This is a genomic window from Candidatus Woesearchaeota archaeon, assembly GCA_018675335.1.
Lineage (GTDB): Archaea > Nanobdellota > Nanobdellia > Woesearchaeales > UBA11576 > JABJCP01.
In genome coordinates this window covers 115343-173013 of record JABGYH010000001.1, presented here as the reverse complement: position 1 = coordinate 173013, position 57671 = coordinate 115343, and the positions used below count along the sequence as shown (strand labels likewise).

Sequence of the window (57671 nt, the reverse complement as noted above, 5' to 3'; positions counted from 1 at the left end):
TGTGTTGAAAAAGCAAATGTTCCGAATGAATATTTAGTTAGAGTTGGATTTTTGGTTTGTTCCTCGGTTAGTTGTTGTAATGCTCGATTAAACAATAAACTTTGAAATGCATGAATATACATAAGTCTTATTTTCATAGGAATTCGTTTGAATGCGCCAACAAAATCTTTTGATTGTTTTTTTAAATGATCTCTACAACAATATTCATCACACAGATCACAGACTTCTTTGAAATTTCCTTTTAAAACTTCTATTCCTATGAGTGGGTTTTTTTCAGAAAATCTTTGTTCATCAAAATAATTCTCAATCTGATCTGGTTTGAATGATTGAATTTTATTCGTATCATCATCAGTTAAGTTTCTAACAGTAATTACAAATCGATTAGTTTCTAAGTCGCCTAAAGATAAGGGTTCATCTGCTTCACCAATAAGATCAAGAGATATTAAGTCAGATGAGAATTGATCTAATAAAAATTGAAAATTAGGTCTTGCTTTTTTAACTGAAATAAATTGAGTTGTTACTGCATGACGATCTTTAGATCCTGCAAATCCAATAAATTTTAATGGGACTTTTAGGTGTTTTGCTAATTGTTCAATTGCATGGACTGTATTGCAATCTTTTTTTTTCATTTCATATATTAAGAATTTACCTTTAGGAACTAATTTAAGATTTGCAATTTCTTCAACAATAAAATCTTCTGGAATTTGTTTTAATTTGTACATATTAATTAAGAAATAAGTATGGGTTTTAAAGTTTTTGGTTAGAATATGTTTTTAAACTTGTCTTTGATTTAACTAATTAGTTATTTTAAATAGTTGTAGTGTGATTCTTTATATTTTGCCTTGATAATAGTTTTCATGAAGGTATTTAATGAGTTTAGATGTGATCTCACTTGCTTCTTCATAATAATAAAGAATTGGATCTTTATCGTTGTTTGCTAGAACTAAAAGGATTGGATCTTCGCCTTTTTTATCTCGCTTAACTTTAATTTTTGTTTTTAGTGGTATTTTATCAAGTACTTGTTTTTCTTTTTTATACATTGTTTTTAATTTACTTCTAATTTCATATAAAACTTTTAATAAATCTGGAACATTATCTTCTGAAAAACTTTTAGTTATTTCTGAAAACTCATTATATGAATCTCGCTCAATTGCTAAAAATTCTCTTAATTCTTTACTTCCACCTTTTCTGTCAGAATAAACTCTGCCAATTACTGAATTAATTGCTTTACATTTATCTTCAATACTTCTAAGACTTGTGGAAAAATTAGTTGTAGTAATTTCAAGTTGTTCCCTAACAGTTTTTAGATGTTTATTTAATTTATTAACCTCTTTAGAATTTATTTGTTTTTCTTGCAAATATTTTTCTTGTAAATTAATATATCTTTTCCAATTTTTCTGACGAACATTATTGATCATTTCTGTTAATTCTAAAATTCTAGCATGATTATCATTTTGTTTTTTCTTATATTTTTCAGATAATGACTCATATTCTGTTTCACTAATTTTATTCTTCTCATTCATTTCATGTTTTAAACGTGTTACATCAGTTGCATGAGTTTTTAATTGGTGTTCATAATACTGTGCAATTTGATGAATGTCGCCATCTTTTTTTGCAGTTAATGAATTTAATTCATTATTTAATTGCCAAATCCTTTTTTCATTATTTTTGTAAAGGTGAACATATTTATCTAATAATTTTTCATATTCTACTTTGTCAATTTTTTCTGGATGGTCGGTGGTTGAGGGAATATGTTTTGTGTTTTTGGGTTTTGGCAAATATTTTAATGCAATAAAATAAATTATTAAAGTTATAAGATATGACATAAATAAATTTAATATGCTGATTTGAGGACCTGAAATTTTCGCTAAGTATCCTCCTGCGCTTCCTTCCCATAAAAATAAGAATAATCCTAAAAAAATGATTGGCGAGTACCAAACAAGTTTAGTATCAAGACGGTTTCCTGAAACAAGAACTATTGTTGCTATTTGAAGTAAGATTGGGCAAGTTCCAACAAGAACATGAATTGGTAATGATTCTGAAACTGAAGTTAGGTATACAAATAAAACAACATAAATTAGAATACTAACAAAAATAGATTCTTTTAACCTCTTTTTCATTTATATGCCCTCTTTTTAAAGTATTAATTAATTATTATTTATAAATGTGTTGGGAAAGACAGTAAATAATTTAAACTACCTGGATTGTATAATTGAATGAACGAGATGAGCCTGTAGCCTAGCCTGGTGAATATCTTAAATTTACGTTGAGAATTGTAGGCTGTGAAGTTTTTTAAATTTCGGGTAAATAGGGCATCTGCCTCCTAAGAATTATTAAAAATTAATTTGATTTCAATTTTTGGTGAAAGCAGAAGACCGAGGGTTCGAAACAATCTTTTCCATTTATTTGAACACGGAAAGTTTGGCGAAAGTCCCTCCAGGCTCGTTCATTATTTTTAGTTAGTAACTTAATCTTTTGAAATTGAGGTATGATAAACCAATTTAGAAAATTTATTTTTTTAATGATTCGGGTTTTTTCTTAGTGATTCTAACTTTAAGAATATGATTATCGCTAACTTCTTCAATTTTTAAAATTGCTTTTTCAAGATTTATTTTAGCATTCTTTTTTGGGAACTGTTTTAGTTTTTCTAATATCAAGCCACTAATTGTAACTGAAGGAGTATCTTCTGCAAGGCAAGGTCCTAAAAACTCATTAATATGATAAATTTCAGTTTCTCCGTGAGCAACAATCGTATTATGATCAATACGCATTATTAAATCCGGATTAATATCTGTTTCATCAATGATTTCTCCCACAATTTCTTCTAATAAATCTTCTAATGTAACAATTCCTGAAATTCCCCCATATTCATCAACAACAAAAGCAATATGGACTTTTTTCTCTTGAAATTCTTTAAATAATTCACTAATTATTTTTGTTTCTGGAACAAAATAAGGTTTTTTAACAATTTTTTTAATTTTTCGAACACTAGCACCTTTACGATGTAGTTCTCGAAGAACATCTTTGATGTGTATTACTCCTAATATGTTATCAACTGAATCTTCATAAACTGGAACTCTAGAAAAAGGACTTTTAGCAATTAATTTAAGTGCTTTTCCAGGAGACATATTTCCATCTAATGCATAAGTTTTTGTTCTAGGAGTCATAACTTCTTTTGCAGTAATATCACTAAATTCTAAAACTCCCTCGATAAGTTCTTTTTCTTTAATTTTAAGAACTTTTTCTTCTGCGCCAATTTCAACTAAAGTTTTGAATTCTTCTTCTGTTAAAACTGGTTGTTTATTGCTGATTTTAAAAATACTATACATAATTTCAGTTATTGCTTCAAACAATAAAATTAATGGAAAAATTGAATACATAAAAATTTGAAGTGGTCTTGCAACTAATAAAGTAATTTTTTCACAATAAGTATTTGCGATTGATTTAGGAGTAATTTCTCCAAAAATTAAAACAAGAAAAGTCATAACTCCTGTTGCAATACCTGCGCCACTTGAACCAAAAAGATCAATTGCAATAATTGTTGCTAAAGATGCCGCACCAATATTTACTACATTATTTCCAATAAGAATTGTAATAATTAAACGTTTAGGATTTTGTTTAAGTTTATATGCAACATCTGCTCCTTTCTTTTTTTTCTTTAACAAACTTCTGAGTTTAAGATTAGAAAGTGAAAAAAATGCTGTTTCAATACCTGAAAACAGTCCTGAGAAAAATAATAATATTGCTAGTGAAACAATTTGAATTTGTAAACTCATTTTATGTATTAACACCCGTTTTATTATTTTAATTAAATGTGGTTTTTATAGTTTTCTATTTTAAATGAGTTTGTTGTATTAAAAAGTAAGTTAAAAGTGTTTATTTGGATTCTTTTTGAAGAAGTTCCATGATTTTTTTACCTTCTGCCTTGCCTTTTAGTTGAGCCATAACTTTGGGAATTAGCTGTTTGAACTCAACATTTTTATTTTCTTGAATTATTTTTTTTATTTCATTTGAAATATCTTTATCAGACATTGGTTTGTAATCTTTAAAATTTACTTCTTCTTTTTTAGCAAATTTAATTAAAATATCTTCAATTGAATCTTTTGAAATCTCATTTTTATTGAGTAAAAAGAAAAGTTCTTCGAAAATAAGTTCATCAAGATGATCAGTTTCAATATTTAATTTTCTTTTAATATTTCTAGGAGTTGAAATAAGAGTTTCAGCAATAAATGCAGTTTTAATATTTTTAAATTTGTCTACAAATTTATCAAATGCAAAACTTAACTCACTTTTAGCAAGAACTTCTGCTAAATCTTTACTTAAACCAAACATTGTCTGAAATCTTTCTGCTTTATCTTCAATTAATTCAGGTAATTGAATATTTTTAAGTTCAGAATCTGTTTTAATTGGGAGCGTATCTGTTTCGGGATACATTCTAGCAGCGCCAGGAATTGGTCTCATAAATGAAGTAGTCCCATCAGGATTTGCTTTTCTAACTTCTTTTAACACTCCGTTTTTACAAAGTTTTGCTCGTCTAAGAACTTCGTTTAATGCTTTCTCTGATTTAATTTTTGAATCCGCAACTAAAACAAATGCATCATCTTTTGCACAGTTTAATTCAGTTTTAACAGATTCAACTTCTTCAGGAGAAATACCATATTTTGGAAGTTCATCTGAATGAAAAATTCCTCCAACTCCTGCTTTTACTTTGGCATAATCTGAAAATTCAGTTCCTAATCGTCTAGTGGGGCAAATTTCTTTACCAATTAATCCATTAAATTTAGGTAGTTTAATTCCAAAAACAACTCCTTTTTTTAAAGCAGATTGAACAACTTTAGATTCACAATTTTTGAATATTTTTGAAAGATCGAAAATAGTATCTTTAATAGTTTCGTCTTTAAGACTTTTAAGTTGATCTTTAATTTCTAAAAGTGCAATTTGTCTAAGTGTTTCATTTTTGATCATGGTCGGAATCATTTTAAGATCTTGAGCACCTTTAACTTCTATTCTTTCACCACCTTTAATCGAAACATTAACATCTTGTCTTATGGTTCCTATTCCGCGAGCAACTTTTCCAGTTGATCTTAAAATCATGCCAATTTTTGCTGCGGCTTCTAAACATTGTTCAGGGGTTTTGATGTCGGGTCCTGTGCAAACTTCAATTAAAGGAATCCCTAATCTATCAAGTCTATATTTAGCAAATCGTTTGCCATTTTTATCAACGCCTTTTTCTACATCTTTTGCTGCTTCTTCTTCTAAACAAATAACTGAAACTGAAACATCTCCTTCGGAAGTTTTTAAATTTCCCTGTTCTGCAACAAGAGCTGTGCGTTGAAATCCTGAAGTATTAGACCCATTAACAACAGTTTTTCTCATGATTTGAACTTCATCTACAATTTTTGCATCAAGCATTAAACTCACTTGTAAAACAATATCGAGTGCATTTTTATTCATTAAATGAGGTGGTTCTTCGTCAAGTTCGACCAGGCAAGTAGTATCAGAATATGCTTCATAAATAAAATAAATGTCTTTTTCAAGTTCGTGTCTTGCTGCAATATCAATTTCACCAGTTTCACCTGCAACTGCTCGTAATTTTCTAGTGATTATGATATCAGGAGTATCATCTCTAAGAATTGAAGGACAATTACAAAATAGTTTATTAGTTTTTAATCTTTGATGAATCTCAATGCCACATTTTAATCCTAACTTTTTGTAATCTAGATCGGGCAGGTTATCTTCTTTAACTTTATTGTCGTTTTTTTCTGATTTTGGTTTCATTTTTATCAAATCTCAATATTTTTAATTAAGGTAACTTCTCTCATCTATAATTGGATTAATTTCTCCAGAAACATTAGTTAACATTTGTTTTTTAATTTCTGCTATTTCTTTTGTGTGTCCTAAAACCCAACTTAATTTAACATAAGCAGTTTCAGGAATCATATCTTCTACAAAAATACAATTTAATTGCATAGATAATTTTCTAAGATTAGTATAAACAAATGGGTGTGTTCGACCGTATAATGTTTGTGATGCAATAACTACTGGAATTCCTTCTTGGCGTGCACGTTCAAGTTTAGGTATTAATGATAATTCTTTGTTTACTGTAGGAATGTGGCCTAGTGCAGTTGCGCTTAGAACAAGTCCTTTGTAACCTTTATCTATGTAAAAATCAATAATGTCTCTATCCATTCCAGGATAAACTTGAATGAGTGCTACTTTAGGTTCAAATTTTGTATCTGGCACGACTTCAAAATCTGATCTGGATCTAAATGTATTATTAGTTATTTCGATTTTTTTATTTGGCCAAACTTTTGCAAAAGGAATATCATTTATTGGTCTAAATGCATCTCTTCGTGAAGTATGCATTTTTCTTACTTTAGTTCCTCGATTAAGGATGCAATAATCATCACTACTAGTTCCATGTAAACAAGAAACAACTTCTGCACCCGAAAAATTACTTGCAGCAATTGTTGAACATATAAGATTCATGTATGCATCACTTGAGCCTCTATCAATACTTCTTTGGGATGCTGTGAATACTATTGGTTTGTTAAGTTTTGGCAACATAAATGAAAGTGCTGCAGTAGAAAAATGCAATGTGTCTGTTCCTTGAGTTAGAATTACTCCGTCTGCTTCGCTGTTTAATTCTTTTGCAGCAAAAGTTGCCATTTTTTGCCAATCTTTATAATTTAAATCTTCACTCATGACACTCATAACTTTTTGAGCTTTAAAGTTTGCAATATCTAATAATTCTGGACACATATCAATAAGATCTTCGGCAGTATAATCTGCACTAACTCCTCCAGTTCTATAATCAATTTTGGATGAAATGGTTCCACCTGTTGATAATAAAGATACATTATTGAGTTTAGGATTTGGTTTTATATTTTTTTGTTTGATTTGTTTTGGTTTATACTTTGTAATTAATTCAATGGTTTTTATGTTAGAATTTGCAATTCCAATATTGTATCCATTTTCTAATTTGATTACGGTGATATTATCTTCAAGAATGTCTGGGCGAGGCATGAGAATACCTTCAACAGTTCTATCTTTACAAATAACTTTTACGATATCTCCTTGTTCATAATTTGCCATTTTTTTAACCTTGAGTTTTTTTTTTGATGTTTTATTTTGTTTATGATTTTTTTAAAATATTAATTTAGTTAAACTTGTTTAGTTAAATTGATTATGTTCTTTTTAATTATAAATTAGTTGAATTTTCAATAAATTCAGTTTTAATTTTAAATTTATTTTTTAATAAAGGCATTAATGATTTGACTCCAATAGTTTCAGTTGCATAATGTCCTGCGCAAATATAATTAATTTTTTCTTCTTTTGCGGGATGATAAATGACGTGGCTTATTTCTCCTGTAATATACAAATCAACTTTTTCTTTTATTGCGTTAAATAATTCAAAAGTAGCCCCTCCTGAAATTATTGCTAACGTTTTAATTTTATTATCGTTACCTTTTATAACTTGACATTTTGTGTTAATTTTTGTGTTAAGTAAATTAATTATTTTTTTTAATTCTGCGGGTTTTTTAAATTCTCCAATGTAGCCCACATTAAATTCAGATGTAATTTTTGCGTTAAGTAATTTCATAAGATTTGCATTATTACCATATTTGATATGTTTATCAAGTGGAAGGTGTGATGCATATAATGCAATATTATTATCTAAGAGAAATTTTATTTTTTTATAAATTGTTCCAGTTATAGTTTCTTTTTTATTCCAAAAAATTCCATGATGAACAATAATTAAATCACAACCTGCTTTTTTAGCTTTTTTAAAAGTGATAAGATCCGAATCAACAGCAAAACCAATTTTTTTAATTGGAGTGTTAAGATTATTTTGAACTTGTAATCCATTATGTGAATTTTCTTCTACAAATTCATCTGTTTTAAGAGTTTTATCTAAGAATTCTGTGATTTTAATTAAGTCTGCCATAGTAAATAAAAGAGAAAGCTGGTTTATAAATTTTTGGGCGAGAGATATGATTTTTTATTGGTTTTTTGATTTTTTTTATTAATGCATTTTTGGGTTGGGTTCTCTTAAACCTTGCAATACATATTTGTGATTTCGATCATTGCCACTAACAATCCATAGTGCTTCACATAATTGATCAAAATTTTGAGCTAGTTCATCAAATACATATCCTCTTGTATGCGCAATGTTTTGATATGCATTAGATCCCATTGTTACAAAATAATCTATTTTTACTACTCCTTTGTCAAATTTTTGAGGGAAAAAACCGACATGAAACAAAGCAAAATCTCCTATGCTTTTCATCATCCAAAATTTAATTGGAGGAGCCATATTTATCCCTTCTAAATATGCAATTGCTAAAGGTGCGTCGCGATAAACTCCATTTAGTAGTCCTGCGCCAACTTCAATATTTTTTGCATTTACTGCTGACGCTAAAAGATTAACTAAATAAAATTCGGCATGTTCGCTAGGTTGGAATTGTGTAGAACAAAATGCGTCTTGAACTAAGTCTCTAAAATATCCTCTGAGCGCATCATCAATTGTGCCATTTGGACCTATGTCTAATTGTTTTATAGTCATATTTTCTCAACAAAATATTTGAGGTAAATAACTTATAAAAATATTTGGGTAGTCGAAACTAATAATTTAAAAATAGGCATAAATAATTTGATAATTAATAAAAATTTAATTAAATATAAAAAATTAAAGAATTTAATGTTTATTTAGTTAATCTTATTTTTAACCAAAATAAGTCGGAGATTCTTCTTTCATTTGTTTTGCGCGAGCTTCTCTAAAATGACCTTCAAGTTTTTTATATGCATCTTTAATTTCTGCAGTTACTGAAGGAGGGAATTTATTCATAGCTTCATCAAAATCTTTTTTAGTGACTTCTTTTGCATTGATGTCTTTTCGCAAAGCAATAATTGCTGATTCTCTACATATTGCTTCAATATCTGCGCCCACATAACCATCTGTTGCGTCTGCAAGTTTTTCAATCTTAACTTGCTTTCCAAGAGGCATTTTTTCAGTATGTACTTTAAAAATTGCAGTTCTTGCGGTTTTATCTGGAACATCGGCTAAAATTATTCGGTCAAATCTTCCTGGACGAAGAAGTGCAGTGTCCATTATGTCTGGTCGATTTGTTGCTGCAATAACTACTACATTATGCATTGATTTTAAACCATCAATTTCAGTTAACATTTGATTTACAACTCTTTCAGTCACTCTAGAATCGGAACTAGCGTTTCTTCTAGGCGCAATAGAATCAATTTCATCAAAGAAAATAATTGAAGGACTTGTTTGACGAGCTTTTTCAAAAATCTTTCGAATACCTCGTTCAGACTCTCCAACCCATTTACTAAGAAGTTCTGGACCATTAATTAAAATAAAATTAGCTTGAGACTCAGTAGCTACTGCTTTTGCAAGAAGGGTTTTACCCGTTCCAGGAGGTCCAAAAAGTAAAATTCCTCGAGGAGGTCTAACTCCGAGTCTTGTAAAAACTTCGGGAGTTTTTAGAGGCCATTCCACTGCCTCTTTTAATTCTTGTTTAACGCTATCTAGGCCCCCAATATCGTCCCATTTAATATTTGGACTTTCAATTAAAACTTCTCTCATCGCACTTGGATGAACAACTTTTAATGCTTCAAAGAAATCTTCTTGATGAATTCTTAATTTTTCTAACATTTCAGAGGGGATTGCGGATTCTTTTTCTAATTGAAGATCTGGCAATATTTTTCTTAAAACAATCATTGCAGATTCTTTTGCGAGTGAAGATAAATCAGCACCAACAAAACCGTGAGTTATTTCTGATACTTTTTCTAATTGAACATTTTCTGCAAGAGGCATGTTTCTTGTATGAATTTTTAAAATTTCTAGTCGTCCGTCTTTGTCGGGGACGCCTATATCAACTTCGCGATCAAATCTTCCTGGTCTACGAAGTGCAGGATCAATAGCATTTGGAATATTTGTTGCTGCAATTACCACAACTTTACCTCTACTTTGTAGTCCATCCATTGATGCAAGAAGTTGAGCTACAACACGACGTTCAACTTCGCCTTTAGTTTCTTCTCTTTTTGGTGCTATTGCATCTATTTCATCAATAAAAATAATTGAAGGAGCATTTTTTTGAGCTTCTTCAAATTTCTTTCTTAAGTTTTCTTCTGATTGTCCATAAAATTTAGACATGATTTCCGGACCATTAATTAAAAAGAAATTAGATTGAGTTTCTGCTGCTACTGCTTTTGCAAGTAGAGTTTTACCTGTTCCTGGAGGACCATGAAGAAGAACTCCTTTTGGTGCTTCAATACCTAATCTTTCAAAAATTTCAGGATGTTTTAGAGGAAGTTCAACCATTTCACGAATTTTTTTAACTTCTTCTTTAAGACCACCAATATCTTCGTAATTAACTTCTGGAGCTTTTTCAATTTCTTTAAGTTCAACTGCTTCTGGATTAAACATGACCTCTGTTGTTGAAGAAATAAGAACAGCACCTACTGGATCAGTATCTGCTACAATAAATTTGACATCTGCTAGACCAAAACCCATCATATTTTCATCTAACATATTGAACACTTCTTCGAAAGGACTATTAGTCATTGTTCTTTTACGACGAGTAGTTCCGCCTAAAGAAACAATATCTCCTTTAAGTGTTGCTCTGCCAACTAAGCCTTGTTTGAAAAGTTCTGGAGGTGCACGAATCATAATTCCTTTTCGTGCTGGAGCAATAATTACTTTTTTTGCAGGTTTAACGTCAGCTTTTCTTACTTGAATAACTTCGCCAAGTCCGGTTTTAGAATTTCTTCTGATAAGACCATCCATTCGAATAATTCTTAAGCCGATGTCTCCGGGATATGCGCGATCAACAATTGCTGCGGTTTTTCGTCCACCTTCAATCTCGACGATATCTCCTGGTCGAACACCAATCTCGTGCATAACTGTAGAATCAATTCTAACTATCCCTTTATTAACATCATCTTGGATAGCTTCACCTACTTTTAGATTAATTTCTGGCATTCTAGGTTTCTCCATAACAAACCCTCCGACTAACTTTTTTTAATAACAAATATGATTGTTAAAAATAATAAAAAAATTTTAAAAAATTCTTTTTGAAAGCTTTTTTAGATAATCTTACTTTTTAACTTCCACTTTAGGCATTCTAATTGGTGGAGGTAAGTTAACTGTGCTACTTAAGATTAAAGATTGAACATTAGCTTTATCTAAAACGTTGTTTAGAATAACTGCCATTAAATCTTCTTTAACTTTTTTATCTTTTCCCCATGATTCTACGGTTTCTGCAACTAGTGCTTCATCTCCGATGAATAAAACTGAGCCTTCAAGACTAATTTTTGCAAAATCTGGTTCATAGCTACTTTCATAATTAAATGTAAATTTAAGACCTGGAGTTTTGTTTGCTCCAACTACTAAATCGCTACGTTCTACATTTGTTAATTTAACATTGTTCTTAATGTTTACTTCTCCCTTTAAAGGAGCTGTTTTGTCAACATTGATCTTACTGAACTCAAATCCGACAACTGCCATTAATATCACCTTTTAATATCTTTAATAATGATTATGTGCCCTTTAAATACTTTTACATATAGTTTTAAGGCAATGAAACTGATTGGCCAATTATTTATAAATATTATGAATTGAAAATAGATAGTTTTAAAAATAGTTTGTCTCTTAAGGGGGATAAGGTTGTGAAATACATGGTTTCAGATTGTTTAAACTTAAAATCAAGAAATTTTCAAAATTTAGTAAAATTAAATAGTTAAAGTTAATTCTAATTGTATTTTTATTCAAGCATCAAACAGTTTTTGTGTGTGTTTTTAGTTTATTGTTGTTTGTTGTTGTTATGATTATTATGGGTTATGTTTCAAATTTAAATTAAAGTTAAATTAAAGTTAAATCAAAATTAAATCAAAGTTATTAAGAATTTATTAAGGTGATAAGAAATGGAATTTGTAAAAGACTTCAAATGGACTCCGGGAATGACTGTAAAAGAATTAGTTGAATTATACAGGCAAGTCGGATTTCAAAGTATTGAACTTAAAAAAAGTGCAGATGTAATAGTTAAAATGAAAAAAAATTCTGCAAAAATATTTTTGACATTTACATCAAACATGGTAACTTCTGGATTGAGAGGATTATTCGCTCAATTAATTAAATTAAAAATGGCAGATGTGATAGTTACAACTGTTGGAGGGATTGAAGAAGATATTATGAAATCATTTGGAGAAAAATTTGTTATTGGAAGTTTTAATAGTGATGATGTGGAGTTACATGAACAAGGAATAAACCGAGTTGGAAATTTACATATTAAAACTGAAAGTTATACTAATTTTGAAGATAGAATTTTACCAATGTTGGACAAATTGTACCAAAAGAAAAAAAGATGGGCGGTATCTGAATTATTTAGGGAAATTGGTTTAATGCTTGACGATGAAAACTCTATTTTATATCAAGCTGCAAAAAATAATGTTTCTATTTTTTGTCCTGCAATAACTGATGGGGCATTTGGATTTCATTTATATTTATTTCAACAAAAACATAAAGATTTTATTGTGGATGTTGTTAAAGATTTTGGGAATATTTTATTATCTACAAGTTTTGATGAGAAAAAAGGAGTTATTGCTTTAGGTGGATCAATTAGCAAACATCACGCAATACTTTGTACATTATTAAATGGAGGAGCAGAATATGCGGTTTATATGACTACTGCACATAAAACTTCAGGAAGTATGAGTGGAGCCACAACTGATGAAGCAAAATCTTGGGGTAAAGTAAAAGATGATAGTGATGTCTCGACTGTGATTGGGGATGTATCGATAACTTTTCCATTGGCAATTATTAGTGCACTTGAACAATTAAAAGAAGAAGGTTTGATAAAAAATGAGTGAATTATTAACTAAACAAATACCTCGATTTGAAATTTCACAATCAAAAGTTTTAGAACAATACGCAAAAATAAAAAATATTTGTGAATTAATTTCTTACAGTTCAAAAACAAATTCGTTAGTTGGTGAAATTTTAGAAAAAGAAACTGATTGTATGTTTAGTGTACATTTAAAAAATGAATTACGAAATGTTTCAGATAAGTCAAGAGTTCTTTTTTTAGCGCAAGGTTGGTCAAGTTTGGATGTATCTGAATTAGTAGCTTTCGGAGTTACTCGATTTGTTGTCGATAACGTGCCTGACTTAGATGTTTTAGAAAAATATTTAGAACAAAATGATGTTTGTGTTGATGTGTTTCTTCGTTTGAAACTTAAAGAAAGATCATTAAAAACTGAGCGATATTTTGTGTTTGGATTTGAGTCAGAAACTATTAATTCTAGATTAAAATTGCTTGCTAAATTTAAACAAACGGGAAAAATTAAAAATTTAGGAATTCATTTTCATAGAAAAACACAAAACATGTCTGAATGGAGTTTGCAATACGAATTAGAACAAACCATAGAACCTGAAGTTTTAAATTTAATTGATTTTGTTAATATTGGAGGGGGAATTCCATCTGAATATGCAAATACTAATGTTGATGTAATTAAATCAGTTTTTAGTAAAATTTCTGATTTGCAAGATTGGTTTTCTAAATTTAATATTAAAATGATTGTTGAGCCGGGACGATTTATTTGTGCGCCTGCCGGTAAGTTATTTACAAAAATACTGAGGATATATGAAAAAAATATAATTGTTAATATCTCAGTTTACAATACTGATTTGGATGCTTTAATTGTTCCTGTAAAATTATTAGTTGAAGGAGAACTTCAAAAAGGTGAGGGAGCTGCATATGTTATTAAAGGATTAACTCCATGTTCGATGGATCTTTTTAGATATAGAGTTTATTTGAATAATCCTTGCGAAGGAGATGAACTCATTTTTATTAATTCGGGGGCATATAATTTTACTACTAATTTTTGTGAATTGAGAGAAGTTTCTACAATTATTGTGGATTAAATTTATTAAGCAGAAGAGTTTAAAATAATTAGAAGAGTTTAAATTTAGTAAAATAATTTAAATTAAGTAGAAGGATTTAAAATGATAAAATGGTCGATGTAAACGATATAAACTATCCTATTGTTGATGTGCATGCACATTTAGATCATCCTTTAATTAAAGATATTGAGGGAGTGATTAAACGAGCAAAAGCTTTTGGTGTCAAAAAAATAATTACTAATGGGCTTAATTATCAAACAAATAGGCTTTCTTTAGATCTCGCTAAAAAATATGATATCGTAGAAGCAGCACTTGGAATATATCCTCCTGATGCTTTAGAAAAAGAAGTAGAAGAAGATGGATCTGATATAGAATTACAACCATTTAATATTGATGATGAATTAAAGTTTATTAAAAAACAAAAACCTATTGCTCTTGGAGAGATTGGTCTTGAATATAAATACGGAACTGATTTTGAAGCTCAAAAATTATTGTTTAGAAAGTTTATTGATCTTGGTGCAAAATTAAAAGTTCCTTTGATTATTCATTCTAGAAAAGCAGAACAAAATGTTATTGATATTTTAGAATCAGCTAATGCTAAAAAGGTAGTGTTACATTGTTTTTGTGGTAAACATAAATTAGTTAAACGTGCAGCAGAAAACGGATGGCATTTTTCTATACCTACAAATGTACTTCGAAGTCAACATTTTCAAAAAGTAGTAGAAATAGTTGGGATTAATCAATTATTAACCGAAACTGATGCACCTTACTTAAGTCCAGTACCTGGAACCATAAATGAACCGTCATTTATTGTTGGAAGTATTAAAAAAATAGCTGAAATAAAGAAAATGACTGAACAAGAAACTGCAAATAATATATTTAAGAATTATTTGCAATTGTTTTGATTTAATTTTTGATTTTTGTTTTAGTTTATTAATGTTTACCAATAACTTTTTAAAAGTTTATGTGTTATTAAATTTTTAAGATGGCGAAGGAAGATTTAGATTTAGTAGCTAGAATTGGAGCTCCAGTTATTCCAATCGAAGCAGTTAGTAATGTTTCAGTTGATGGTTGCATAATTAGTTTAGACATTGATTTGTATCCTGGAACTGAAGTTGATCATGTAAGATCGATAAGTGTTGTTGCAGATCAAATGGCCGCGGATTTAGCAGGAAAGTTAGGCAAATTAGGAAATTCTGGTTCTAAATATGTTCGCAGAGGATTTCCGACAGGAAATATGCAAATTTTGTACCGAGAACTTGAAGGAGTATCTGAAGAATCCTATCCAGTAATATTTTCTGTGACTCATTTAAGGGAACCTAGAACTCAATTAAAATTAATGGGGTTTGGTGGCGAAGTTGAGGGAGTATTAGTAAATGATGTTTTAGCAGCATACGTTTCACACTTTGTTTAAATTTTGAGTGTAGATTAATTTTGAGTTGGTTTAAATTTTATTTATTTTATTTATTTTAATATTTTTTTATGTTATTTCTTGAATAAATTAATTAGATTTAAATATTTTAAGAAGATATTGTGGTATGATGGTTAATAAAAAGGATATTAGTTGTAAAAAACAATTGTTACGGGGTATAAAACTCACAAAATATCACTCTAAAAATATTGGTAAGTTACCTAAAGGTTGCAGACAATGTGTGCGCGGAGAAAAAACTGTTCTGTTTATTACTGGACTTTGTTCTAAACGATGTTTTTTTTGTCCAATTTCTGATAAGAAAAAAAATAAAGATGTAATTTATGCTAATGAAAAGCCAATTAAATTATTTAGTGAACTTGCAGAAGAAATAATGCTTTGTGATTCTAAAGGTGTTGGTATTACTGGAGGGGATCCTTTAGTTAAACTTTCGCGTACTGTTGAGTGGATTTCACTTTTAAAAAAAGAATTTGGATCAAAATTTCACGTTCATTTGTATACTCCATTAGTTTTAGTAAGTGAAGATAGTTTAAAAAAATTATGTTTAGCAGGACTTGATGAGATTCGATTTCATCCTGATTTAGATAATGATATTTTTTGGGAGCAAATTATAATTGCGAAAAAGTTTGATTGGAAAGTTGGAGTTGAAATTCCTGCCATACCTGGAAAATTAGCTGCAACTAAAAAATTGGTTAAATTCATATCTGATAAAATTGATTTTTTAAATATTAATGAATTAGAATTAAGTGATACTAATGCAAGTAAATTGACTGCGCAAGGGTTTAGTGCAAAAGATAATATTAGTTATGGTGTTAAAGGTAGCGAATCTGATGCGGTTAAATTACTCAATTACTGTTTAAAATTAAATTTAGAGTCTCAATTAGATGTTCATTATTGTACAACTACGCTGAAGGATAAAGTGCAATTAGCAAAAAGAATTAAAAAAAGAGCAAATAATATTAAAAAAGAATATGATTATGTTGATTCGGATGGAACATTAATTCGAGGTGCGATTTATTTAGCTGAATTAAAACCTGCAGTTCATTATTTGCATAAATTAGAATCATTATCCACATTGAAAAAACAAGAATTATTAAAAAAATTAGTTGAAATGCGAAAATTTTTGATGAAAAAATATAAAATACCATTTTCGCTTATAGAAGTTGATACTGAAAAAATTAGAATATTAACTACTCTGACAGTTGTTGAAGAATTAAGTTTTCCGTTAAAAGAAAAAGAATTAATGCCTGCAATAGTTCAAGAATATCCTACTTGGGATGCAATGCAACTCGATGTTCAATTTTTGTGATTTATGTTTTAATATTTTGAAATAGTTTAATATATTTTAATATATTTATGATTAATAATCCTTTATGAAATTTTTAATGCAAAATAAAAGAGGTATAACTCAAACAGATTGGGTAATAAGTTTGGGGATTTTCTTAGTTTATCTTTTCTGGTTTTTTGTTTTTATTACTCCTTTTATGTCTACAGAAAGAAATACGGATACAGTACTTCAAATTGTTCAAGATAATTTAGAAAAAGAAATATTTCAGATTCATTATAGTCTTCCAATTTATTTTCATGAAAATGTGAGTAATTCTTATGAACCAATAATTTTAGATAATTATCCTGGAATAAATTCTACAAATGCCGTTTTTAATAGTGGATACTATGAAGTTGACGAAAACAGATTATTGTTTTTAGCAAATACGTCAAGGCATAGTTATGATTTAGTTTGGCCAATATATTCAGGCAAACTAAAACAACCTTCGAGTGTTAAACCTATGGTGTCGGGAGATACAGTAAATTCTGGTGGCATGAGTGTGCGTTTTGAAAATCATCAGTTTTATAGTATTTTTTATAAAGATGCATTGCGAGTGCAGGGGTTGGGGATATGGGTTGATGGGTATGAAGATGAGGTAGTTACTGGCGTACGAGGAAATACAAGTTTAGTGTTTAAAGAAACTAGATTCGGTGAACTTATGGATGCTGATTTTTACATCTTTGGAAAAAATAGTCGTATTTATAGTTTCATTAACGTTACAGATTATAAAATTCATGATTTAACATTTGCATTTAATCTTCATAATTATACTCGGGTTTATCAAGAAGGTTTGCCAGGACAATTAATTGATTATGAAATTGAAATTTGTCGAGAATTTGAAGGAGATAATATTCATTTTTCAGATGCAACAACTGGTTTAAGTTTTTTCTTGGGTGTAAATTCAACCTTTTTAGTTTGCGCAAATCAAACTCAACTCAATATAACCATTGATTTTGAATTAGTAAATGAAACTTGGTTTAATATATTTTTACATCAATTAAATGGGGAAATTGTTAATTATCCTATTGTGCCTTATTATGGAATGAAATCTCAACAATATTTAATTTCAAAACAAAAAGTAGAACAATTAGCAGGCTTTACCTATCCTGAATTAAAATCATTATTTGGATATCCTGCAAAACGAGATTTTAATATTTCATTTGAAGGAGATTATTACACAAAATCTATTGGTATTCCTATAACTGAAATGTATACTGATATTTATTCAAAAAAATTAAATAAAAAATCATTTAATGATGATTTAACAATGGAAGATTTTGTTGTTAATATGAGAATTTGGTGAAATGATGAGATTTTGTTTTAATAATAAAAAAGCGTATGTAAGAACATTAGAAGCATTCTTAGCATTTTTTTTAACATTTGCATTTTTAGTTTTTATTATTTATGGTGGGCCTCAACTTAAAATTGGGCTTGAAGAATTAAATGTTTTGCATGATTTAGAACCTGACCCTGAATTTAGAACGTGTGTTGAGGCGATGAATTCAAGTTGCGTGAGTGATTTAGTTGATTTACAAATAGCAAAATATGAATTTGAAGTAACTATTAATGAATTGCAACCATTTGCTAATAATTATGATACTCGTGTTGAACAATTATTTTTTGTTGGAAACCAATCAAGAGATTTTAAGATTGTTAAATTATATTATTGGAATCCAGGATAAATATTTAAATAATTAAATTATGATTAAAATTTAAGTAAGGTTAAATAAAATGAAAATTGAAATTAATACCGAAAATGAAACAAAAGCGCATTTAGAACATTTAGCAAATATGTTGCTTGCAATTGCAGGGAAAAAAGATGAGTCTATTAGTAATAATAGTAGTGAAGGCGCAATTGTTTCTAATACTAGCAATGAAGGATTTTTTAATATATTTGGAGATGATTCTGTATCTCAAATGCAATCAGAGGGTGTTCAAAATAGTTTGACTGAACAAAATAGTTTGACTGAACAAAATAGTTTGACTGAACAAAATAGTTTGACTGAACAAAATAGTTTGGCTGAACAAAATAGTTCTGAAAAAGCACAGCCTCAATCAATGTTTAATATGTTTAATGATAATTCGGAATCTATTGCTGAAATTAATTCTTTAGAATCAATACCTGTGATTGAGAAAAAAGAAGAACTGAGTGAACCCAAACTTGAATTTTACTAATTGAGTATAAGAAAATGGAAAATTATCCAAATAAATTGCTAATAGATTGTTTTTTAAAAGTTGGAAATAAATATTTATTAGTGAGACGAAAAAAAACTGAAAAATGGTTTCCAGGTAGTTATGGAAGTTTATGGCGAGAAGTCGAGGATAAAAAAAATCCCAAAGTTGTTTTAACTGAATTATTTTCTGAACTTGGAATTGAAGTTTGCGAAAGTAATGTTGAATTAAAAGCAATCGCTACAAATATATTTCATGATTTAAAAGAAATATTTAATGTCTTTTTGTTTGTTGTTGAACTTGAAACTGAAATAACTATTAAATCTGTTCCTGAAGGAGATAAAATTAAATGGTTTGATTATGAGCAAATGATGAGTTCTGATTCTAAATTATTGGAAGAATACAAAAAAGTGTTACCTTTGATTATAGAAAAAGAAAAAAATGATATTTTGTTTTATTCAACAGAATATGATTTTGATAAAATATTGAGTTTATCTATTTTTGGGTAAAATTGTATTTTGGTTAGCGGGTTGTTTAATTAGGTTGTTTAAATTCTTAGGTTGATTATTGAATTGTTTTTTTTATGTGCAAATAGAGTAATTTCTTATATAATTATAAGAGTAAGCTTTTTAAATGAATGTGCTATTTCTTAGGTATTATGGTAAAAGAAGCTAAAACTGGCCAATCTGGGAGATATGAATTTTTTGATGAAATAACTAGTGATGTAATATTTGAAGCATATGGTAAAGATTTAAAAGAAGTTTTTTCAAATGCTGCGGAAGCCATGTCTACTATGGTGTGCAAACTTGATCAAATAAGTCCAATAAAAGATATAGTAATCGAAGTAGATGGAGATAGTTTAGAAGATTTAATGGTTAACTGGTTATCAGCACTACTTGCATATGTTGATATTGAAGAGATGTTTTTTTCAAAATTTTTAATAGTTGATATTAATGATACTCATCTTAAAGCAATAGTTAGTGGTGAATCAATTACTCCTGAAAAAGGCGAAACGGTAGTTAAAGCAGTAACGTATTATCAATTTAAATTCGAAAAAACTGCTGAAGGTTATATGACTAGAATTAGTTTAGATATTTAATTAGTATTAGTTTTAATATTTAATTAGAATTGTTGTTTTAGATGTGTTGTTGTTTTGAATATTTAATTAATAATTTATTTGTGAATTTAGATTTTAAAATGGAAATTATAATTGCATCATTAATGGGTTTTTTTGGAGGAGTTGTAAGAGCATTAGTCGGAATACTTAAGTCTGATGTTTTAAAAGGTAAAGAAAAAATTAATTGGACAAGATTAATATTTCTTTTACTTGCTTCGGGAATAATTGGTGCATTTGCAGGGCTTTTAATAACAACACAATATGCATTTTTACTTTTAGCAGGTTATGCAGGAGCCGATTTAATTGAAGGAATGTATAAAACTTATCATAACCATAAACTGAAAAAATAATTATAATAAAATAAATTTATTTTAGTGAAATATGGCGCAATCAAGATATTCGAGACAAGAAGTAATACCTCAAATAGGTAAACTTGGACAACAAAAACTTAAACAATCAACAGTTGCAATAGTTGGAGTTGGAGCATTAGGTACAGGTGTTTCTGAATTACTTGCGCGAGCAGGAATTGGAAAACTTATATTAATTGATCATGATGTGGTTGATTTATCAAATTTACAAAGACAACAACTTTTTTTTGAAAAAAATATTGGAAAACCAAAAGCTAGTAGTGCAAAAAAACAACTCGAAAAAATAAATTCTGAAATTGAAATTATTGCATATGATAAACATTTAAATTATGAAACTATTGATTTAATCAAAGCAGATTTTGTAGTTGATTGTACTGATAATTTAGATACTAGATTTTTAATAAATGAATATTGTACCAGAGAACAAATATTTTGGGTTCATGGCGCAGTATTAAAAGAAAAAGGCGTTTTGTATGTTGTATCGCCTATGGGCCCGTGTTTTAATTGTATATTTCCTAATGTGTCTCAGGGGGGCAGTTGTGAAGAATTTGGGATACTTGGAGCTACAACCACAATAATTAGTTCTTTACAAGCAAATGAAATAATAAAATTAATTGTAGGAATTGAACCAGAATCTGCGTTGTTGAGACTTGATGTTTTAAAAAATCAAATTGATAAAATTAAAGTTAAAAAAAATTCAAACTGTGCTGTTTGTAAAGGAAGTTATGTTAGGTTAGAAGGATTGGAAACAGAAATTGAAGGAATAGATTCAAATGATTCTGCGAAAAATTCTTGTAATAACAATTCTTGTATTAATAATGAGCTTGCTAAAAAAGATGAATTTACGATACAAAAATGTAAAACAAAAGCTGGCTGGAGTGCAAAACCCACAAAACAACTTAAACTTAACCTTAATAATATTAAAAAGAAATTTAAACTAATTATGGATACTCCAATTTTAATTGTTATTGAAAAAAAAGGAGAAATCATAGTTCATAATTATGGTGAATTATTATTTAAAGATCTTAAAGATGAACAAGAAATAAAAAAAATTGCTAAAGAAATATATTTAGTTGGCAAATAAATTAATTAAAATTTTGGTTGAAAGTAAAATGGTGAGTGAACAGAAAGTGTTAGAAAAAAATTCAGTTCAAGATACTCGTGCATTAGTTTTGTTAAGTTCGGGAATTGATAGTCCTGTTGCTACGTGGCAAATGAAACAAAAAGGATTTGACTTAATTGGGATTCATTTTTCTAATGAACCATTTACTGATAAAAGTCCTGAAGAAAAAACAATTAAACTTGCCAAACATTTGGGGCTTCGTAAATTGTATGTTATCAAACATGGATTTGTAGTTCAACCTGAACTTATGCGACGTTGTGAGAATAAAATGCGTTGTGTTTTATGTCGTAGAATGATGTTTAGAATTTCAGAACAAATCGCGAAAAAAGAGGACTGTGAATTTTTAGTAACTGGTGAGAATTTAGCTCAAGTGGCATCGCAAACATTACAAAATATGACTGTTGCTGAAAGCGCAACCAATTTAGTTATTTTAAGACCGTTATTGTGTTATGATAAAATAGAAATAATTAATATTGCAAAAGAAATAGGAACTTATGAAACTAGTATTGAAGCTAGTATGTGTTGTAATGCAGTTCCTAAGAATCCTATTACTAAAAGTAAAATTGAACAATTAGAACGAGAAGAACAAAAACTCGATCTTTCTAACATGCTAGAATTGGCAATAAAAGATGCAAAAATAATAGAATTAAAATAATTTTAGTTATAATTTCTCGGAGGATTTAGGTCTTTTGTAATAGGCTGATGATATCTTTCTGCGCCTGTTTGGACTCTTGTAGTGGGACCTGGATGTAGTTGTACCAATCCTTGAGCTTGAACTTGTGCGGGGTAAAACTGTTCTGCTTTGCCAGTTAAATGACTTAAAAGCATTGCTCTTGTAATATATCCCTTTGTAATTATTGGGATTGCTCTCCCATTCATTTCGGTTGCAGCTTCATCAGGGGTTCCTGTACAAACATAAATTGGAGTTTTTATTCCTGCTGCTTCGCAATATTGAATTACATCAAGACCTGTTCCTTGTGGCATTTTCCAGTCAAGGAGAATGTGATCTGGAACTTCTTCTTGGAGTGATTGAATTGCTTCTTGAGGTGATGCTGCAGTTCTTATGTTATATCTTCCTTCTAAATATACTGAGTGTAATTCTCTAATTGCGTCATCATCATCTACTACTAGAACGGTTTCTACTCTTGCTTCTAGTGGTATGTCTATTGCTGTTCCTGCTTGTCTACTCATAAAATCACCTTCGCCTATCTTAATTAATTGTAAAATTATTTCCTATTTTTTTATTAAATATTTTATTAGTCTCAACACTAATTTTTGTTTGGAAGCTCATAGAATTTTCAGGGGGTATTTAAGGCTTTAGTATTGGGGGTGAGTATTTAAATGAATTTTTGCTTTGAATCATATTTTTTTAGTATTTTTGTGTGATTTTTGGCTGATTTTGTGTGGTTAGTTTTGTGATTGATTTGAGTTGTTTGTCTTTTTTTTGTGATTTTGGTTGTTTTTTGGGAGTTTTTGGTATTGTTTGCTTAATTGTGCAACTACTTGTTTGTTTTTTGTCATGAAATAATTAAGTGTTTTACAAGTGTATAACCTATTAATAGTATGAATTAGTTTGAGGGGAATTTAATGGAATGTGAATTGAGAATGAGATTAAATAATATTCGTAAGAAATATAATTTAATTTCTTGTGTGGGTATTGAAGAAAGAGGCAAATTAAAACTTGAATTAGTGAGTGATATAAAACGTAATTGCTCAGAAATTGATCTAGTTATGGATGACTTGCATAAACTGTTTAATTTATCTAATGACTATGAAATAAATTTCAAATATGTTCAAGCTTGTTAATTAGTCAAATAATTGAATTGTTAATTCTCTTGGGTTTGATTATGGTAAGAATCTAACTAATTTAGTTATGTCAATTAAATGAGATGTCATACCTTTAAACTTGCCTGATATTTCTGAGTTTACAATATTTCTATTGGTTATAAAATATTTATCACATTCGATGAATATTTTTTTACGATTAGCTGAAAAATTATCTGAACCGTTCAAATCTTTTTTGTAAAATAGAGTTAGGCAATTAGTATATCCTTTATACATTGTATCAATTAATGATTGTAATTGTTTTTTGTTAATGCTTTTAGGATTTTCTCCTATGTTTCTTGCAATTCTTTTAGTTTCATCGCCCATTTTTTCTAAGTGAAATACTAGCTGCCAATGGGATACTGCTTCTAAATCTGTTAAGTCTAAACTTTTCATAACATCTGGGTGGTGGAATGCAGATTTTAAAATTTTGAAAACTAAAAATGATAGTCTATTAACTTCTTCATCTCTCTCAATTATTACGTCGTGGGTAATTTCTCTTTTGATTAAACTTTGTAAATCGAGTAACATTGCTCTTACGATATTATCGATTCTTCTAATTAAATCTTTAATTGAAATGTTGTGTACGTCTAGAAAACTACGTGCAACCACTTTTGTTAAACTTTCTTCAACAACTTCTAGTGCGGGGAGTGACGACACAATTTTTTTGATTTCTTTTATTTGTTTATGAATATTAGTTCCTTTGATTATGAATCTTTGAAATTCAGTTAAATAAACTGAAACTATTTCTCTATAAATTGAATGTCCTGATTTGCCATCAATGTTTATTACTACTTCAGTTCTTATTTGTTCTTTATTATTTGGGTCAAGTTTGATTGATAATTCATTATCGGGAGTTTCTGTGATGTATATCATATCTCCTTTTTTTAGGTGATTTTTGTCAATCCAATCTTTTGGTAGTGCTACGGTGTATGATGAGAGACCTGATTTGACTAATTTACGGATATTCATAATTGTTATTAAGCAATACTTATTTATAAGCCTTTGTATATACAGAACGTGTTTTATATTCTAAATATACATTAGTAATATATTGCTGATACGTCTTATTAATATTGTAACAAATAAGTTGCGGACAAGATTAAAATGAAAAAAAAATGGAAATACCAAAAAAAATTGTTTGATTCTAGACGACATGGGTTTAATATTAAAGAAACAATAGGACTCATTTTAAATTCAGATGAATCAGGTTATTTTGAGTTTCCTAAAGATTTGAAATATTTAGATTAAATTAATTGGTGTTTTATTTGCGCAACAATAAAATAAATAGTTATTGTTAAACTTGATATGGAGATAAAAAAAGTTAGGGTGGCATAAAGAATTAATTTTAGAAATAAATTTAAGAATTACTTTAATAAATTATTTTTAATAATTATTTTAAGAAATTAGTTTAAATCAAAATAAATAATCTTCAAAAATATTTGCTTAATTAAATTAATTAATTAGTTTAGTCATATATATTCACATCATATCATACTTATGGGCTTTAAAAATTTTTAATTGTAGTTTTTTTAGTTTAATTTATTTGCGCAATCTTTCAACCAACTAAGGGGGAAATAACATATAATACTGGATTGTGTTTAAATAAATAATCTGGAGTAAATATTTAGTAGAATAACATATCCTGTGTTGAGATATTTATTCGTGTTGGGAGTTTTTTTACAATCGAGACTATTGCTTTAATTAGCGTTAGCTTTGTAAATTAGCTTTGTAATTTAGGTTTGCGAATTATTGTTTTAATTAGCGTTAGCTTTGTAATTTAGGTTTACAATTATATTTTAATATTTTTTAAATCAAATTTTTTAAACCCTCAATTTTGAAAATTACAGAGAATCAATTCATCAAACTTAGCGATAGCTCTATAGTTAATTGAGGAAAATTAAAAATAAAATTTGCCGACGGGCTCAAAACGTAGAGGAATAAAAAATGGGAAGTTACGACACATCTGAAAGTTATACTCCGAGACGGAGTTTTTCTGGAGGTTCTGGCGGAGAATCAAGCAGGGGAAGTTCGCGACCAAGTGTTCCATTAAGAACATCTGCGGCACCACCAACAACAAGCAGCGAACCTGCGTTAAATCAATATGATCCAGATTTACCAACCATTGTTGCTTTAGGTGGAGGACTTACACCTTCTAGAATTGTAAAAAAACTACCTGATGAAGTAAAAACTGGAAAACTAATTGATGCAGTAAATTACTTAATTAAAGATGAGGTTTTGGCAACAAAAGAAGAAATTGCAGTTGCAGAAGCAGTAAAAGAAAGAATGCAAGCGCCAGACTACAGGGCAATCATTAATGAATTTTACAACTATCATAACGAGCGATTGCAAACTGATGAATTAAGCACTTACTTGCAAGAAAAAGATAGACAAACTGAAGCAGGATCAACAAAAATAAATTTCTGCGACATAGCAATTGTATCGCACGATGAAGGGGGTAGGAGCCTCGAAGAAAGGGTCTGAATCATTTTAAAATGAGCGGTGCATAAAATGACTATTCCGACCCCATATTTATTTCAACTCGAGACACCTCTTTTGTTATTTGGAAATAGGTTGTATCAAGCAGGAAATTTGACTGAACGTGATTCTAATTTTATTAGAATTGGACAAACAAATTATGGTTTGGAAGAAATTTCTTCACCTGCCAGTCTCGAGGAATTATTTTTTTCTCACCATGCTTCATTTTTTCATTCTTTGAAAGAATCATATGTTGAACAAACACTTAGAACTGAATTTTTATCTCGAGAAGCAGTAGAACAACAATTAGAACAAAATAAAATATTGTCTTTGATAGTTAATAATGTTTTGCCAGTAATTACTTCTGTTCAACTTAATGCACAAATAGACCAGGCAATTGATTCAGGTGAACGCTCAGATCCATCGCAACAAACTGAGGAAAATTTGTCTGCCCGAAACTTGCGAGATTTAGTCGGGGTTGGAACAGGCACCGCAAGACTGAACCGAGCACAACAAAGAGATGTCGAACAACAAGCAGAAAGAATACGTCAAGAATTAATGCAACAAATTAATTCAGATTATGCAAGATATTCTGGAGCTGAAACTAGTAGTCAAAACATAGATTTAGATGCACTAATCTCGCAAGCAATGGGTGGCAGATTACCTTCTTCTGATCGATTGTTGACACAAATAGGGAGGAGAACTAATGGTCTTAATAGTATTTTAACAACTGAACTTGTTCCTGGAATGAATTTTCTTATGGTTGAAGATGGCCTATATGAGTTATTAACTGTAAAAGAATATTTAGGTGAATTTAGAGATAAAATGGCTCCTGATTTTTTTTCAAGAGTGCAAAGATTGAGAGAGGATCAAACTCCTGAAGAAGTCAATGAATTTATTGGAAATAATATTGGTCATATCGAACATAAAGTAAGAAGTAAAATTAAAAATAAATTAAGAAGTTTGATGTTAAATTTTGGTGGAACCTTTTTTATCCCATTATATGTTGAAGACAATTCTCAAGTTAAAGAAAATTATCAAAAATTACTTGAAAAACATGTTAAGCTTGATGCTATTAGAGATTCAGGTTTTCAATCAAGACAACTAGCACAAGTTGCGGAAGAAAAAAGAAATCTTGAACAAATAGCAAATTTAAGAAATTATGAAAAAAATGGCGCAGGTTTTGAATTAGTTAATGGAGTCTATTATGTTTACATTACAACTCCATCTTATGTTTTAAGAAGTCCGCATAATGGAAATTATTACAAATTTCCTCCTGGAAAAGTAGGAGTTACAATTACTCTGGATGGTAGATATCGACGATCAGATCAATTTAAAGTTTCTAATCCAATTATCATGAACAGTTATGAACATCCATTTTTATCTGGATCTGGTTCGCAACAAACATTGTGTATGGGTGCGTACAATACTGATCGAGCAAGACGGCTTTCACCTGAACAATGTGTTTTAACTTTACTTACCAAAGCACAAGAAACTTTGATGATGGGTTATCGAACTGGAAATAATCCTTATCGGAGATTAGGTGATTCTCAATTTGGTCATAAAAAAGTTTCTGATTCAACAGTTAGGAGACAAAAATTAATTTGTTTAAATGATTTTAGAAGGTGAAAATAAAATGGGAGAAGTAGATTTGAAAATTGATGAACTCCTCGCACAAGGGGAAGTACCAAATCAACAATCACAAATAAATTCTTTACAAATAACTCAAGGTGCATTTAATAAAATGATGACTTATGCTAAAGTTGTTTCTCGAGTTGCAGGAGGAGGAATGGAATGCTACGGGTATTTATTGAAGAAAAAAAATGCACTTGATGATTTGATTGTAGATATTTTATTTGCAGAAGATCAACAAGCAGTTTCAACATATGTAAGAGTTACTGAAGAAGGAGTTTATAGTGCATCACAAACAATAGAGCCCTTAGGATATGAAATAATTGGTTGGTGGCATAGTCATGGATCTATGAGTCCGTTTCATTCAGGAACTGATGAGCGAAATTTTCTTAATGTGCTTCATTCAATTGCGCCAAGAACTCTTTATAAAAATGAAGAAGGTAATTTTAGGATTGATAGGGAAAATAAAACGATTGTTATGGGGGAATACACTTTATCTGGTTTTGATGTTGATGATTTCAAAAAAATAAATCCTCAAGTAATCAAAAAAGCAGAACGAGATCCCTTAGCGTTTAGCATTGTGGTTAATCAATATGGGCAATATTATCGTGAAAAAATAACTAAAACATTTGATTCACTTAATAGACGTTTCAGAGTTAATTCTCCAACTCAGCCAGTAGTTGAAGTTTTATCAGTTGAGGATGATGTTGAATTTAATGTGTCTGATATTGAAAAAGATGCAAGGCGTAAAATAGTTTTTGGAATTGGTCGAAATGGGGGTGGTTATGGAAATAGATTTGGATCTGGGGGGAGAAAATATTCTTCGAATGAGTTTGATGATGACTTCTCGGATGATTCTGATGAAGAAACCGGATGGTTTGGATTTTTAAAACGGAAAAAAGATCCGTACAAAACAATTACCCAAAAGTTTGATCGTGCATCTCAAAAATATCATGACTGCAAAGGTAAACATAGAAAAGGTGTTAAAAAATTTAAAAAAGGAAATCCTATTGTTCCTTTTCAAGCTTTAAAAATAATTGCTGATGCGGGAAACTTACAAGAAGTTGCAGGGGAGGATTTTGAAGAACAATCAGATAAAGTTTATGAATATTTGAGTGGATTTGATTCTAAAAAATTAAATTCAGAAAATGCTTATTTGAGTTTTGGTGAATTAAATGCATTGTTGTGTGTTCAGTTTATGGTTGATTTTAATTCAGTTGTTCAAAAATCTGAAAAAACTAAAACTGAGTTACAAGACGAATTAGTTGAACAATATCAACAAAAAGCAAATGATTTACAAACAAGATTTGATGTTGTTGAGGAAGGAATTAAAGCAATGACTAATTACTCGATGGAATTGTTTGCAGATTATGGTTGTGAAAAAGGGCATTCCTACCGAAAATTAGTTTTTAATTTTCTTAGTCGTTGTGCGGGGGGAGATTTAGCAGAAGCGGGAGTTAATCCTGGATCTTTAGAATCAGTTTTAAATAAGTTAGAAACTCCTGTGGATGCAAATGGGAAATTAATATTGAGAGAAGATAAATATAATATTATTACTAAACTAACAAATTACTTTGTTCAAGATTTAACTTCTTGTATTCAACAAGTTTTAAGTGAAAATGAACAGGGATTATATCGATTCTTAGAACAATTTCCCGCGGTATTTTATCAGACACCTGAAATTGCAGATGAGTTTATTGAACAAAAATTAATTCCTCTTTTTGATTCAAAATTTGTTGGTAGTACAGATGAAAATTTAAGAATTGAACAACAAAAAAAATATCAAGATAGTTCTTATGTTGTAACTCCAGTTTGTGAAGAAACTTTATCTTCTGAGATTGAACCAAATTCTTCTAGTGCTGCGAGTCCATTTAAATCATTACTTAGAAAATATTTCCAAAATAATTCTGGTGCTGGAAATTCAGATGTGGGATCTAGTGCTAAATTAGTGGGGGGGGGAACTTAGGATGGTTATAAGATCATCAAGACAAGTTGAGCCTCAATTTCGTCAAACAGGACAATCAAGACAATCTGGCGAGGGAGAGGGACTACAAACTGGAATTAGCAGATATGATAGGCAAGAATTGATTAGAGGGTGGGATCAATCAGCACTTACAAATTCTAAATTAATTATTGTTGGTTCTGGAGTACTAGCAAATTATACTGCATTAACTGCTGCTGCACTTGGTTTTGGAAATATTGAATTATTTGGTCCTGGAAGTGTTGATGTATTGGATGTTGCCAATTCTGAAAAAGATTTTTCTAAAGGATTTAGTTATTTTTCTCAAGGAACTAAAGTTGATTTAATTGCAAATTTCGTATCCAGAATAAATCCTGAAGTTAAGGTTACGGGAATTAATTTAAGACTTGACAAATCACAAAATCTTAATTTAATAAGTGCCCCGTCAGTGATTATTGATACGACAAATAATCCTTATTCAAAATTTAATTTAATTGAATATGGAATTAGACAAGGAATTCCTGTTGTAAGTGCGTCTTGTTCTGAAACTAGATCTAAACTTGGAGTTTATGATCCAATAACTCAACGATCTTCAGGGGATCAACAAAGATATTTGGAAAATATTTTGTTTGCAGAATTTACTGGACAAAAACAAAGTAGCATTCTTAGTTCTGTTATGAGTGCACTTGCAGTAGAAGAGGCTAGAAAAAAACTCATGCCTATAAATGGAGAAAAAACAATAGAAGATATTCTTATTTATAATTTAAATTCATTAGATCGATTTAAATCTGATGTTGATTTTGAATTCTTGAGTGAACCTGATGATTTTAAAGATAAAACAGTTTTAATGGTCGGTGCGGGAGCATTAGGAAATTTTGCCGGACTTGAACTAGCATTAAACAATATTGGTAAATTAATTATGATTGATGATGATGATATTGAACAAACTAATTTAAATCGACAAGTTTTGTTTTATGATGCAGTTGGCAGATTAAAAGCAACTACTTTGGCTGAACGATTACAAAGAATAAATCCTAATCTTGAAGTCGAAATTATGTCTGAACGATTAACTCCTGCAAGCGAACATTATTTTTCATCAGGGGAGGCGTTTTCTGAATTAGATTTGATGATTGATACTGTTGATAATAATAAAGCACGAGCACTTCTTAATTATTATTCTACTAAATATGGCATTCCTTTAATTAGTGGGGGTACTAGGTACAATAGTGGCCAAGTAGTGGTAAGTATACCTGGACAAACAGCATGCTTGGATTGTAAAGTTGATATTGATAAATTAGCAATTTCTGCACACGCACCACAAAGTTGTATTCTTGCAGCACAACCAAGTGTTATTACTTCAAATCAAATAATCGGTGGGATGATTGTTGGCGAAGCAAGATGTGTTCTTCGACCAGATAAATACGGTCCTGCTTCAAATAAAATTCTCAAATATATTTCACAAGATGATTTCAGAATAGGATCTCTGCCTGCTGCCCAATCTTGTAGTTGCCATCACAACGAAGAAAAGATTGGGAGTTGGATGGAGAAAATGGCATATCTTTATGTGTGATAAGGGTGATTGAATGGTTGATATAACAGAACAAACACGACAACAAATAACTGGGAGACAAACTGATTCAGGAGAAGATTTTTCAGATTTGATTCAAGGAATCAAGGAATCATATCATAGAACTAATGTTTGTGATGTGGATTTAACAACACATTTATCGTCTGATTTAACAAAACGTGTAGGATGGTTGTTACAACAATTTCCAGATATTTCTAATAGAACTTATAGAATAAATTTTGATCCATTACAAACATTATTTTTACATAAATTAGTGAGTGAAGAAATATTAAGAGAAAGAATAGTTGTTACGCGAGAGGATTATTTTAAAGGAATTGGATTTATTGATTTTTTAACATCTATTCTGCTTAACAACAAGGATGTCTGTCAAACATATCAAGAGTTTGAACGCCGATTAGAACAAAGAGATCAATTTTTAGATCCAGATCTTGAAATACTTGTTAAGTATGGTTCGATTAAATTTGATTCCTTGCTTGAAGAGCGACTTATTTTGAAAGGAACTGTGGATTACCGCTATGATAAACGAAGATTTAATCAAAAAAATACTCAAGTTGAAGATTCATATGGTATTTTAACATTTGTAAGTCCGACGTATCATGAATTAGGCAAGTTAGTCTATGGGTTATTTGAACATCGCGAAACAAAAAAAGAGCTTGAAAGAGTTACTGGAAATTATGATCTTAAAGCATTGTTGTTTATTGATTCAATTGTTGGATTTTTAGAATATGATGAAAAAATAAGTGTGTTTGAATTACTTCACGAACAAAAATATTTTGAAGCAAGTGTTGCTGCAATTGAAGTCTTAGGTCAAAAAACAAATGCTCGAGAAGTAAATAATTATATTGCTAATTTACAAACAAATTATCCGGGTAGGCAACGCCCTGCAATTTAACTAAAATAATAATTTGGTTAAATGTTGATTTGATAATTTGATGAATTAATATTTTTATGGATTGGTTGATTGGTAAAATGATATTAACTATAAAAGAACAAGAAAAATTTCAGGAATTTTTAGAAAAAAATGAATTAGTTAGTTTAATTCAACTTTATTCTAAAAAACTGGGAGGGGAAGCAAAATGTGAATTGTTCGAATCTGCTGCGGATCAAATTATTGGTGTTGCAGGAAGTTTTTTGAGTTCAGATCAACGAAGTTCTTTTGGAGGAATTATTAGTTTGGCATATTCGATGATGTTTGCGCTGCCTGAAGCATTAGATGTTGCAAGAAAGTTTAATAGTGAATTTTCTGAAACTCGCGTTTTTGAAATTGCAAAATGGAAAGGAGATTTTGGGGTTGTTAAATCAGTATTAAGTAAACATCCGGATTGGATGAGTTCTTTTGAATATCAACAATTTTTAGTTGAAAGTGCAATACCTCACATGCGAATGCAAAAATTAAGTGAGTCAAGTAATTTGAATAAAGGAATTTTAGGTTATGAACTTGATCTGGCAGTTTTTAATCAAATAAAAGCTGATTTGAATATTCCTTGCGAACATGCAGTCAAACAAACATTATTAAGAATGCAACAAGAAGGTAATCGAAATTATGCAAAACAAGCATTATTATCTAAAGAACTCGGTTGGTTGGGAGTAGTAAAACCCGATTTAGTCGAGATAGCGAATGATCGTGTTAACTATATTTCTAGACGAGACATAAGATCTAATTTAGAACAAGTTTTAGCTAATTCATTTAGTGAGGGGGATCTTGCAAGATCTAAACGACGCATAGTAAAACAATTACAAAAAGGAGATTCTAATGAATTATTTCCTTTGGCAAGCAATATATTTTTGGTTGAAGAAGAAGGAATTGCAGTTGTTTACAAAGAAAATTTAAGACAATATCTTGATTTTTCTCGTGTTGGAGGTTATAGTCAAGAAAAAGAAATACTTGAACGGGTAGATAATCCTAATATTGTCAGGTATTTTGGAACTTATGATATTGAAGGTGTTGAATTTCTTAGATTAAAATTTATAGAAGGGACTTGTTTATCGAAATATACGCACAAAAATGAATTATTAGATTTAATGTCAGTTGTTAAAATAATAACTACCATTGCAAATACAATTGATTATTTAGGGTCTGAAGGAATTGTTTACAATGATGTCAAATCAACAAATTTTATTTGTGTTTCTGATTCTTCTGGCACGATTGAAGATGTTATTATGTATGACTTTGGAATGTCAAGACTTTTAGAACCTAATGATTTAACTTCTGAGGGTCATGTGCCTTCTGGTTTTTGTTGTAGATCGGTATTATCAACTCCTAAATATATTCCTCCAGAGATGGCTCTTGAATTTAAGAGTTATAAACATTCTGATGTGTTTCAATTAGGTATTCTTTTTTATGAATTATTAACTGGAGAACATCCTTTTTCTCGAGTTGAATTTAAACAAGGAGATGCATATAGAGAAAGTGAAGTTCTTATGTACGGTTTGGCGAACGCATACAATGAACCTAATCTAAATTGTGATAAATTAGTTGAGTATGAAGAATTAGGTGATTTAATTGGTGACATGCTTATTAAAAATCCAACTGAGCGAATATCTATGCAGGACGTGAGTAGAAGATTGGGGGATTATCAAATTTCGCAAGAACATGTTTCTAAATTAAATTGTGGTGGTGAGGTTAAAAATGAATTATGGGTCTAACAGAACAAGAAATTCTCAGAATGGGGGAATTAGACGAGGATTGTATTTAGGAAGGTTTCAAATTCTTCATAATGGACATTTACATGTGTTAAAACATATTGATCAAGAACCAGATATCGATGAAATTTTGATTAATATTGGAAGTTCACAATACAGTAGAACTAACAAAAGTTTTGAAGCGCCATGGATTATAAATCCTTTTTCATATGAAGAAAGAAAAGCTCTGGTCGATCGATCGTTACAAGGTGAGATAACAAAGCCGTACAAAATAATTGCATTGCAAGATCAACATTATTGTCCAAGTTGGATTGCGAGTGTGTTTCATGCAAATCCTGAATTTCATGTATTTTTTTCAAATACTGCACGAGAAAGAGATCTTTTTGAAGAAAGAGGAATTGAATCAAGAGGCATACCTATTAAAGATAAATTTCATGCGCAGATAATTAGAGAAATGATTGCATATGGAGATGATTTTTCACAATATGTTCCAAAAGGAGTTGTGGAAGTTGTTCGTGAAAGAGATTTATCACGAATTTTAAGAGAATTTTATGCAGAGCATGCAGAAGAAATTGATGAAGTTCATGCAATGCAGCGTAAATTAGGAATTGCGTGTTATGCAGATTTATTTGGTGAAAAAGATATTCGGAAACAAATTGGTGACTAAGCTGTCTAAGTAGTTTGTGAGGGGATGAATATGGGTAATCGTAAAAATAAAAGACGAAAAACTGGACGAAGAATTATTGTTACGTCAAGTATTCCAGATCATATGCAACGAGCAGGCGCAAAAGCAACAATAACTGATAGTGGTCATTTAGCTTATGTTCCTCAAACATTTGTTTCTGATGATGCTCAGATTACTCAAGCGTTAGAAGCAGAAGTCATACCTGTTGAAGTAAAAGTTGCAAACATTCAATTACCTAAAGAGCTATTACCTCTTGATAAATCAATCTCTAAAGTAGTTTCAAAACAAGTTAAGCCAATTATTTCTTCAGAGGCCGCACCTGTTTGGGAATGGAGAACTTTTGAAGAAATTGATTGTGAAATTGCAGATAAATTATTAGCATTACCTGATTATAATCTTGTTTCTGGCGAGGATGTCTATTTGGCGTATGAGGGAATTGCTGAATTTAATGTTAAAGTTCGAGATGATAAATTAAAAATTAAACAATATCTTTATTCAGAAGGAGGACTTGAATTTTGGGCAGATTATTCTAAAACGTTTCCAATTCAGGGGGGAAGTTTTGAAAAAATAAGAAGTGAAACAAAACTTCCTATAATGAAACAAATGGGCATTGTTACTTTGGATGATTTGTTGGGATTGGCTGAAGAAAGTTCACAAGTTGAAGTTGTGAGAGTGAATAAAAAAAGAGTTATGAAATTATACAAAGGATGCGGAATTGATTTAACTTTAGTATCGGTAAGTATTGTTCAAAATGCGAGGAGCGAACTAAATCAAGTGGGGGCTTATAATGGTGGAGTTGGACTAGTACTACCAAAAGAATTAGAACATAAAGTTATTTCTGCTGCAACGGTGGGAATTGAATCACAACAAAAAGAACAAATTCATGAAGTTTTAGATGAGTTTGGACTTCGTAAATATGCTCAACAAAATTATTCGGGTTTCCTTAAACAATTAATACAATAGCTAATTTAAATTTAGTTGAAATAATTTGATATTCATTTGAACCAAGTTTAATTTATTTGAAACAAGTGGAGGCGGATTAAAATATATGAAAATAAACCTGCAATTATCTGTACTTTAGGCACAACAACTGATAGTTTGAGTGTTCTTGAAGAATTGGTTGAAAATGGGATGAATTGTGCGAGGATGAATACTGCATACGCAACTCTTGAAGAATATCAGCAAAGATATGATTATGTGAAACGTGCTGGTCAAGAAAAAGAAAAAGATGTTTCTGTGATGATGGATCTAAAAGGAACTCAGTTAAGAGTTCATGCAAATGGAATTTATGCGGTTGAGTTAGGTCAAAGAATTAATGTGGGTTTTAATTCTGGACCTGTTAGTTTTTCTCATGATTTTGGATCTGCAGTTCAAAGAGGAGATGAAATTTATTTTGAAAATGGGACTATTAAAACTAAAGTTATAAAAGTTACACCCACTCATTTAAGTTTAGAAGTTTATGATGCTGGTGAGGGAGAAATAAGGAATATGATGGGAGTTAATGTTCCTGAAAAATATATTCCTTTAGAAAATTTAACAAAAAAAGATGAATTAGTAGTCGATTTTGGTGTTGAAAATCGTGTAGAATATTTTGCATTGAGTTTTGTGAGAAGTTTTTCTGATGTTCAAAAACTGATGGGAGTTATTGAAGAATCAAAACAAAAAAAAGGAGTTACTGATTACTCTCCTGGAATTATTGTGAAAATTGAAGATTATTTTGGTGTTGCAAATTTAAGTTCTATACTTATTAATTCACAAAAAGAGGGAATTGATGTGAGCGTTATGCTTGCAAGAGGAGATTTATTTGTTGAAGTGCCTCCTGAAAAATTTATGGGATATCAAAATAAAATTATGTCAACTTGTAAGGCTTATGGAGTTTCAGTCATTGTTGCAACTGGATTATTAGAGTCGATGCAGTATAGTGCTCGGCCAACAAGATCTGAAGTTATTGATACTTCTTATGCAGTAATTTCTGGTGCGGATGGTTTGATGTTGAGTGGAGAAACAAGTAATGGTATTGATCCAGTAAATGCAGTTAAGATGTTAAAACAAATTGTTGATGAGAATATTTAGATTTTTTTTTTATTTGTGTGGGATTGTCATGTATTAAGTTTTTCGTTTTATTGAGTTGGTTCTGGAGTTTTCGTTTTTAGAATTAATTCAACTACTGCTTCACAATGAGGAGTTTGTGGAAAAAGGTCAAATACTGCTGCACTTTTGATTTGATAGTTTCTTAATTTGTGAATATCTCTACCTAATTGGTTTGGATTGCATGAAACATAAATAATTACTTCTGGTTTTAGTGTGTTAATATGATCAATGGTTTTAGGATTCATGCCGCATCTTGGTGGATCAGTTATGAAAAAAAGATCTGAAGTTGGAAGTTCGAGTTTTTTAAGATATTTAGCATCTAAAACGTGAGCTGTTGCATTGGTTATCTTATTCGTCTCTAAATTAATTTTTGCAGCGTCTATACATTGAGGAAAACTTTCAGCAATAATTACTGTTTTAAATAATTCTGAGTTAATTATTCCAAAAGTTCCAACTCCTGCATAAAGATCAAGCAATGTTTTATTTTTTGTCTCATATGTTTTTAAAATATTATTTACATATTTGTGCATTTGTTCTGCCATTTCAGTATTATTTTGAAAAAAGCCTTGTACGTGATATGTGAATTGTTTTCCAAGATAAGATTCTGTTAACATATCTTTTCCTTTGATTACAAAAAAATCTTCGGAAATGCTGGTGTCTGTGTTTGAATGAACATAAGTTACAATTATATTTTCTGCAGAAGTAGTTTTGGCAAATTCTTTAATTTTATCAATTGCATTTGAAATTTTAAATGAATCTGAGTTTAGAACAAAAGAAATTGAAGATGTATTTTGAGGAGTTCTAATTACTGCATATCTTAATGTGCCATTATGTTTTTTTATATCGAAGAAATCAGGATCTTTAAAAAATAATTTTATTTCATCTGCGATTTTGTTTATTTTTTTATCTGCAATAAAACATTTATCTATGTTTACTGTTTTATACCATTTGCCTTTGACTCTAAATCCTAATCCTGTTGGGCTAAAGAGAAGATCCATTCTATTTCTGTAGTGCCAAGGACTGCTTGGAAATGCTTTTACGTTTTCACAATCAATTAGATTTTCGATATATCTTTTTTTATTTTCTAATTGCGTGTCATAATCAACATGTTGGGTGTTGCATCCTCCGCAAGTTCCAAAATGTGGACATATTGGTTCTACCATGTAAGTTTGGAATTGGTAAGTGTTAATAAAGTTTTTTGTGTTTTGTTCTATTAGTTTTTATGAATTTTTATGTTTTTTTTGTTAGTTTGATATATTTTGTATGTTCGAAAAGTTTAAATAGTAGATAGTGTATACTTAACAATAAGTTGGTGTGAAATCAACCAAAAATGATAAAACAAAGGTTAAATACAATGAATTCGGACAATTTAGCAATGAACTTAAGGGGGGCTGACCCAAAAACTTTTAAAGCGCCAGCACATTATGATCGAGGACAGGCAGGATATTTTGCATACGCTGCGGGAATGGATGCAAGTATGCAAGAAAAAGCCAAATTCTTGCCCTATGTAAAAGAGGGTCTTATATTGGAAATGGGCTGTGGTAATGGCACGGTTCTAGAATTATTATCTGCTTATAGTCAGAATTCTCAAATTGTGGGAGTTGATATTTCAGATAAAATGCTTCAATTAGCGGGAGAACGGGAGTATCCTAATCCTAATATTGATTTGCAAAAAGGGGATGTTTCAGATTTAATTGCTGAACCTGGATCTGTTGATTCAATTGTTTTTTGTTCAATTATGCATGAAGTGTATAGTTATGATGGATATTCGTTGGGTGCAGTGGATCAAACGTTGGAAACTTCAGCTAAAATGCTTAGTCCTGGTGGGCGATTAATAATTCGTGATGCGCCTAAGACCTCAGATGAAAGTGTATATTTAAGATTTAAAAATTTAAAAACGCATAAAAAATTTGTGAAATTTGCAAATGATTTTGGGCCGTACAAAATAGATTATGATTATGATGGTGAAATGGTCAGGGTTAAAGAAAATGATTCCCGAGAATTTTTGTCCAAATATATTTATGAACAAAACTGGGATATTGAAGTGATGGAGCAGTTTGGTGTTTATACTGTTGAAGAATGGCGTTCACAACTTCAAGCTCATGGATTTAGAGTTGTTGGGGTGCAAAGTTATTTGATTGATTGGTTGAAAAAAACACATTATGAAAAAGATGTTGATATGTTTCAAAAGAAAAATGGAATTTGGGTTCCTAAAGAATATCCTGATTCCACTATGATTTTAGTTGGAGAAAAAATATAGTTTTTTTATTTTGTTTTTATTTTGTTTAGTTGTTTAAATTTTTTTAAAAATAATTTAGTTTAAATTATTGTTGGTTGCAAAATTATAAAGGGGTAATAATAATTAAGGAGTAATAATAATTAATTGGTGAGCATATGTCGAGAAAACTAAAAGATTTAAGTATTAAAAATGTATTGGTGGTATACAAAAAACCTAGGCTTGAGATGTTGAGGGAGAAAAAAGATGATCCTGTAACTGTTGCGTATTTATCTGATCCTGATAATTTGAGACAACTTTTGCTGAGTAGTCATGAACAAAATAGGATGATTGATGTGGTGCGCAGTGGTTTGGAATCAAGTGGTTTTTCAACAACTGTAGTTTATCGAGGAGATTTAAATTCTAAATTAATTTGTGATAGTGATTGTGTTTTTTCGTTGGGTGGTGATGGAACTGTACTTGAAGTTAATGCATATAATAAAAATACTCCTGTGGTTGGAGTTAATACTGATAAAAGAATGGTTGAGTTAAATCAGTTTGATGGTTCGGAAGGATTTTATTGTGCGATGAGTCAATTAGATTTTGATGCAGTATTTTCAAAATTTTTGGAAGGTGATTTGGATATTGTTGATTTGATGCGACTTGAAGTTGAAGTTGATGGCAAATTAGTTATGAATCCTCGTAATGGTTTAGTTCACAGAGTTCTTAATGATATATCTATTACTGGGAGATCTGGCCATAGTACTGCTGATTACTCTGTGATTTTGCCTGGTTATTGTGAGCAACATAGAAGTTCGGGAGTTATTATTTCAACTCCTCAAAGTAGTTGGTCGTACTGGGAAATGGGGGGTGTAGATTTAGAAGAAGTATTGTCTGTTGAAGATTGTGCATTTAATGTTGTTGCAAGAGGTCTTGGTCCTAGACAATCTCATGTGGGAATTAAAACGAGGCGATTTATTGTTAGGGATGCAGAATATGTTGAAGTAAAATCAAAAAATCCTCGTACGTCACTTGCAATTGATGGGGATCATCCAGATACAGTTCATGAGTTGGGATTGGATCGACAAATTAAAGTATATAGATCTGCACATCCTTTGCCAGTTGTAGGATTTGACACTCAAAAAATATATTGGTACGCGAGTAAAGCGAATCAACCAGTAACGAGAGAATTTTGAAATTGGTATTTTTTTTGATTTTTTGATTTTGATTTTTTGATTTTTTGATTTTTTTTTTGTGTTTTTTCTTTGAATATGTTCTGTATGGGCGAAAAGTTTATATAGTTGTAAGTGTATAATACACAATAAGAGGTAGTGAAGATAAAACGTCTTTAATTGTTGTTTTTGGCGTTTTTTAATCAATTTCGCATTTAACAAAGAGCGTTTTGAGCTTTTTTTGTGCGTTTGGCAGTTTTTTGGGGCTGTTTTTCGTGCGAGAAGTTTGAAGTGCTTTTTTTTATCCAATACTAAGTGTGTTTTAGACACAAACTGCGTGTTTGAATGAATGAACTTGGAATGGTGAATCAAACTAGCGAAAGCTATTTTGGGAGAATATAAAAAATGAAAAATAATCAAGATTTAAAATTAAGACAACCTAATTTGTTGGGAATTGATCCTCGAATACTTGCAGGAACAAAAGATCATTATGAAACAACTATGGCTGACACGTTAGTTGTTGCAGATGATTGCAGAAGAAAATCCACATTTAATGTTGCAGTAAGAGGACTTCGAGACCACAAGGTTGTAGGAAAAAGAACTTTGGAAATTGAAGGTGCAAAATTTGAAGCATTTCAAATTGAACAAGATAATTATTTGATGGTTGCAGGTATAGAACAAGCAATTGCGGGAATTCTCGCTTATGAAACTTCTGATGAATTATTATCTATGCTTGAACGAAAAGGTATTGCGTCTGAAACAATAACTGAGCTTGATTCTAATAAAAAATTGGATTTGGATGTTTATGGGATTCCTGAAGGTGTGCCTGTTTTTGGAAATGAACCTATGTTGAGTGTGAATGGCACATTTGAACAAGCACAATTTCCTGAAACTATAATTTTAAGTCAGCTAGGTTATCAAACTGCGGTTGCTACGACTGCTAGTTATATTAGGAATATGTTAGTTGAATTTGGACGAGAAGATATGTTAACTTTGGAAGGTGGATCTCGACGATGTATTTTTCCACTTGCAGCATCAAGGGCGGCACTTATTGGGGGATTTAAAGGAACTTCTTTGGAACAATTAGCACTAGAATATCCTGAATTAGAAAATGTTGTTGGTGGTAGTGCGGGACATTCTGCAGTTCTTCATGCGGGAGGAGACAAAGAAGCATTCGAAAAACAATTAAGATCATATTTTGAAATAAAAAATAATGATTCTCAACAAACAATCGATGAAAAAATAAAATCTGGTGAACAAAAAAAACCAGGACCTACTTTTTTACTTGATACTTTTGATTCGACAGAAGGACTTGAAGTTGCAATTAGTTTGATTGAAAAATATGGTTTGAGTAAGGCTGCTGTTCGAACTGATAGTGGGGATCCTTTAGAAAGATCAAATTATATGCGGGGCAGGCTTGATGAATTGGGGCTTGATTTTGTAAAAATTATGGTTTCTGATGATTTGACAGGATATAAAGTTCATGAACTTTTGGAAGCAAAAGCTCCAATTGATATTTTATTGATGGGCACATATTTAGTTAATCCTTACAAATTGCCGGGTCCGGTTCACAAAGCTGCGCGAGATGAACAAGTTGATGGAAGTGTAATTGATGTTTGTAAAATTGTAAAAAATAATCCTGCGAAAGCAACTCTTCCGGGAAGACTAGAAGTTTATCGAGTAATTTCAAAAAAAGATTGCAAGGCTGATCGAGATCTAATTTTGATGGCTGGCGAAAACGTTTGTGATTATTTGACTGATGATGATTCTGAAGCTTTAAAATTAACAACTCAATTTGTTGAAGGTGGCAAACAAGTTTATGATTTTCCAACTATGACTCAAATTCAACAAACTCGAGAATATCATTTAGGTTTGATGCGAGAAGAACATATGAGATTCAAAGGTGCAATTCCTTACAAAGTAATTGTTTCTGAAAAAATTAAATCCGCTCAACAAAAATATTCGCAAAAAATGTTTGGAGAAAAAACTTAGAATTGAATGAACTGGTTTAGAAGTATTTGGAATTATTTTGGTTTATGAGTTATTATTCAAAATTATTTAAGACTGATGTGAGGTAAAAAAAATGGAAAAAAGAATTTATAATGTTGATTTAGAAAACATAACTGAACAAGGTTTGAAAGAATTACAACAACAGTATGTCCAGGATCCTATGAGTTTATTGAAAGTTGATGAGGTTGATGCAGATCATTTAACGCAAAGATTTACTGGATTTTTAAAAGATTATTTGAGTTTGGCAGGTATTGAAGGGTATGTTTTAGGACTTAGCGGAGGACTTGATTCGAGTTTAGTTCTTGACTTAAGTGTTGAAGCAATCGGTTCTGAAAATGTATTGGGCTTATTAATTCCGTCTGAAAAAACAAGTCAAGATAGTATTGATTTTGGTAAGATGGTCGCAAAACAATATGGTGTTTCTTATGCTGTAGTTCCTCAAGAATTATTTGAATTAGCAATATTAGCAGATAATTTAATTGAAGATTCAATTGATAAACAATTAAGTGAACAAGGAAGTTGGCAACGGACTGGATATTCTGATAATAGTATGAGAATTGGAAATGATCATGCGAGACAAAGAATGAAAATTCTTAGACGGGCTGCTGCAAAATATGGTTTGCTTGTTGGTGGAACAACAAATGATACTGAACAACAATTAGCTTATTTTACTACTGCAGGAGATGGTCGAGGAGGAATTGATATTGAATCCATAGTTAGTTTACCAAAAACTTCTGAATTCCAATATGCTAAACATAGAAATTTACCTTCTGAAGTTATTGATCGAATTCCTAGTGCGGAACTTATGGAGGGGCATACTGATGAAGGAGAATTAACAAAATTAATTGGTTATGATGTAAATTATATGACTATAGATTTGATGTTAACTGGTCGTAAAATCGGATTAACTCCTGTGCAAATTGAGTCTGCTAATAATAGTCCATTAATAACTGAGGAAAGTGTGAACGGTGTTTTTGCATTTGTGGATCGAGTAAGTTTCAAATTAAAACCAGAACCAAGTGCGAATACTATATATTTTTCAGGAGGGGATACATGATGAAAACATACGCTGGAAAACAAGCATTAATTGTTGCAGGGGGAAGACCACCTCATGTGGGCCATGGTGATATTGTTAAACAAATAGAAGAAGCAGGTTTTGATAAACTTGTTTGGGTTGTTGGAGAATATGGTAACAAGGTGAGTTTTCGTAGTCCATTTGTTGGTGTTGAACGTGAGGAGATGGTTAAGGCAATGTTAAAAGAGCGAACAATTGAATCTGTTGTTTGTGGTGTTGCGGATATTAATGATCCTCCTAATTATGCGAATCATGTGATTGATACTTTGGCTTTGTCAGGCATTGAAGTAAATGAAGAAAATACTGTTGTTGTTAGCGGTAATGGTTATACATATGATTGCTTTACAAATTATGGTCGTGAGTTTGAACACATGGAGCAGCAAAGGCGTGTTGATATTAGTGGGACTCAAGTTAGGCAGATGATTGCACTTGATCTTCCTTGGAGATATTTTGTTTCGAAAGGGGTGCAAGAAATTATTGATGACTTGGATGGTGTTTCTCGAATTAAAGAATTGCATGAGTTAGTTGAATCTTCAAAACATGGGGGATATCAAAATCCATTACCTGCTGTGGATATTATTGTTGCTGATGAAGTTGATAATTCGCCTGCAATTTGGATGGGATATCGAAAAAATGATCCTGTTGGTTGGGCATTATTTGGGGGTTTTATTGATTATGGTGAAACAATTGAACGAGCAGGAGTTAGAGAACTAGGTGAAGAAGGAAGTGTTGAAGGATATGATGTTTCTCAATTTAGGTGTTATAGCGCGTCTGATCGAGATTCGCGAGTTCATATGATTTCGCATGTTGTAATTGCGAAAGCTCGAGGAGAATTTAAGCCAAATGATGATATTTTGGAAGTTAAAAAGTTTAAATTAAGCGATCTTCCGTCAAATATTGCTTTTGATCATCGAGAAATTATTGGGGATTACGCAAAAAGTATTGGTTATGACTTTTTTTTACAAAAGAGTTAGTTTGTCTATGACACTTAATTAATTTAGACTTATTTTGGAGGGTTATAAAAATGAAACAAGAACAAAAAAATAAAATTGGTTTACAATCGGGAAAAATTGTTTTTTATGATGTGGATACTCAGAATGATTTTATGAGGGAAGATGGTGCTCTTTCTGTTCCTGGAGCAGAGTCTCTGAGACCTAATTTGGAATCACTAACTAATTATGCGCGTCAAAATGGGATTGAAATTTATCATAGTAGAGATAAACATTTTGGAACTGAGGAGTATTCGCATGTTGAAGTTGAATTAACTAAATATGGGGGTCCATTTGGCGAGCATTGTATGGCTGGAACTTATGGTTGGGAAAACATTGAAGAAACAACTCCTAAAAATCCAGTTCATGTTGAAAGCAGTAAATATTCGTCTGACGAATTGACTGATTTATTAAATTCTCCTGGAGAAAAAGTTTTAGAAAAACAAAGTTTGACTTTATTTATTAATCCTGACACGGGAGAATATGGTAATCAAAATGCTGAAGAAATTGCTGAACATTTGAAAGAAAAAACAATGATTCTTTATGGAGTTTATACTGCGCATTGTGTTATTTTTGCTGCAGAAGGATTTGCTCAAAGAGGGGTTGATGTTTATGTTGTTGAAGACGCAATTTATGCGGTTGGAGCAGTGCCTAATGAAAGTGATATCGCAATTGAACGAATGAAAGCTGCAGGGGTTAAATTTGTAACGACAAATCAAGTTGTTAGTGGAGAATTATTTTAATTGCAAGTTTAATTTTTTATTTTTTTATTTTTTTTTAAAATTTAACTAAGTGGGCTTGATTGTCGGGTTTAATTAAATTATAATCTGGTTATTATTAAATTAAAATATATTTATTTTTAAAATAAAAACATATATAAATGTATTATCTACACTATATGGTGTTATGGTAAAGAAATCTGAACGAAAAATGCTTGAAGAAAAAGAATTTCTTAAAACTTATAATCCTGCAGAATATAATCATCCTTCTGTGACTGTTGATGTAATTATATTTTCGATTCAACATGATGAATTAAAGGTGTTGTTGGTTAAACGTGGAGAACACCCGTTTATTGATTGTTGGGCGATGCCTGGTGGTTTTGTTAGGATTAATGAAAGTCTAGATGAAGCTGCGATGAGAGAATTAAGTGAAGAAACTGGTGTTAAAAATGTTTATTTAGAACAATTATACAGTTTTGGAAAAGTGAAGCGAGATCCTAGAACTAGGGTTATAAGTGTTGCATATTATGCTTTGCTTGGCGAAGATAATTTAAAAGATGTTAATTTGCGGCCTACAACTGATGTTAAAGGAGTGGAATGGCATTCGGTGGAAGATTTACCTGAATTAGCATTTGATCATAAAGAAATATTAAATTATGCATTGCAACGATTAAAATACAAATTTGAATATTCTACTGTTGGATTTCAATTTTTACCTGAGCGATTTACATTAACTGAAATACAAAAAATATATGAAATTGTTTATGGTCGCGAATTAGATAAACGAAATTTTAGGAAAAAGCTTAATCAAATGGCCATATTAAAAGAGACTAATGAAACAAAAATTGAGGGAGCTCACCGACCAGCAAGATTATATCGTTTAAAAAATAAAAACATATATTTAATAAAGGACCGCGGATTCTTTGTTCCATTTTAGATTGTTAATAATTTTAATTATATTAATTGAATTTTTATTTTATTGATTTATGAGTTTAATTAAAGTATTAACTTATAGGTTTAGGTTATTTATTTTGTGAGTTTTAGATTTTAGCTTGTAGATCAAATGCGAAATTTTTTAAATAGGTTAGGTAAAATAAATAAAATGTCTCTTACTGCAAAAGAAAACAAAGAAATTCTTGACGAATTAGATTCTTGTAATCGTCCATTATATTTTTTTCATGATGACACGGATGGGCTTTGTAGTTTTCTTTTATTTTATAGATATAAAAAAGAAGGAAAAGGTATTTGTGTAAAAGCACAACCAATTTTAAATGACCGATTTCAAAAAATTGTTGAAGATTACGTTCCTGACAAAATTTTTGTGTTAGATATTCCTAATTTAGATCAAGATTTTGTTGATACTGTTGTTAAAGAATTAAAAATTCCAATTATTTGGATTGATCATCACACTCCTCAAAAAATTTCTGGAGTTAAATATTATAATCCTCGAAAAAAAGATATTGATAATAATATTCCTGCAGCAAAATTATGTTATGATGTTGTGGTGCAAGATCCTGAACGAAAAAAAGATTTGTGGATTGCAGCAGTAGGATTTATTGGTGATTGGACAATTCAACCAGGACTTGATGAGTTAGCTAAACAATATCCTGGGCTTGTATCTCCTAGAATAAAACGTCCTGAGAAAGCATTATTTGATACTAAAATAAGTGAAGTTATTCGAATTATGAATTTTATTTTAAAAGGAAATACTCGTGGAGTTATGAAGTGTGTTAAAGTATTAACTCGAATTGAGTCTCCGTATGAATTGTTAGAACCAACTACTCCTCCTGCAAAATTTGTTATAAGACGATATAATGTTGTAAACAAAATATATCAAGATATGCTTTCTGATGCGCTTGATAAATTTAGAAAAGAAAAGTCTAAACTTTTAGTATATGTTTATGAGAGTGGGCAATTAAGTATGAGTGGAGATTTATCTAATGAGCTTTTGTATAATTTTCCTAAAAATGTGATGATTATAGGTCGCATAAAAAATGGCGAAGTTAAAATGAGTCTTCGTAGCGGTATCAAAACTAAAAAAATACCTCCTATTCTGAAAAAAGCATTAATAGGTGTAGAAGGTTATGGTGGGGGACATGAGTACGCTTGTGGATCTTGTGTTAAAGAAAAAGATTTTGATAAATTTCTAGCTTCAATTAAAGAACAAGTTGATGCAAAATAACTTGATAGTATTTTTTTTGTGTTGTGTTTAATTCTGTTTGATTAGAATTTGAAATTAAAATATTTTATAAGATTAGCTTACGCTAAGTATTAACCTTATTAGTAATTTAAATTCATAAAAAAAATATTTTTATAATTTTCTTACATACTTTCAATTGCTTTTTGAATTAAAGGCAAGATTGTTTTAATTTCTTCTTTAGTAAGTCTACCTAATCGAGCAAAAGTAAATTCGCCTGCTTTGGTTTTGTTTTGCCTTGTAATCTGAAGCTTAGGTTCATTTTCATTATAAGCAAATACGCCAACAGTAAGTTTACTATTTCCGACTTCGAGAGCTTCTGCGAAGATTTCTTTATCTAGACTTTGGTCAAATCCTGGCATAATATACCACCCCATAAATTATATACTATAAAATACTTTAATATTTTATATTATTATACCTTATAAATGTCCTTTCCTTTTTAAAGTTTTCCTGAAAAAAGTTAGAAATGGTTGTGTAATGTGTATTTTGGAGGATATGTGTTAATGAGGTTAATTATTGATTTTTTGAGATGTTTAATTATTTTGATCAATCATCCGCAAAAACTTTATAAATGTCTTGATTTTTCTTAGGTTTTACGCGCCGGTGGTCTAATGGCTATGACAGTGGCCTTCCAATCATTCATTTGAGAAGGCAGCCACTTATCTGGGTTCAAATCCCAGCCGGCGCACTCATATTCTTTTATTATTTTGTTATGCGCGGAATTATTATTTTTTATTTTGCGTATGTTTATGTAAGTTATTGAATTGTATTAAACGCAATATTTAAATAAAATTCTGTGTCAAGCAAGTGTTAATAGCTAATTTTATTGTTATGTGAGAAAATTTAAGGATGGTTGTTGAAACAGAAAAACAAAACTCAATTTCTAAAGTTAAATCCGATTCCAAAAAAAATTTAAGAAAAATGTCTGAATCTACTAGATTTAAAAATAAAATTAGTTCTAACAATAAAATTAGCGCTAAAACTAAACCTGGGGCTAATAAAGTTAGTTCTGAAAATAAATCTAAGTCTAAAAGAGAAACCATACTTGTTCTTTGTGCGCATCCTGATGATGAAGTGTTAGGTCCTGGAGGTGCTATTGCAAAATATAAAAAAACAGGTAAGTATACTGTTTGTATAATATTTAGTTATGGGGAACAAAGTCATTGGTGGATGAAAAAAAAATATACTGTGGAAAAGCGAGTTGCTGAAAGCAAAGCTGCTGCAGAAATTATTGGGTATGATGAAACTATGTTTTTGGGGTTAAAAGATTTACAACTCAAAACTGAAATAGCGCGTCCAGAAGTTATTGAACGGATATCTAATTTAATTATGAAATATGATCCTGAACGAATATTTACTCATAGTATGGATGATATGTTGTATAAAGATCATGTTGCAGTTCACACTGCTGTGTTAAAAGCAATTAAAAAAATAAAATTTAAAGGAGATATTTATACTTTTAATATTTGGACAAAAGATGTTCGAAATTCAAAAAATCCAAAATTATATGTTGATATAACTGATACTTTTAGTATCAAAATAAAAGCATTAAAATGTTTTGCTAGTCAAAAAATGGCTTTAGTTCAATTATTGCCAACGGTTATTTTTAAGGCAGTAAGGTATGGTTTTTCAAATAAAACAAGATATGCTGAAATGTTTGTGAAAATAAAATAAAAAATCTATGTTTTTTAAACTTAAGGTGAAATAAAAAAAATGTCTGAGCAAAAATTGCCTAAGTTGTTGATAACAACAGATAGTTTTCTTCCTCGGTGGGATGGTATTGCTAGATTTCTCCAACATATAATTCCTAAATTAGCTAAACAATATGAAATAACAATTATATGTCCAAAATTTGAAGGTGTTATGCCTGAGATAAAAAATGTGCGTTTAGTAAGAGTTCCATTATCAAAATTTAGAGTTGGAGATTTTACGTTGCCAAAATTCAAACACGGGTTAATAAAAAAATATGTTCAAAAAACAGATCTTGTTTGGAGTCAAACTATTGGGCCTATTGGATTATTGAGTATGGCACTTGGTAAAAGATATAATAAAAAAGTTTTTTCTTATGTACATTCAATTGAATGGGAATTATTTTCAAAAAGTTTGAAATATTTAAAAAAACCAGTAGAATATTTGATGCAAACATTAGTTCCTTTTTTGTATAATAAATGTGATGCGATAATGATTCCATATCCGGGTGTTAGAAAAATGCTTAAAAAACGTCTTATTTTTTCTGATATGGTTGTTGTACCTTTAGGAACTGAGGTAGATCATTTTAATTCTTTGCCTGGAAAAAGAATGTCTAAAAAACTTATAGGGATAAAAGAAGATAAATTTGTGATTGGGTATGTTGGGCGAATTGGTCGTGAAAAAGATCTTGATACATTATATCGTGCATTTAGAAAATTTAATTCTGAATATGCAAACTCTAAATTAGTTATAGTTGGAGGCGGAGTTCCGTTAAAATTTGAAAATATGCAAGATATTATTTTAATTGGATCAACTAGTAATGTTTTAAAATATTATCAAGCATTTGATGTTTATGTGTTGCCCTCACTTACTGAGACAACATCTTTGACAACTATGGAGGCCATGAGTTGTGAACTTCCAGTTATTGTAACTCCTGTTGGTTATTTGAAAGAATATATTAAACATAGAGAAAATGGACTTGTTTTTCCACAAGGTAATTCTGATAAGTTAAATTTATTTCTTAAAAAATTAATAAAAGATCGTCAATTAAGAATGCAATTAGGAAAAAATGCAAGAAAAACCATAGTTGAAAATTTTACTTGGGATAAAACAGTTCAAAAAGTAGAAAAAACATTAAAAAAATTTATTTCAAAAAAATAATTAATCTTCTTTTGGAACCCAAATTAATTTATTTTTCTCAAAACTATATTGTTGAGCTTCTCCAGGGTTTGTTTTTGGGAATGCGTCAGAATATGCAGGAATAAACATCTCGGATGCAGGATCTTTAACATAATGAGTTGGTTCAAAAACGCCACCATCAAAAACTACTCGTCTTTCATTTACTAAAAATTCCATAACTGCTGCAATATATCGTCTTTCTAAATGATGATCAAAGGTTGAAAGAATATGCTCTTTTGATGCATTTCCTCTTTCTGATTGTAATAACTCCATAACTCTATCTGTTAAATTTTTTCCAGGAATTTCAAAACAATTTGCACAACAATTTGCATATCCCCAATCAGCATCATCTTTATTTGTTGGTTCTGGTCTTACTGTTTGATCAAAATAATGTGCAAATCTCCAATCAGTGACGCGGTCTTTTCCTCTGTAGAATACAACTCGAACGTCAAACTCTGGATCAAAACCATGTTCTGCAATTCTTAATATTCTGGCATTTTCAGAATCAGGTTTACTGCACTGAGCACCCTCAACTTCAACAACGCAATTTGCAGAAAGTTTAATTGGATAATTTGTCATTTCAAGAACTCTTCCCATTGGTCCGAAAATATCTCCTCTGAATGTTCTATCAAGTCCTTCAATAATAAGCATGAGTGGATCTGGTTGTTTAACATCAGTTAATGCATTTATCACTGGAATTAATCTATAATCATAAAAGTTTGCTTCTGAAATTATGCCTACATCAACACGTTCCCCTTGCGCTCTTTTTTTAGCAACTTCTTCTAACATTTGTTCAGGGTGTTTAACATCAATACAAATTGCTGGAAATTCTATCAGTCCAGTTGATTTAATTTTATCTTTTGGATCTCTAGTATTAACATTATTTGTGAATGCTAAAATTCCATATCTTGAATAATCAATAGATAGTGCTTGTGCGATTGCAAAAAACGTTTTTCTAGAATTCATACGTCCTGCGTATACTATTGTTTGTCCTTTCATTACATCTATTGGAATATTTTGCATGAGCACTTTACTTCACCTCGTTATTGTATCTTTGTAAATTTATTTTTTTTTCAAGCTTTCTTTTGGTTATTTTTTTAGGGATGAGAGAAAGTTATTAAAGATTTGTAATCAAAATCCTGGGTGACAGTTTGTTGTAGCAGAGTCCTTCACAGACTAGTTTTTGTGTTTAAAATGATAACATTTTTAAAGGATAATTATTATTTATATATGATTGGGGTTGTATGGTTTAATTTTTAATAAAATTTAAGTTAGTTACTTCAAATATCATATTAGTTTTTTTCCACATTTATTTGGTTAAAAATTAATTACTATATTTTTAAAAAAGAGTGTAAACAATGGTAAGTTCTAAAAAGAGTGAGAAAACCGATTATGGGTTTCAAGGTAGAATTGCACATTATATTCTTTTAGGAATTATATTCGGACTTGGATTTTTATTAATATATATGTTAAAACCATATTTTTCTGCAATATTTGGAGGATTTATATTAGCATTTTTATTTAATCCATTGTTTAAAAAATTAAATGTAAAAATTAAAAAACCCAAATTATCTGCAATAATTACTATGTTTATCGCACTTATTATTGTTATAGTTCCATTATTATTTTTATCAGGCGTACTTATTTCTCAGGGCACATCAGTTGTTAATAATTTAGATAATTTTGATACATATATTCAAAAAATTAATGATTTGGGTCCGTGGGATATTCAAACTGATGCACTGGAAAAGTTATCTTCAAATTCAATTTCTTATATTACTTCAAAAATTCCTGCAGTTATTTCTCAAATTTCTTCATTTGTTCTTTCAATGTTTATTTCATTCTTTTTAATGTATTATTTATTACTTCATAAAGTACAAATTTATGATTTTTTTAAAAATCATTTACCATTAAAACCAAAAGCTAGTGAGTATCTCTTATCCAATTCTCGACAATTAATAAAAGCCATGCTTATAGGGCAAGGCGTGATTGCATTATTGCAAGGAACTCTTGGAGGTCTTGGATTTTTAATTTTTGGAATAGATGGTGCATTTTTTTGGGGATTTGTAATGGCCGTAACTTCAGTTATTCCTATGGTTGGAACTGCAATAGTTTGGGCTCCTGCAGCAATATTTCTTTTACTTGATCAAAATTATACGGGGGGAATCGGACTTATTTTATGGGGAATACTCGTTATTGGAACGTCTGACAATATTGTTCGTCCAAAACTAGTTAATAAATTATCGGATATTCACCCTGTTTGGGTTTTACTCGGAGTTATTATTGGATTAAGTTATTTAGGTCTTATGGGACTTATTGTTGGTCCACTACTTATATCATTATTTTTTGTATTAATTAAAGCTTATTCGGCAGAAACTAAAGAATTAAAATAATAATAAATTAAAACTGGTTTATGCTGTTTTAAATTTAATTGAAAATAAATTTTTTAAATAATATTGTGTTTTAAATTATGTTTATGAAAAAGAGGTGTTTTATTAATGGCAACAAAAAGAAAAGTAACTCGTAAAAAAAGTATTTCAAAAAAGAAACCTGTTCTAAAAAAATCCGCAGTTAAAAAAGGGGTTAAATCTGCAGTTAAACGAAAAGTAGTAAAAAAACTAGCAGTAGTTAAAAAAGGAGCTAAGAAAAAAGTAAAAGTAATTAAAAGCGCTGCTAAAAAGAAAGCTTCAGCGGTTAAAAAAACAGTTAAGAAAAAAGTTTCTGCAGTAAAAATTAAAACTACTCGAGTTACAAAAAAAGCAGTTAAAAAAGCAAAAGTAAAAGCTGTGGCAAAGGTTAAAAAAGTAGAAAAGAAAGCAGTAAAAAAATTAAATCATACTGAACAAAAAGCTAAACAAAAAGTAAAAGAAGTATCAAAAAAGTTTAGACAAATGGAAAAACAATTAGCAGCACATGTTAAAAAAGATCCACATAAAGCAGTAATTATTGCGGTTGCAGTAACTGCGGCAGTGGGGGCAGCTTTAATTGCACTTGCTAGACGTAAAAGATAATTTTTATACATTTTTATTTTTTTTATTTTATTTTTTTTAATATTTTGGGGTGATTTATATTGGCAACAAAACGAATAAAAAAAGAACCTTCAAAGTTAGATAAAGCAATGGATGTAGCTGATAATTTTGGAGATATTATGATTAATTATTTGAATTCTCGGTATCGAATTAGAAGACGGTTTGAAGATGCAAAAAAAGAAGTATTTGAGTTTGTTTACAGTATTAAACGAAGTCTATTTAGAACATTAATTGAAGCAACACTACTTCTTACAGGACTTGTTGCGTTTATTGCAGGCGTTATTTTAATACTTCAAAAACATTATCCTCTAGAGATTGTTTTAGTAACTTACGGTCTTGTAGTTATGGTGGTTATTGCACTTCAATTGAAAACTAGAAGGTAAGATTAGAATGGAACATTTTCCTCTTGTGAATAGATTACATACTGATGTTTTGGAAGATAAGTATGGTCCAATACATATTAAACTAATTAGGCATACTGCTAAAATAAGAGAAGCTCATTTAATGGATTCTGAAAATATTTCAAGAACATTTGCTATAACTTTTTTTGAGCATTCTTGGACATCTGAAATTAAACAGATTGATAAAAAAATTAAATCAGGAGTTCCAATAGGTAAAGCATTTCGAGAAAATAGTTATGCTATTAGAAAGAATGTGATAGATGTTTTTGTTGTTAAGATTCCTATTTGGCTTAAAAAAAAGTTTAAAACAAAAGAAAATTATGCTAAAGCAAGGTTATCTGAATTTTATGCGAAAAAAAGAACTACTAAACCAATTATTTATGGTCTTGTTGTAGAAATTTATTCGCCTGATTTTAGAAGTGCAATTATTAATAATGTTGATTTAGATCAAATAAATGCAACTACTGAAAGTTTGCAAAAAGTTGGTATTAATATGGATGTTGTTTGGACTGAACTTGGCAATGATCATCGGTGGAATTCTGTTGCTGATAAAATATTGAAAGCTAAAAAAGATTCATTATCTCAAGCATTTAAGTATAAACAAAAAATTCAAAAACATCTTGAGAAAATGGTTGGTTGATTTTATTTCTATTTTTTTTATTAATTGTATTTAGAATTCAACTTGGTTATGCATTAAGTCTGTGTTTTTTTATCTATATTTTTAAACTAAGAACTTTGCTTTTCTCATCCAATCTTTTTAGAAAAGCTTGACCAAAATTGGCGTATTCATCATTTCATTCAGAATTCACCTGGTTTATAGAATTTATTTTATATTTTTAAACTAAGAACTTTGCTTTTGCCATCTGTATTCATACTAACTCCAAATAAACAATCAGCATTAGAAATAACTCCATCATTATGGGAGATAAGCACATATTGTGCGCGTTCACCATACTTTTGAATAAGACTTGATAGTTTCTCGCTATTTTTCTTATCAAGTGCTGCATCGACCTCATCAAGGACATAAAATGAAGCAGGATCATATTCTTGTACTGAAAAAATAAACGCAAGAGCAGTCATTGTTTTCTCTCCTCCGCTTAAACTACGAATATCTAAAAATTTAGTTCCTGCAATTTTAACTTTGATATGTAATCCTCCTGCAAATGGATCTTCAGGAGCTTCCAAGACTAAAGATGCTTCTCCTTTAGTTGTTAGAGTTCTAAATAATTCTTGGAAATGTTCTTGAATTGCATCAAAAGTTTTTAAGAACAATATTTTTTTCTTGCCTTCAATTTCTTCCATTAATTTGAGAACATCTTCTTTTTCAACTGCAAGTCTGCTTTTTTTATCTAATAAATCATTATATTCTCGTTCAACATTATCATAAATTTCTAATGCTTTAAGATTAACTGCGCCTAGGTCTGAGACTATGTTTTCAAATTGAGTAATTTCTCTTTGGATTTGAGAATCAGATTTTTCTTGATCAATAGGATATTCTTTGTATTCTTCAAATTGGTGATTGATTGCAGAGAGTTCTGCATTGATTCTAGCAAGTTCAATATTGATTGTATTAATTTTGTGTTCGCTTTTTCGTAAATCATCATTAAGATTAAATAATCTATTTTCTTTTTTACTAACTGTATCTGAAAATTTAGTTCTTTTGTTAAATAAATCTTTATACTGCGCATAAAATTTCTTTTGCTTTTCTTCTTTTCCTTTAAGATCTCTTTCTTGTAATTGAATATTATCTGATAATGTTTTAACTTCTTTATCGAATGCGTCAATTTCTTTATCATGCTGCTTTAGAACTTTTTGAATATTTTCTTTTTCAGGTAATAACATTGTTTCTAATTGTGTCTTGACTGAATTATGTTCGCTATCTTGTTTGATTATTGATTCTTTGAGTTCAACTTTCTTTTCTTCAAATGCATTTAATTCTGCAATCAGTGTTGGACTTCTAAGCTCATTAACTTTAGTTCTTAGTGTTTGTTTTTTAATTTTATAATCTGCAATTTCGCGATTGTGCATAGAAAGTTTGCCTACAACAAGTTGTAATTCTTTATCCACTATGATTACTTTTTCTTTAAATTCTTTTTTGATTTTTTTATTGATATCTAAATCATCAGAATCAAGATGCAAAGCTTTTTCTAATTTAATAATATCTCCTTCGAGATGTGCTTTGAATTGTCTGAGTTTAGTGATTTCTTCTTCACTTTGATTTTTATCTTTTTCAATTTTTGATAGTCGCATGCCTAAATCTGCACTTCTTTTTTCTAAATCTGCAATTTTGCTACTAACTTCTTTTTCTCCAAAACCAACACCTTCTTTGCGGCGTCTAAAACCACCTTGCATTGCACCACTAACTTCAGCTATATCTCCATCTAGAGTAACCATTTTAGCAATACCAATGCCTAGATTTCTTGCTGTTTGAATATTATCAACAACTAAGGTGTTATCAAAAATGTAGCTAAAAATATTTTTGAATTTAGGATCAAATGAAATAAGCTCAACTGCTTTTCCCTGAACTCCTGGTTTTGTGGCAATATTTCTAATTGCGGGATTTTCAGATCTTGATCTTATTTTATTTATCGGAAGAAAAGTTGCAATTCCGAGTTTATTTGATTTAAGATACGTAATACATTCTGCTGCAACTTTATCATTTTCAACAACAATGCTTTTCGTTTTATTTCCTGCCGCAACTTCTAGTGCTAATGAATATTTCGAATTAACTTCACCTAACTCAGAAACGGTACCATAAACTCCAGGAAATTTCTTTTTGTTTTCTAAAATTTTCTTAATTGCTATATTTCCGCCAAGTTTCTCTTGAATTTGCATATTTTTTGCACGAAGGCGAGATAATTCTTCTTGCGTTGATAACATTTGAGTTCTTGCTTGTTGACCTTCTGCAGACAATCTAGTGTTTAGATCCAGAATTTTATTTAATTCTAAAGTTGAATTTTTGAATTCTATTTTTTTTTGTTTTAATTGTTGAACTTGTTCTTTATTTTCTTTTTCTAATTCTAAAACTTTGTTAATTTTTTCATCAGCAGACTCAATTTGAAATTCTAATTTATCTTTTTCTCGTAAGAATTCTTGTTGTTTTTGACGAAGAGATTGAATTTCGAGTTGTAAATCTTCTGCTTTTTTATCAAACTCATCAATATCTTTTTCGAATGTAGAAATTTCATTTAATTTATGTTTCTTTTTGAATTGATCAATTTTAATATTAATTTCTGTTCCTTGTTTTCTTTTAAAATCAATATCTTTAGCAATTTCTTCTTTTCTTTGTTTAGTTATTTTAATTTTTTCTTCTAATTCGTTTAAGTTTACGCCAAGATTTTCTTTACGACTATCAATTTTTGAAATTTCATCTTTACAACTTTCAATACGATTTTTTGCGGTTGCAACTTCTATTTTTGTTTTTTCAATTTCTCTGTGAAGCTCTAGTTGTTCTTTTTCTCCTTTATGTTCGATTTCTTTGTTAATATTATCAATTTCTTGTTTGAGTTCTGCTATTTCTTTTTTTATTTTAGTGATGTCTTCATTAGTTAGAATAATTTTTTCATTATGTTTTTTTACTCGTTCATCAAGTTCTTCTCTTTCTGCACTTTTTGTTTGAATTTGCCTATGAAAAAAAGTTGCTTTATTAGAATTAATTTTATCTTGTAAATTTTTGAATTTTCTTGCTTGATCTCTTTCTTTTTTTAGTTCTTGAAGATATACTTCTCTTTCAGATAAGATAATTGCTGCTTCGTTTAGCCTGCCTTCTACTTTATCTAATTCTCTGATTGCTTTTTGTTTTTTATCTTCATAAATAGAAATTCCACTAATCTCTTCAATAATAGTTCTTCTTTCAGTCGGAGTCATATCAATAATTTTGTTAATATCTCCTTGAAGAACAATGTTGTATCCATCAGGATCAATTTTTGCAAGCGATAATAATTCTAGAATTTGAGTTCTTGTTCTTGTTTGATCATTAATTTTGTAAACTCCTTGACCGTTCTTTTTTACCAGTCTTGTAACTTTAACTTCATCAGAATCAGTTGGGAAAATTTTTTTGGTGTTATCAAAATAAATTGAAACTTCTGCTTGTTTTGCAGGTTTTTTAGTTTTTCCACCGTTATAAATTAAATTTGCAGATTTTTCTGCTCTTAGTCCTTTAACAGAAGATTTACCTAATACAAAACATAGTGCGTCTAAAACATTAGATTTTCCACTGCCGTTAGGTCCTAAAATACAATTAAATCTGTCACCTAGTAAAATCTCAGTCCTACTTGCAAAGGATTTAAACCCATGCATTACTAGCTTATTAATCTTGGTCATTTTATGAGAAAGTAAGTATGTTGGTGTTTTTTAATTGTTTTAAAGATTCTAGCCACTATAACGCCTCTTTTACCCTCTTTGAGGGAGATTATTAGTATATAAAATAATCGGTTTATATTTTATATTATATTAAATTACTTTAAGAGAATGTTTATAAAGCTAATCCTTTTTTAAAATGTATTATGGTTTCATTTTGGGATGTCGTGAATAAAGTAATAATCGAAGCAGATGTAATACTTGAAGTACTTGATGCTAGAAATATATTTGAAACTAGAAATTCTGAAGTTGAAGATAAAGTAAAAAAAGCAGGTAAGC

General features: G+C 30.0%; 54 protein-coding genes and 2 tRNA genes (2 of these 56 running past the window's edge). 41 read left to right on the top strand and 15 right to left on the bottom strand.

The genetic code is table 11. The features are described from left to right. Positions 1-722, bottom strand: the 5' portion of a protein-coding gene (truD, locus tag HN587_00850) for a tRNA pseudouridine(13) synthase TruD (protein MBT7902380.1). It extends 325 nt beyond the left edge of the window; the window shows 722 of its 1047 coding nt (coding positions 1-722); the start codon lies at positions 720-722; its stop codon lies beyond the left edge, outside the window. 108 nt (positions 723-830) lie between these two features. Then, positions 831-2120 (bottom strand): hypothetical protein, encoded by a 1290-nt coding sequence (locus tag HN587_00845; protein MBT7902379.1) that lies wholly within the window; start codon positions 2118-2120, stop codon positions 831-833. 107 nt (positions 2121-2227) lie between these two features. On the opposite strand from HN587_00845, the gene HN587_00840 reads away from it, so the two are divergent. Continuing rightward, positions 2228-2445: transfer RNA gene (locus tag HN587_00840), tRNA-Arg, on the top strand. Between the two features lie 65 nt (positions 2446-2510). On the opposite strand, the gene HN587_00835 is transcribed toward HN587_00840, so the two are convergent. The 7 genes from HN587_00835 to HN587_00805 all read right to left on the bottom strand — a co-directional run bounded on the left by HN587_00835 (position 2511) and on the right by HN587_00805 (position 11524). Then, entirely contained in the window at positions 2511-3776 is a 1266-nt protein-coding gene (locus HN587_00835) for an HlyC/CorC family transporter (GenBank protein MBT7902378.1), read from the bottom strand. 100 nt (positions 3777-3876) lie between these two features. Next, entirely contained in the window at positions 3877-5778 is a 1902-nt protein-coding gene (gene gatE, locus HN587_00830) for a Glu-tRNA(Gln) amidotransferase subunit GatE (protein ID MBT7902377.1), read from the bottom strand. 21 nt (positions 5779-5799) lie between these two features. Then, the gene (gatD, locus tag HN587_00825; GenBank protein ID MBT7902376.1) at positions 5800-7095 is read right to left on the bottom strand and encodes a Glu-tRNA(Gln) amidotransferase subunit GatD; all 1296 of its coding nucleotides are present in this window, start codon (positions 7093-7095) and stop codon (positions 5800-5802) included. Positions 7096-7201: 106 nt separating this feature from the next. After that, entirely contained in the window at positions 7202-7948 is a 747-nt protein-coding gene (locus HN587_00820; protein MBT7902375.1) for a Nif3-like dinuclear metal center hexameric protein, read from the bottom strand. A 78-nt stretch (positions 7949-8026) separates the two neighbouring features. Next, complete coding sequence (locus HN587_00815) at positions 8027-8566, bottom strand: hypothetical protein (GenBank protein MBT7902374.1); 540 nt, start codon at positions 8564-8566, stop codon at positions 8027-8029. Between the two features lie 159 nt (positions 8567-8725). Continuing rightward, a complete protein-coding gene (locus HN587_00810) occupies positions 8726-11014 on the bottom strand; it encodes a CDC48 family AAA ATPase (protein ID MBT7902373.1) in 2289 nt (762 codons plus the stop codon). Between the two features lie 99 nt (positions 11015-11113). Further along, positions 11114-11524: a hypothetical protein gene (locus HN587_00805; protein MBT7902372.1), complete on the bottom strand. Its 411-nt coding sequence runs from the start codon at positions 11522-11524 to the stop codon at positions 11114-11116. A 416-nt stretch (positions 11525-11940) separates the two neighbouring features. Between HN587_00805 and HN587_00800 the strand changes: the two genes are divergently transcribed. The 13 genes from HN587_00800 to HN587_00740 all read left to right on the top strand — a co-directional run bounded on the left by HN587_00800 (position 11941) and on the right by HN587_00740 (position 22109). Beyond that, entirely contained in the window at positions 11941-12885 is a 945-nt protein-coding gene (locus HN587_00800; protein MBT7902371.1) for a deoxyhypusine synthase family protein, read from the top strand. After that, entirely contained in the window at positions 12878-13939 is a 1062-nt protein-coding gene (locus HN587_00795) for a decarboxylase (protein ID MBT7902370.1), read from the top strand. The genes HN587_00800 and HN587_00795 overlap by 8 nt, the downstream gene beginning before the upstream one ends. A gap of 89 nt (positions 13940-14028) precedes the next feature. Then, positions 14029-14823 carry a TatD family hydrolase gene (locus HN587_00790; GenBank protein ID MBT7902369.1) on the top strand — a complete coding sequence of 265 codons (795 nt, stop codon included), beginning with the start codon at positions 14029-14031 and terminating at the stop codon, positions 14821-14823. Between the two features lie 80 nt (positions 14824-14903). Next, positions 14904-15332, top strand: coding sequence for a hypothetical protein (locus HN587_00785; GenBank protein ID MBT7902368.1), 429 nt, complete (start codon positions 14904-14906; stop codon positions 15330-15332). Between the two features lie 127 nt (positions 15333-15459). Next, positions 15460-16656 carry a radical SAM protein gene (locus HN587_00780; GenBank protein MBT7902367.1) on the top strand — a complete coding sequence of 399 codons (1197 nt, stop codon included), beginning with the start codon at positions 15460-15462 and terminating at the stop codon, positions 16654-16656. A 64-nt stretch (positions 16657-16720) separates the two neighbouring features. Continuing rightward, on the top strand, positions 16721-17977 hold the full coding sequence (locus tag HN587_00775) for a hypothetical protein (GenBank protein ID MBT7902366.1): 1257 nt from the start codon (positions 16721-16723) through the stop codon (positions 17975-17977). Positions 17978-17981: 4 nt separating this feature from the next. Then, positions 17982-18356, top strand: a complete 375-nt coding sequence (locus HN587_00770) for a hypothetical protein (GenBank protein ID MBT7902365.1) — start codon at positions 17982-17984, stop codon at positions 18354-18356. Positions 18357-18405: 49 nt separating this feature from the next. Then, a complete protein-coding gene (locus HN587_00765; GenBank protein ID MBT7902364.1) occupies positions 18406-18849 on the top strand; it encodes a hypothetical protein in 444 nt (147 codons plus the stop codon). A 14-nt stretch (positions 18850-18863) separates the two neighbouring features. Continuing rightward, the gene (locus tag HN587_00760; GenBank protein ID MBT7902363.1) at positions 18864-19355 is read left to right on the top strand and encodes an NUDIX domain-containing protein; all 492 of its coding nucleotides are present in this window, start codon (positions 18864-18866) and stop codon (positions 19353-19355) included. Positions 19356-19504: 149 nt separating this feature from the next. Further along, positions 19505-19945 (top strand): archease, encoded by a 441-nt coding sequence (locus tag HN587_00755; GenBank protein MBT7902362.1) that lies wholly within the window; start codon positions 19505-19507, stop codon positions 19943-19945. Positions 19946-20067: 122 nt separating this feature from the next. Continuing rightward, positions 20068-20313 (top strand): hypothetical protein, encoded by a 246-nt coding sequence (locus tag HN587_00750; GenBank protein ID MBT7902361.1) that lies wholly within the window; start codon positions 20068-20070, stop codon positions 20311-20313. A gap of 31 nt (positions 20314-20344) precedes the next feature. Next, complete coding sequence (locus tag HN587_00745; GenBank protein ID MBT7902360.1) at positions 20345-21415, top strand: HesA/MoeB/ThiF family protein; 1071 nt, start codon at positions 20345-20347, stop codon at positions 21413-21415. A gap of 28 nt (positions 21416-21443) precedes the next feature. After that, positions 21444-22109 carry a hypothetical protein gene (locus HN587_00740; GenBank protein MBT7902359.1) on the top strand — a complete coding sequence of 222 codons (666 nt, stop codon included), beginning with the start codon at positions 21444-21446 and terminating at the stop codon, positions 22107-22109. Between the two features lie 2 nt (positions 22110-22111). Here HN587_00740 and HN587_00735 read toward each other — a convergent pair whose 3' ends face one another. Further along, on the bottom strand, positions 22112-22645 hold the full coding sequence (locus HN587_00735) for a response regulator (GenBank protein MBT7902358.1): 534 nt from the start codon (positions 22643-22645) through the stop codon (positions 22112-22114). A gap of 396 nt (positions 22646-23041) precedes the next feature. Between HN587_00735 and HN587_00730 the strand changes: the two genes are divergently transcribed. Further along, positions 23042-23260 (top strand): hypothetical protein, encoded by a 219-nt coding sequence (locus HN587_00730; GenBank protein ID MBT7902357.1) that lies wholly within the window; start codon positions 23042-23044, stop codon positions 23258-23260. A 39-nt stretch (positions 23261-23299) separates the two neighbouring features. Here the strand turns inward: HN587_00730 and HN587_00725 are convergent, their stop codons facing one another. Next, positions 23300-24250 carry a phosphate uptake regulator PhoU gene (locus HN587_00725; protein ID MBT7902356.1) on the bottom strand — a complete coding sequence of 317 codons (951 nt, stop codon included), beginning with the start codon at positions 24248-24250 and terminating at the stop codon, positions 23300-23302. A gap of 135 nt (positions 24251-24385) precedes the next feature. On the opposite strand from HN587_00725, the gene HN587_00720 reads away from it, so the two are divergent. The 10 genes from HN587_00720 to HN587_00675 all read left to right on the top strand — a co-directional run bounded on the left by HN587_00720 (position 24386) and on the right by HN587_00675 (position 36337). Next, positions 24386-24529 carry a hypothetical protein gene (locus tag HN587_00720; GenBank protein MBT7902355.1) on the top strand — a complete coding sequence of 48 codons (144 nt, stop codon included), beginning with the start codon at positions 24386-24388 and terminating at the stop codon, positions 24527-24529. Between the two features lie 696 nt (positions 24530-25225). Then, entirely contained in the window at positions 25226-25762 is a 537-nt protein-coding gene (locus HN587_00715) for a hypothetical protein (GenBank protein ID MBT7902354.1), read from the top strand. Positions 25763-25789: 27 nt separating this feature from the next. Further along, positions 25790-27385: a hypothetical protein gene (locus HN587_00710; GenBank protein ID MBT7902353.1), complete on the top strand. Its 1596-nt coding sequence runs from the start codon at positions 25790-25792 to the stop codon at positions 27383-27385. Positions 27386-27392: 7 nt separating this feature from the next. Next, complete coding sequence (locus HN587_00705) at positions 27393-29354, top strand: hypothetical protein (GenBank protein MBT7902352.1); 1962 nt, start codon at positions 27393-27395, stop codon at positions 29352-29354. Between the two features lies 1 nt (position 29355). Next, entirely contained in the window at positions 29356-30918 is a 1563-nt protein-coding gene (locus HN587_00700) for a ThiF family adenylyltransferase (protein ID MBT7902351.1), read from the top strand. Between the two features lie 13 nt (positions 30919-30931). After that, positions 30932-31828 carry a hypothetical protein gene (locus HN587_00695; protein MBT7902350.1) on the top strand — a complete coding sequence of 299 codons (897 nt, stop codon included), beginning with the start codon at positions 30932-30934 and terminating at the stop codon, positions 31826-31828. Positions 31829-31905: 77 nt separating this feature from the next. Further along, positions 31906-33582: a protein kinase gene (locus HN587_00690; protein MBT7902349.1), complete on the top strand. Its 1677-nt coding sequence runs from the start codon at positions 31906-31908 to the stop codon at positions 33580-33582. Next, the gene (locus tag HN587_00685) at positions 33566-34246 is read left to right on the top strand and encodes an adenylyltransferase/cytidyltransferase family protein (GenBank protein ID MBT7902348.1); all 681 of its coding nucleotides are present in this window, start codon (positions 33566-33568) and stop codon (positions 34244-34246) included. The genes HN587_00690 and HN587_00685 overlap by 17 nt, the downstream gene beginning before the upstream one ends. 30 nt (positions 34247-34276) lie before the next feature. Continuing rightward, positions 34277-35227 carry a hypothetical protein gene (locus HN587_00680; protein ID MBT7902347.1) on the top strand — a complete coding sequence of 317 codons (951 nt, stop codon included), beginning with the start codon at positions 34277-34279 and terminating at the stop codon, positions 35225-35227. Between the two features lie 75 nt (positions 35228-35302). Further along, the gene (locus HN587_00675) at positions 35303-36337 is read left to right on the top strand and encodes a hypothetical protein (GenBank protein ID MBT7902346.1); all 1035 of its coding nucleotides are present in this window, start codon (positions 35303-35305) and stop codon (positions 36335-36337) included. Positions 36338-36384: 47 nt separating this feature from the next. On the opposite strand, the gene rlmD is transcribed toward HN587_00675, so the two are convergent. Beyond that, positions 36385-37518, bottom strand: a complete 1134-nt coding sequence (gene rlmD, locus HN587_00670; protein ID MBT7902345.1) for a 23S rRNA (uracil(1939)-C(5))-methyltransferase RlmD — start codon at positions 37516-37518, stop codon at positions 36385-36387. A 191-nt stretch (positions 37519-37709) separates the two neighbouring features. Between rlmD and HN587_00665 the strand changes: the two genes are divergently transcribed. The 8 genes from HN587_00665 (at position 37710) to HN587_00630 (ending at position 46717) form a co-directional block, all read left to right on the top strand. Continuing rightward, entirely contained in the window at positions 37710-38615 is a 906-nt protein-coding gene (locus HN587_00665) for a methyltransferase domain-containing protein (protein ID MBT7902344.1), read from the top strand. Positions 38616-38749: 134 nt separating this feature from the next. Beyond that, a complete protein-coding gene (locus tag HN587_00660) occupies positions 38750-39766 on the top strand; it encodes a hypothetical protein (protein MBT7902343.1) in 1017 nt (338 codons plus the stop codon). A 381-nt stretch (positions 39767-40147) separates the two neighbouring features. Next, positions 40148-41734, top strand: coding sequence for a hypothetical protein (locus HN587_00655; protein MBT7902342.1), 1587 nt, complete (start codon positions 40148-40150; stop codon positions 41732-41734). A 91-nt stretch (positions 41735-41825) separates the two neighbouring features. Continuing rightward, the gene (gene nadE / locus HN587_00650) at positions 41826-42809 is read left to right on the top strand and encodes an NAD(+) synthase (GenBank protein ID MBT7902341.1); all 984 of its coding nucleotides are present in this window, start codon (positions 41826-41828) and stop codon (positions 42807-42809) included. Positions 42810-43246: 437 nt separating this feature from the next. Further along, positions 43247-43801, top strand: a complete 555-nt coding sequence (locus HN587_00645; protein MBT7902340.1) for an NUDIX domain-containing protein — start codon at positions 43247-43249, stop codon at positions 43799-43801. A 50-nt stretch (positions 43802-43851) separates the two neighbouring features. Next, positions 43852-44559, top strand: a complete 708-nt coding sequence (locus tag HN587_00640) for a cysteine hydrolase (protein MBT7902339.1) — start codon at positions 43852-43854, stop codon at positions 44557-44559. A gap of 163 nt (positions 44560-44722) precedes the next feature. Beyond that, on the top strand, positions 44723-45472 hold the full coding sequence (locus HN587_00635) for an NUDIX hydrolase (GenBank protein MBT7902338.1): 750 nt from the start codon (positions 44723-44725) through the stop codon (positions 45470-45472). Positions 45473-45637: 165 nt separating this feature from the next. Then, positions 45638-46717 carry a DHH family phosphoesterase gene (locus HN587_00630; GenBank protein MBT7902337.1) on the top strand — a complete coding sequence of 360 codons (1080 nt, stop codon included), beginning with the start codon at positions 45638-45640 and terminating at the stop codon, positions 46715-46717. A gap of 140 nt (positions 46718-46857) precedes the next feature. Here HN587_00630 and HN587_00625 read toward each other — a convergent pair whose 3' ends face one another. Beyond that, positions 46858-47094, bottom strand: coding sequence for a hypothetical protein (locus HN587_00625; protein ID MBT7902336.1), 237 nt, complete (start codon positions 47092-47094; stop codon positions 46858-46860). A gap of 238 nt (positions 47095-47332) precedes the next feature. Here HN587_00625 and HN587_00620 point away from each other — a divergent pair. The 3 genes from HN587_00620 (at position 47333) to HN587_00610 (ending at position 49585) form a co-directional block, all read left to right on the top strand. Then, a tRNA-Gly gene (locus HN587_00620) sits at positions 47333-47423 on the top strand. Between the two features lie 161 nt (positions 47424-47584). Continuing rightward, positions 47585-48409, top strand: coding sequence for a hypothetical protein (locus tag HN587_00615; protein MBT7902335.1), 825 nt, complete (start codon positions 47585-47587; stop codon positions 48407-48409). A 39-nt stretch (positions 48410-48448) separates the two neighbouring features. Then, a complete protein-coding gene (locus tag HN587_00610) occupies positions 48449-49585 on the top strand; it encodes a glycosyltransferase family 4 protein (GenBank protein MBT7902334.1) in 1137 nt (378 codons plus the stop codon). Here HN587_00610 and HN587_00605 read toward each other — a convergent pair whose 3' ends face one another. Further along, the gene (locus HN587_00605; protein ID MBT7902333.1) at positions 49586-50626 is read right to left on the bottom strand and encodes a hypothetical protein; all 1041 of its coding nucleotides are present in this window, start codon (positions 50624-50626) and stop codon (positions 49586-49588) included. Positions 50627-50961: 335 nt separating this feature from the next. On the opposite strand from HN587_00605, the gene HN587_00600 reads away from it, so the two are divergent. The 4 genes from HN587_00600 (at position 50962) to HN587_00585 (ending at position 53673) form a co-directional block, all read left to right on the top strand. Further along, the gene (locus HN587_00600) at positions 50962-51996 is read left to right on the top strand and encodes an AI-2E family transporter (GenBank protein ID MBT7902332.1); all 1035 of its coding nucleotides are present in this window, start codon (positions 50962-50964) and stop codon (positions 51994-51996) included. A 105-nt stretch (positions 51997-52101) separates the two neighbouring features. Further along, positions 52102-52614: a histidine biosynthesis protein HisIE gene (locus HN587_00595; GenBank protein ID MBT7902331.1), complete on the top strand. Its 513-nt coding sequence runs from the start codon at positions 52102-52104 to the stop codon at positions 52612-52614. A 59-nt stretch (positions 52615-52673) separates the two neighbouring features. Beyond that, the gene (locus HN587_00590; protein MBT7902330.1) at positions 52674-53015 is read left to right on the top strand and encodes a hypothetical protein; all 342 of its coding nucleotides are present in this window, start codon (positions 52674-52676) and stop codon (positions 53013-53015) included. 7 nt (positions 53016-53022) lie between these two features. Next, entirely contained in the window at positions 53023-53673 is a 651-nt protein-coding gene (locus HN587_00585; GenBank protein ID MBT7902329.1) for a hypothetical protein, read from the top strand. Positions 53674-53861: 188 nt separating this feature from the next. On the opposite strand, the gene smc is transcribed toward HN587_00585, so the two are convergent. Then, positions 53862-57356: a chromosome segregation protein SMC gene (gene smc, locus HN587_00580; protein ID MBT7902328.1), complete on the bottom strand. Its 3495-nt coding sequence runs from the start codon at positions 57354-57356 to the stop codon at positions 53862-53864. Positions 57357-57538: 182 nt separating this feature from the next. Here smc and HN587_00575 point away from each other — a divergent pair, with 182 nt between their 5' ends. Then, positions 57539-57671: the beginning of a GTPase gene (locus tag HN587_00575; GenBank protein ID MBT7902327.1), read on the top strand. Its footprint extends 602 nt past the window's final position; the window shows 133 of its 735 coding nt (coding positions 1-133); it begins with the start codon at positions 57539-57541; the stop codon falls past the right edge of the window.

Bases quoted from the DNA above. Each gene is read 5' to 3' on its own strand.
- HN587_00685 (MBT7902348.1), top strand. From the start codon at position 33,566: ATGAATTATGGGTCTAACAGAACAAGAAATTCTCAGAATGGGGGAATT.
- HN587_00680 (MBT7902347.1), top strand. From the start codon at position 34,277: ATGGGTAATCGTAAAAATAAAAGACGAAAAACTGGACGAAGAATTATT.
- nadE (MBT7902341.1), top strand. From the start codon at position 41,826: ATGGAAAAAAGAATTTATAATGTTGATTTAGAAAACATAACTGAACAA.
- HN587_00615 (MBT7902335.1), top strand. From the start codon at position 47,585: ATGGTTGTTGAAACAGAAAAACAAAACTCAATTTCTAAAGTTAAATCC.
- HN587_00710 (MBT7902353.1), top strand. From the start codon at position 25,790: ATGACTATTCCGACCCCATATTTATTTCAACTCGAGACACCTCTTTTG.
- HN587_00630 (MBT7902337.1), top strand. From the start codon at position 45,638: ATGTCTCTTACTGCAAAAGAAAACAAAGAAATTCTTGACGAATTAGAT.
- HN587_00795 (MBT7902370.1), top strand. From the start codon at position 12,878: ATGAGTGAATTATTAACTAAACAAATACCTCGATTTGAAATTTCACAA.
- HN587_00600 (MBT7902332.1), top strand. From the start codon at position 50,962: ATGGTAAGTTCTAAAAAGAGTGAGAAAACCGATTATGGGTTTCAAGGT.
- smc (MBT7902328.1), bottom strand. From the start codon at position 57,356: ATGACCAAGATTAATAAGCTAGTAATGCATGGGTTTAAATCCTTTGCA.
- HN587_00730 (MBT7902357.1), top strand. From the start codon at position 23,042: ATGGAATGTGAATTGAGAATGAGATTAAATAATATTCGTAAGAAATAT.
- HN587_00715 (MBT7902354.1), top strand. From the start codon at position 25,226: ATGGGAAGTTACGACACATCTGAAAGTTATACTCCGAGACGGAGTTTT.
- HN587_00775 (MBT7902366.1), top strand. From the start codon at position 16,721: ATGAAATTTTTAATGCAAAATAAAAGAGGTATAACTCAAACAGATTGG.
- HN587_00725 (MBT7902356.1), bottom strand. From the start codon at position 24,250: ATGAATATCCGTAAATTAGTCAAATCAGGTCTCTCATCATACACCGTA.
- HN587_00770 (MBT7902365.1), top strand. From the start codon at position 17,982: ATGAGATTTTGTTTTAATAATAAAAAAGCGTATGTAAGAACATTAGAA.
- HN587_00845 (MBT7902379.1), bottom strand. From the start codon at position 2,120: ATGAAAAAGAGGTTAAAAGAATCTATTTTTGTTAGTATTCTAATTTAT.
- HN587_00805 (MBT7902372.1), bottom strand. From the start codon at position 11,524: ATGGCAGTTGTCGGATTTGAGTTCAGTAAGATCAATGTTGACAAAACA.
- HN587_00690 (MBT7902349.1), top strand. From the start codon at position 31,906: ATGATATTAACTATAAAAGAACAAGAAAAATTTCAGGAATTTTTAGAA.
- HN587_00695 (MBT7902350.1), top strand. From the start codon at position 30,932: ATGGTTGATATAACAGAACAAACACGACAACAAATAACTGGGAGACAA.
- HN587_00735 (MBT7902358.1), bottom strand. From the start codon at position 22,645: ATGAGTAGACAAGCAGGAACAGCAATAGACATACCACTAGAAGCAAGA.
- HN587_00585 (MBT7902329.1), top strand. From the start codon at position 53,023: ATGGAACATTTTCCTCTTGTGAATAGATTACATACTGATGTTTTGGAA.
- HN587_00740 (MBT7902359.1), top strand. From the start codon at position 21,444: ATGGTGAGTGAACAGAAAGTGTTAGAAAAAAATTCAGTTCAAGATACT.
- HN587_00785 (MBT7902368.1), top strand. From the start codon at position 14,904: ATGGCGAAGGAAGATTTAGATTTAGTAGCTAGAATTGGAGCTCCAGTT.
- HN587_00665 (MBT7902344.1), top strand. From the start codon at position 37,710: ATGAATTCGGACAATTTAGCAATGAACTTAAGGGGGGCTGACCCAAAA.
- rlmD (MBT7902345.1), bottom strand. From the start codon at position 37,518: ATGGTAGAACCAATATGTCCACATTTTGGAACTTGCGGAGGATGCAAC.
- HN587_00750 (MBT7902361.1), top strand. From the start codon at position 20,068: ATGGGTTTTTTTGGAGGAGTTGTAAGAGCATTAGTCGGAATACTTAAG.
- HN587_00645 (MBT7902340.1), top strand. From the start codon at position 43,247: ATGATTGCACTTGATCTTCCTTGGAGATATTTTGTTTCGAAAGGGGTG.
- HN587_00765 (MBT7902364.1), top strand. From the start codon at position 18,406: ATGAAAATTGAAATTAATACCGAAAATGAAACAAAAGCGCATTTAGAA.
- HN587_00760 (MBT7902363.1), top strand. From the start codon at position 18,864: ATGGAAAATTATCCAAATAAATTGCTAATAGATTGTTTTTTAAAAGTT.
- gatD (MBT7902376.1), bottom strand. From the start codon at position 7,095: ATGGCAAATTATGAACAAGGAGATATCGTAAAAGTTATTTGTAAAGAT.
- HN587_00780 (MBT7902367.1), top strand. From the start codon at position 15,460: ATGGTTAATAAAAAGGATATTAGTTGTAAAAAACAATTGTTACGGGGT.
- HN587_00610 (MBT7902334.1), top strand. From the start codon at position 48,449: ATGTCTGAGCAAAAATTGCCTAAGTTGTTGATAACAACAGATAGTTTT.
- HN587_00660 (MBT7902343.1), top strand. From the start codon at position 38,750: ATGTCGAGAAAACTAAAAGATTTAAGTATTAAAAATGTATTGGTGGTA.
- HN587_00790 (MBT7902369.1), top strand. From the start codon at position 14,029: ATGGTCGATGTAAACGATATAAACTATCCTATTGTTGATGTGCATGCA.
- HN587_00820 (MBT7902375.1), bottom strand. From the start codon at position 7,948: ATGGCAGACTTAATTAAAATCACAGAATTCTTAGATAAAACTCTTAAA.
- HN587_00640 (MBT7902339.1), top strand. From the start codon at position 43,852: ATGAAACAAGAACAAAAAAATAAAATTGGTTTACAATCGGGAAAAATT.
- HN587_00815 (MBT7902374.1), bottom strand. From the start codon at position 8,566: ATGACTATAAAACAATTAGACATAGGTCCAAATGGCACAATTGATGAT.
- HN587_00800 (MBT7902371.1), top strand. From the start codon at position 11,941: ATGGAATTTGTAAAAGACTTCAAATGGACTCCGGGAATGACTGTAAAA.
- HN587_00705 (MBT7902352.1), top strand. From the start codon at position 27,393: ATGGGAGAAGTAGATTTGAAAATTGATGAACTCCTCGCACAAGGGGAA.
- HN587_00700 (MBT7902351.1), top strand. From the start codon at position 29,356: ATGGTTATAAGATCATCAAGACAAGTTGAGCCTCAATTTCGTCAAACA.
- HN587_00755 (MBT7902362.1), top strand. From the start codon at position 19,505: ATGGTAAAAGAAGCTAAAACTGGCCAATCTGGGAGATATGAATTTTTT.
- HN587_00720 (MBT7902355.1), top strand. From the start codon at position 24,386: ATGAAAAAAAAATGGAAATACCAAAAAAAATTGTTTGATTCTAGACGA.
- HN587_00595 (MBT7902331.1), top strand. From the start codon at position 52,102: ATGGCAACAAAAAGAAAAGTAACTCGTAAAAAAAGTATTTCAAAAAAG.
- HN587_00655 (MBT7902342.1), top strand. From the start codon at position 40,148: ATGAAAAATAATCAAGATTTAAAATTAAGACAACCTAATTTGTTGGGA.
- HN587_00625 (MBT7902336.1), bottom strand. From the start codon at position 47,094: ATGCCAGGATTTGACCAAAGTCTAGATAAAGAAATCTTCGCAGAAGCT.
- HN587_00835 (MBT7902378.1), bottom strand. From the start codon at position 3,776: ATGAGTTTACAAATTCAAATTGTTTCACTAGCAATATTATTATTTTTC.
- HN587_00605 (MBT7902333.1), bottom strand. From the start codon at position 50,626: ATGCAAAATATTCCAATAGATGTAATGAAAGGACAAACAATAGTATAC.
- HN587_00635 (MBT7902338.1), top strand. From the start codon at position 44,723: ATGGTAAAGAAATCTGAACGAAAAATGCTTGAAGAAAAAGAATTTCTT.
- HN587_00745 (MBT7902360.1), top strand. From the start codon at position 20,345: ATGGCGCAATCAAGATATTCGAGACAAGAAGTAATACCTCAAATAGGT.
- gatE (MBT7902377.1), bottom strand. From the start codon at position 5,778: ATGAAACCAAAATCAGAAAAAAACGACAATAAAGTTAAAGAAGATAAC.
- HN587_00810 (MBT7902373.1), bottom strand. From the start codon at position 11,014: ATGGAGAAACCTAGAATGCCAGAAATTAATCTAAAAGTAGGTGAAGCT.